The organism is Mesorhizobium sp. M0833, from assembly GCF_040319905.1.
In the GTDB taxonomy this organism is placed as follows: Bacteria; Pseudomonadota; Alphaproteobacteria; order Rhizobiales; family Rhizobiaceae; genus Mesorhizobium.
The window spans coordinates 1-54,419 of the sequence record NZ_JAMYOQ010000020.1 but is presented as its reverse complement, the minus strand read 5'-3'; the positions used below and the strand labels follow the sequence as shown (position 1 = coordinate 54,419).

General features: G+C 63.0%; 61 protein-coding genes (1 of these 61 running past the window's edge). 32 read left to right on the top strand and 29 right to left on the bottom strand.

Annotated features, from left to right (window positions below):
• The 7 genes from NKH98_RS21890 to NKH98_RS21860 all read right to left on the bottom strand — a co-directional run.
• A protein-coding gene (locus NKH98_RS21890; RefSeq protein WP_352901591.1) for a small ribosomal subunit Rsm22 family protein crosses the window boundary here: on the bottom strand, positions 1–128 show its start. It extends 841 nt beyond the left edge of the window; only the first 128 of its 969 coding nucleotides appear in the window; its start codon is at positions 126–128; its stop codon lies beyond the left edge, outside the window.
• A gap of 3 nt (positions 129–131) precedes the next feature.
• Positions 132–455, bottom strand: a complete 324-nt coding sequence (locus NKH98_RS21885) for a YnfA family protein (RefSeq protein ID WP_352901588.1) — start codon at positions 453–455, stop codon at positions 132–134.
• A gap of 82 nt (positions 456–537) precedes the next feature.
• Positions 538–1,827, bottom strand: coding sequence for a cyclopropane fatty acid synthase (locus NKH98_RS21880; protein WP_352647378.1), 1,290 nt, complete (start codon positions 1,825–1,827; stop codon positions 538–540).
• Positions 1,828–1,980: 153 nt separating this feature from the next.
• Positions 1,981–2,565, bottom strand: coding sequence for a 50S ribosomal protein L9 (gene rplI, locus NKH98_RS21875; RefSeq protein ID WP_254820243.1), 585 nt, complete (start codon positions 2,563–2,565; stop codon positions 1,981–1,983).
• Positions 2,566–2,778: 213 nt separating this feature from the next.
• Positions 2,779–3,027 (bottom strand): 30S ribosomal protein S18, encoded by a 249-nt coding sequence (rpsR, locus tag NKH98_RS21870; protein ID WP_006203718.1) that lies wholly within the window; start codon positions 3,025–3,027, stop codon positions 2,779–2,781.
• The gene (rpsF, locus tag NKH98_RS21865; protein ID WP_254820244.1) at positions 3,027–3,518 is read right to left on the bottom strand and encodes a 30S ribosomal protein S6; all 492 of its coding nucleotides are present in this window, start codon (positions 3,516–3,518) and stop codon (positions 3,027–3,029) included. Before rpsF ends, rpsR begins: the two co-directional genes overlap by 1 nt.
• Positions 3,519–4,356: 838 nt before the next feature.
• On the bottom strand, positions 4,357–6,282 hold the full coding sequence (locus NKH98_RS21860) for an LTA synthase family protein (protein ID WP_352901585.1): 1,926 nt from the start codon (positions 6,280–6,282) through the stop codon (positions 4,357–4,359).
• Between the two features lie 247 nt (positions 6,283–6,529).
• On the opposite strand from NKH98_RS21860, the gene fabD reads away from it, so the two are divergent.
• From fabD to gmk, 7 genes are all read left to right on the top strand, one after another.
• Positions 6,530–7,495 (top strand): ACP S-malonyltransferase, encoded by a 966-nt coding sequence (fabD, locus tag NKH98_RS21855; protein WP_352901582.1) that lies wholly within the window; start codon positions 6,530–6,532, stop codon positions 7,493–7,495.
• A 60-nt stretch (positions 7,496–7,555) separates the two neighbouring features.
• On the top strand, positions 7,556–8,293 hold the full coding sequence (fabG, locus tag NKH98_RS21850; protein WP_352805994.1) for a 3-oxoacyl-[acyl-carrier-protein] reductase: 738 nt from the start codon (positions 7,556–7,558) through the stop codon (positions 8,291–8,293).
• Positions 8,294–8,480: 187 nt separating this feature from the next.
• The gene (locus NKH98_RS21845; protein WP_006203723.1) at positions 8,481–8,717 is read left to right on the top strand and encodes an acyl carrier protein; all 237 of its coding nucleotides are present in this window, start codon (positions 8,481–8,483) and stop codon (positions 8,715–8,717) included.
• A 34-nt stretch (positions 8,718–8,751) separates the two neighbouring features.
• Positions 8,752–10,014 carry a beta-ketoacyl-ACP synthase II gene (fabF, locus tag NKH98_RS21840; protein WP_352805992.1) on the top strand — a complete coding sequence of 421 codons (1,263 nt, stop codon included), beginning with the start codon at positions 8,752–8,754 and terminating at the stop codon, positions 10,012–10,014.
• 93 nt (positions 10,015–10,107) lie between these two features.
• On the top strand, positions 10,108–11,328 hold the full coding sequence (gene mltG, locus NKH98_RS21835) for an endolytic transglycosylase MltG (RefSeq protein WP_352901578.1): 1,221 nt from the start codon (positions 10,108–10,110) through the stop codon (positions 11,326–11,328).
• 137 nt (positions 11,329–11,465) lie between these two features.
• Complete coding sequence (locus tag NKH98_RS21830) at positions 11,466–12,356, top strand: YicC/YloC family endoribonuclease (protein ID WP_352901676.1); 891 nt, start codon at positions 11,466–11,468, stop codon at positions 12,354–12,356.
• A gap of 33 nt (positions 12,357–12,389) precedes the next feature.
• Entirely contained in the window at positions 12,390–13,046 is a 657-nt protein-coding gene (gmk, locus tag NKH98_RS21825; protein WP_352901575.1) for a guanylate kinase, read from the top strand.
• Here the strand turns inward: gmk and NKH98_RS21820 are convergent, their stop codons facing one another.
• The 7 genes from NKH98_RS21820 to lptF all read right to left on the bottom strand — a co-directional run bounded on the left by NKH98_RS21820 (position 13,047) and on the right by lptF (position 21,111).
• The gene (locus NKH98_RS21820; RefSeq protein WP_352901572.1) at positions 13,047–13,340 is read right to left on the bottom strand and encodes a DUF1330 domain-containing protein; all 294 of its coding nucleotides are present in this window, start codon (positions 13,338–13,340) and stop codon (positions 13,047–13,049) included.
• Between the two features lie 75 nt (positions 13,341–13,415).
• Positions 13,416–14,255: a 16S rRNA (adenine(1518)-N(6)/adenine(1519)-N(6))-dimethyltransferase RsmA gene (gene rsmA, locus NKH98_RS21815; protein ID WP_352901569.1), complete on the bottom strand. Its 840-nt coding sequence runs from the start codon at positions 14,253–14,255 to the stop codon at positions 13,416–13,418.
• An 81-nt stretch (positions 14,256–14,336) separates the two neighbouring features.
• Positions 14,337–15,356, bottom strand: a complete 1,020-nt coding sequence (gene pdxA, locus NKH98_RS21810) for a 4-hydroxythreonine-4-phosphate dehydrogenase PdxA (protein WP_352689588.1) — start codon at positions 15,354–15,356, stop codon at positions 14,337–14,339.
• A gap of 13 nt (positions 15,357–15,369) precedes the next feature.
• Entirely contained in the window at positions 15,370–16,296 is a 927-nt protein-coding gene (locus NKH98_RS21805) for a peptidylprolyl isomerase (RefSeq protein ID WP_352705349.1), read from the bottom strand.
• Positions 16,297–16,409: 113 nt separating this feature from the next.
• Positions 16,410–18,827 (bottom strand): LPS-assembly protein LptD, encoded by a 2,418-nt coding sequence (locus NKH98_RS21800; protein ID WP_352901565.1) that lies wholly within the window; start codon positions 18,825–18,827, stop codon positions 16,410–16,412.
• Positions 18,827–19,912, bottom strand: a complete 1,086-nt coding sequence (lptG, locus tag NKH98_RS21795; protein WP_352901673.1) for an LPS export ABC transporter permease LptG — start codon at positions 19,910–19,912, stop codon at positions 18,827–18,829. The genes NKH98_RS21800 and lptG overlap by 1 nt, the downstream gene beginning before the upstream one ends.
• Positions 19,909–21,111, bottom strand: coding sequence for an LPS export ABC transporter permease LptF (gene lptF / locus NKH98_RS21790; protein ID WP_254820306.1), 1,203 nt, complete (start codon positions 21,109–21,111; stop codon positions 19,909–19,911). The genes lptG and lptF overlap by 4 nt, the downstream gene beginning before the upstream one ends.
• Before the next feature lie 354 nt (positions 21,112–21,465).
• On the opposite strand from lptF, the gene NKH98_RS21785 reads away from it, so the two are divergent.
• The 5 genes from NKH98_RS21785 (at position 21,466) to NKH98_RS21765 (ending at position 26,173) form a co-directional block, all read left to right on the top strand.
• Positions 21,466–22,632, top strand: coding sequence for a flavin-containing monooxygenase (locus NKH98_RS21785; protein WP_352901562.1), 1,167 nt, complete (start codon positions 21,466–21,468; stop codon positions 22,630–22,632).
• Positions 22,633–22,705: 73 nt separating this feature from the next.
• Positions 22,706–23,089, top strand: coding sequence for a VOC family protein (locus tag NKH98_RS21780; protein ID WP_352901559.1), 384 nt, complete (start codon positions 22,706–22,708; stop codon positions 23,087–23,089).
• 81 nt (positions 23,090–23,170) lie between these two features.
• The gene (locus NKH98_RS21775) at positions 23,171–24,667 is read left to right on the top strand and encodes a leucyl aminopeptidase (RefSeq protein ID WP_352901555.1); all 1,497 of its coding nucleotides are present in this window, start codon (positions 23,171–23,173) and stop codon (positions 24,665–24,667) included.
• 37 nt (positions 24,668–24,704) lie between these two features.
• Positions 24,705–25,154, top strand: coding sequence for a DNA polymerase III subunit chi (locus tag NKH98_RS21770; RefSeq protein WP_352647401.1), 450 nt, complete (start codon positions 24,705–24,707; stop codon positions 25,152–25,154).
• A 119-nt stretch (positions 25,155–25,273) separates the two neighbouring features.
• Positions 25,274–26,173, top strand: coding sequence for an aminoglycoside phosphotransferase family protein (locus NKH98_RS21765; protein ID WP_352901553.1), 900 nt, complete (start codon positions 25,274–25,276; stop codon positions 26,171–26,173).
• 28 nt (positions 26,174–26,201) lie between these two features.
• Here the strand turns inward: NKH98_RS21765 and NKH98_RS21760 are convergent, their stop codons facing one another.
• The gene (locus NKH98_RS21760; RefSeq protein ID WP_352901550.1) at positions 26,202–26,669 is read right to left on the bottom strand and encodes a carboxymuconolactone decarboxylase family protein; all 468 of its coding nucleotides are present in this window, start codon (positions 26,667–26,669) and stop codon (positions 26,202–26,204) included.
• Between the two features lie 85 nt (positions 26,670–26,754).
• Between NKH98_RS21760 and NKH98_RS21755 the strand changes: the two genes are divergently transcribed.
• From NKH98_RS21755 to NKH98_RS21735, 5 genes are all read left to right on the top strand, one after another.
• A complete protein-coding gene (locus tag NKH98_RS21755; protein ID WP_352901547.1) occupies positions 26,755–27,426 on the top strand; it encodes a TetR/AcrR family transcriptional regulator in 672 nt (223 codons plus the stop codon).
• Positions 27,427–27,430: 4 nt separating this feature from the next.
• Positions 27,431–28,042 carry a hypothetical protein gene (locus NKH98_RS21750; protein ID WP_352901544.1) on the top strand — a complete coding sequence of 204 codons (612 nt, stop codon included), beginning with the start codon at positions 27,431–27,433 and terminating at the stop codon, positions 28,040–28,042.
• Entirely contained in the window at positions 28,039–28,887 is an 849-nt protein-coding gene (locus NKH98_RS21745; RefSeq protein ID WP_352901541.1) for a 23S rRNA (adenine(2030)-N(6))-methyltransferase RlmJ, read from the top strand. Before NKH98_RS21750 ends, NKH98_RS21745 begins: the two co-directional genes overlap by 4 nt.
• Before the next feature lie 124 nt (positions 28,888–29,011).
• Positions 29,012–29,464, top strand: a complete 453-nt coding sequence (locus NKH98_RS21740) for a hypothetical protein (RefSeq protein ID WP_352901538.1) — start codon at positions 29,012–29,014, stop codon at positions 29,462–29,464.
• A 125-nt stretch (positions 29,465–29,589) separates the two neighbouring features.
• Complete coding sequence (locus tag NKH98_RS21735) at positions 29,590–30,342, top strand: sulfite exporter TauE/SafE family protein (protein ID WP_352901536.1); 753 nt, start codon at positions 29,590–29,592, stop codon at positions 30,340–30,342.
• Positions 30,343–30,380: 38 nt separating this feature from the next.
• On the opposite strand, the gene NKH98_RS21730 is transcribed toward NKH98_RS21735, so the two are convergent.
• Positions 30,381–30,983, bottom strand: a complete 603-nt coding sequence (locus tag NKH98_RS21730) for a TetR/AcrR family transcriptional regulator (protein ID WP_352901534.1) — start codon at positions 30,981–30,983, stop codon at positions 30,381–30,383.
• A 95-nt stretch (positions 30,984–31,078) separates the two neighbouring features.
• Here NKH98_RS21730 and NKH98_RS21725 point away from each other — a divergent pair, with 95 nt between their 5' ends.
• From NKH98_RS21725 to NKH98_RS21715, 3 genes are all read left to right on the top strand, one after another.
• Complete coding sequence (locus tag NKH98_RS21725) at positions 31,079–31,609, top strand: DinB family protein (protein ID WP_352901531.1); 531 nt, start codon at positions 31,079–31,081, stop codon at positions 31,607–31,609.
• A 494-nt stretch (positions 31,610–32,103) separates the two neighbouring features.
• Positions 32,104–32,520, top strand: coding sequence for a hypothetical protein (locus tag NKH98_RS21720; RefSeq protein WP_352901529.1), 417 nt, complete (start codon positions 32,104–32,106; stop codon positions 32,518–32,520).
• 491 nt (positions 32,521–33,011) lie between these two features.
• Positions 33,012–33,608, top strand: a complete 597-nt coding sequence (locus tag NKH98_RS21715; protein WP_352901526.1) for a glutathione S-transferase family protein — start codon at positions 33,012–33,014, stop codon at positions 33,606–33,608.
• A gap of 77 nt (positions 33,609–33,685) precedes the next feature.
• Here the strand turns inward: NKH98_RS21715 and NKH98_RS21710 are convergent, their stop codons facing one another.
• Positions 33,686–34,336: an outer membrane protein gene (locus tag NKH98_RS21710; RefSeq protein WP_254820293.1), complete on the bottom strand. Its 651-nt coding sequence runs from the start codon at positions 34,334–34,336 to the stop codon at positions 33,686–33,688.
• A gap of 419 nt (positions 34,337–34,755) precedes the next feature.
• Between NKH98_RS21710 and NKH98_RS21705 the strand changes: the two genes are divergently transcribed.
• The 5 genes from NKH98_RS21705 (at position 34,756) to NKH98_RS21685 (ending at position 39,037) form a co-directional block, all read left to right on the top strand.
• Positions 34,756–35,532, top strand: coding sequence for an SDR family oxidoreductase (locus NKH98_RS21705; protein ID WP_352507912.1), 777 nt, complete (start codon positions 34,756–34,758; stop codon positions 35,530–35,532).
• Positions 35,529–37,607, top strand: coding sequence for an excinuclease ABC subunit UvrC (gene uvrC, locus NKH98_RS21700; RefSeq protein ID WP_352901522.1), 2,079 nt, complete (start codon positions 35,529–35,531; stop codon positions 37,605–37,607). The genes NKH98_RS21705 and uvrC overlap by 4 nt, the downstream gene beginning before the upstream one ends.
• Before the next feature lie 100 nt (positions 37,608–37,707).
• Entirely contained in the window at positions 37,708–38,304 is a 597-nt protein-coding gene (gene pgsA, locus NKH98_RS21695) for a CDP-diacylglycerol--glycerol-3-phosphate 3-phosphatidyltransferase (protein WP_254820290.1), read from the top strand.
• A gap of 1 nt (position 38,305) precedes the next feature.
• Positions 38,306–38,563: a molybdopterin converting factor subunit 1 gene (gene moaD / locus NKH98_RS21690; protein WP_352507910.1), complete on the top strand. Its 258-nt coding sequence runs from the start codon at positions 38,306–38,308 to the stop codon at positions 38,561–38,563.
• Between the two features lie 3 nt (positions 38,564–38,566).
• Positions 38,567–39,037 (top strand): molybdenum cofactor biosynthesis protein MoaE, encoded by a 471-nt coding sequence (locus NKH98_RS21685; protein ID WP_352901519.1) that lies wholly within the window; start codon positions 38,567–38,569, stop codon positions 39,035–39,037.
• An 18-nt stretch (positions 39,038–39,055) separates the two neighbouring features.
• On the opposite strand, the gene NKH98_RS21680 is transcribed toward NKH98_RS21685, so the two are convergent.
• From NKH98_RS21680 to NKH98_RS21665, 4 genes are read right to left on the bottom strand one after another with little or no spacing between them, the layout of a single operon-like run.
• On the bottom strand, positions 39,056–39,550 hold the full coding sequence (locus tag NKH98_RS21680; protein ID WP_352901516.1) for a DoxX family protein: 495 nt from the start codon (positions 39,548–39,550) through the stop codon (positions 39,056–39,058).
• Positions 39,551–39,555: 5 nt separating this feature from the next.
• A complete protein-coding gene (locus NKH98_RS21675; RefSeq protein ID WP_352507907.1) occupies positions 39,556–40,356 on the bottom strand; it encodes an HvfC/BufC family peptide modification chaperone in 801 nt (266 codons plus the stop codon).
• Entirely contained in the window at positions 40,343–41,269 is a 927-nt protein-coding gene (gene bufB / locus NKH98_RS21670) for an MNIO family bufferin maturase (protein ID WP_352901513.1), read from the bottom strand. The genes NKH98_RS21675 and bufB overlap by 14 nt, the downstream gene beginning before the upstream one ends.
• Positions 41,270–41,295: 26 nt before the next feature.
• Positions 41,296–41,619: a BufA1 family periplasmic bufferin-type metallophore gene (locus tag NKH98_RS21665; protein ID WP_352479258.1), complete on the bottom strand. Its 324-nt coding sequence runs from the start codon at positions 41,617–41,619 to the stop codon at positions 41,296–41,298.
• 296 nt (positions 41,620–41,915) lie between these two features.
• Between NKH98_RS21665 and NKH98_RS21660 the strand changes: the two genes are divergently transcribed.
• Together NKH98_RS21660 and NKH98_RS21655 are read left to right on the top strand one after the other, a co-directional pair.
• On the top strand, positions 41,916–42,683 hold the full coding sequence (locus NKH98_RS21660) for a YbaY family lipoprotein (RefSeq protein WP_352901510.1): 768 nt from the start codon (positions 41,916–41,918) through the stop codon (positions 42,681–42,683).
• Positions 42,684–42,877: 194 nt separating this feature from the next.
• Complete coding sequence (locus tag NKH98_RS21655) at positions 42,878–43,147, top strand: hypothetical protein (protein ID WP_352901507.1); 270 nt, start codon at positions 42,878–42,880, stop codon at positions 43,145–43,147.
• A gap of 43 nt (positions 43,148–43,190) precedes the next feature.
• Here NKH98_RS21655 and NKH98_RS21650 read toward each other — a convergent pair whose 3' ends face one another.
• The 5 genes from NKH98_RS21650 to NKH98_RS21630 form a co-directional block, all read right to left on the bottom strand.
• Positions 43,191–43,829: a class I SAM-dependent methyltransferase gene (locus NKH98_RS21650; RefSeq protein WP_352901504.1), complete on the bottom strand. Its 639-nt coding sequence runs from the start codon at positions 43,827–43,829 to the stop codon at positions 43,191–43,193.
• A 266-nt stretch (positions 43,830–44,095) separates the two neighbouring features.
• Positions 44,096–44,518, bottom strand: coding sequence for a nucleoside-diphosphate kinase (gene ndk, locus NKH98_RS21645; RefSeq protein WP_023677669.1), 423 nt, complete (start codon positions 44,516–44,518; stop codon positions 44,096–44,098).
• Positions 44,519–44,762: 244 nt separating this feature from the next.
• Positions 44,763–45,059: a DUF1905 domain-containing protein gene (locus NKH98_RS21640; protein WP_352901501.1), complete on the bottom strand. Its 297-nt coding sequence runs from the start codon at positions 45,057–45,059 to the stop codon at positions 44,763–44,765.
• A 155-nt stretch (positions 45,060–45,214) separates the two neighbouring features.
• A complete protein-coding gene (gene bluB, locus NKH98_RS21635) occupies positions 45,215–45,850 on the bottom strand; it encodes a 5,6-dimethylbenzimidazole synthase (protein ID WP_352507903.1) in 636 nt (211 codons plus the stop codon).
• A gap of 441 nt (positions 45,851–46,291) precedes the next feature.
• Positions 46,292–47,002: a glutathione S-transferase family protein gene (locus NKH98_RS21630; RefSeq protein ID WP_352901498.1), complete on the bottom strand. Its 711-nt coding sequence runs from the start codon at positions 47,000–47,002 to the stop codon at positions 46,292–46,294.
• 77 nt (positions 47,003–47,079) lie between these two features.
• Between NKH98_RS21630 and NKH98_RS21625 the strand changes: the two genes are divergently transcribed.
• From NKH98_RS21625 to NKH98_RS21615, 3 genes are all read left to right on the top strand, one after another.
• Positions 47,080–47,589, top strand: a complete 510-nt coding sequence (locus NKH98_RS21625) for a DinB family protein (RefSeq protein WP_352649749.1) — start codon at positions 47,080–47,082, stop codon at positions 47,587–47,589.
• 14 nt (positions 47,590–47,603) lie between these two features.
• A complete protein-coding gene (locus NKH98_RS21620; RefSeq protein ID WP_352452962.1) occupies positions 47,604–47,903 on the top strand; it encodes a hypothetical protein in 300 nt (99 codons plus the stop codon).
• Positions 47,904–48,033: 130 nt separating this feature from the next.
• Entirely contained in the window at positions 48,034–48,876 is an 843-nt protein-coding gene (locus tag NKH98_RS21615; protein WP_352901494.1) for a GGDEF domain-containing protein, read from the top strand.
• Here the strand turns inward: NKH98_RS21615 and NKH98_RS21610 are convergent.
• From NKH98_RS21610 to NKH98_RS21600, 3 genes are all read right to left on the bottom strand, one after another.
• On the bottom strand, positions 48,836–49,138 hold the full coding sequence (locus NKH98_RS21610; RefSeq protein ID WP_023677662.1) for a DUF982 domain-containing protein: 303 nt from the start codon (positions 49,136–49,138) through the stop codon (positions 48,836–48,838). The two genes, NKH98_RS21615 and NKH98_RS21610, sit on opposite strands and share 41 nt — an antisense overlap.
• 164 nt (positions 49,139–49,302) lie before the next feature.
• Entirely contained in the window at positions 49,303–51,384 is a 2,082-nt protein-coding gene (locus NKH98_RS21605; RefSeq protein WP_352901491.1) for an ATP-dependent helicase, read from the bottom strand.
• 95 nt (positions 51,385–51,479) lie between these two features.
• Positions 51,480–51,653 carry a hypothetical protein gene (locus NKH98_RS21600; RefSeq protein ID WP_023719776.1) on the bottom strand — a complete coding sequence of 58 codons (174 nt, stop codon included), beginning with the start codon at positions 51,651–51,653 and terminating at the stop codon, positions 51,480–51,482.
• Between the two features lie 132 nt (positions 51,654–51,785).
• Between NKH98_RS21600 and NKH98_RS21595 the strand changes: the two genes are divergently transcribed.
• Entirely contained in the window at positions 51,786–51,965 is a 180-nt protein-coding gene (locus NKH98_RS21595; protein ID WP_352901488.1) for a hypothetical protein, read from the top strand.
• A gap of 455 nt (positions 51,966–52,420) precedes the next feature.
• Positions 52,421–54,298: an ABC-F family ATP-binding cassette domain-containing protein gene (locus NKH98_RS21590; protein WP_352901486.1), complete on the top strand. Its 1,878-nt coding sequence runs from the start codon at positions 52,421–52,423 to the stop codon at positions 54,296–54,298.
• Positions 54,299–54,419 lie beyond the last annotated feature (121 nt).

The window sequence follows — 54,419 nt, the reverse complement described above, 5'->3', positions numbered from 1 at the left end:
AGGCGACCGTCGCGCAACTCTGCGCGGTAGCGGTCCGACAGCGTCTTTGCCGCTTGCTTAAGCATCGGCAACGGCACCTGTTCGAGAAGGCGATCGACGCCTTGTCTAAGCGGGACGGGCAGTTCCATCGCTTAGACAGTCCGAGGTGAGAGCAGAATCACCGAGGCGCCAACGATGCAGATCGCGGCACCGGCAAGATCCCAGCGGTCGGGGTGCACGCCTTCCGCCAGCCACAGCCAGGCCAGCGAGGCGGCAATGTAGATGCCGCCATAGGCGGCGTAGGCCCGGCCCGCCGCGCTGGTGTCGACCAGCGCCAGCAGCCACGCGAATAGCACCAGCGAGACGAGACCGGGCGCCAACCACAGCGGCGATTTTTCCAGCCGCCACCATGCCCAGAACGAAAAGCAGCCGGCGATCTCGGCAAGTGCGGCAGCGATGTAGAGGAGGTAGGTCATAAAAAAGGTCCCGCGTTGACGGGAGCCTTTTCAGCGTGCCAGTCGGCAAATGGCAAGCGGCAATGGCGCGATCGCCGGCCGTCTACTCCGGATCCACCATTTTGCGGCGGCGAGCGGGCTTGGCCGCCGGAGCCTTTTCACGACGTCCAAGATCGCGCATCTCCAGCGCCTTCTCACAATTGGCCATGTAGTCGCGCGTCATCGGCAGCGTGTCGTTCTTCTTGGCAATCTGGATCTGGAAGATCACCAGATCCTGCCAGCGGAACGCAGCTTCCGAGGCGGCAAGATAGAACTCCCACATACGGCAGAAGCGCTCGTCATAAATCGCCTTGGCCTTGTCGCGGTTGGCCGCGAAGCGTTCGCCCCAATGCTTCAGCGTCTCGGCATAATGCAGCCGCAGAACCTCGATGTCGGTGACGACGAGCCCCGATTTTTCGATGGCCGGCATCACTTCGGAGAGCGACGGAATATAGCCGCCCGGGAAGATGTATTTGCGGATGAAGGCGCTGGTCGCCCACGGCACGCCGGAGCGGCCGATCGTATGCAGCAGCATGACGCCGTCCGGCTTCAGCAGCGTCGCCGACTTGTCGAAGAAGGTGCGGAAATGATTGACGCCGACATGCTCGAACATGCCGACCGAGACGATGCGATCGAAACGTTCATTGAGTTCGCGATAGTCCTTGATGTCGAAATGAACCCGGTTTTGCAGGCCTTGCGCATGGGCGCGGTCGGTGGCGACGCCGTGCTGCTCGGTCGACAGCGTCACGCCCTGTACGTCGACGTCGAACGCCTTGGCGAGATAAAGCCCAAGCCCACCCCAGCCGGAGCCGATATCGAGCACCGTCTGGCCGGCCCTCAGCCTGAGCTTGGCGGCAATATGGCGCTTCTTGGCCGCTTGTGCCTCGTCGAGGGTCATATCCGGCTGCTCGAAATAAGCGCAGGAATATTGCATGTCCTCATCGAGGAAGAGGCGGTAGAGGTCGCCCGACAGATCGTAATGGCGCTGCACGTTGCGGCGCGCCCGCGACGCCGTGTTGATCTGCTGCAGGCGCCGGAAGGCGTGGCGCAGACCTTCGATCGCTTTCGACCAGGTGGCATCGATACCGCCGCTGCCCATGTTCTGGAACGCAATGCGCATCACCCCCAGCACGCCGCCCTCGAGAATGTCGAGTTCACCGTCCATGTAGGCTTCCGGCACCGCCAGCATCGGATCGAAAGTGATGGCGCGCTCGGCATGCCTTGTCTTGATATGCATGTGCACCGGCTCGCCGCTGCCGTCACCGAAAGTCACCATCGAGCCTTGCGGCCCTGTCACCTTGAGATTGCCTGTGCGGACCAGGCGGTCGAGAATGCGTTTCAGCAGAATATTCATGACCAAATGTCCCCTCTCGGTCAGACAGGCTGTCTTATTCTGCATCAAGATATAGGGGTTCGAAAAGTTCCATTTGGCATAAAAATGCCCGGGTACGAGGCCCGGGCATTGGTCCAGAATAGCGATTAGCCGGCGAATGCCGACGAATGACGATCAGCCGTTGTCTTCGCCGCCCTCGAACTCCGCATTCGGATCGAAGAAGTTTTCCGGCCGCGCATTATCGTTGATGTCCTCGCCGTAGATGGCTTCGGCGGTTGTCAGCGTTTCGCCCTTGGCCTGGCGCTCGGCTTCGTCGGCCGTGCGGGCAATGTTGAGCGTGATGGTAACCTCGACCTCCGGATGCAGCGCGATCGCCACATTGGTGACGCCAATGGTCTTGATCGGCTGGTTGAGCAGGATCTGGTTGCGGTTGACCGAAAAACCTTCCGCCGTCACCAGCTCGGCGATGTCGCGTGTCGAGACCGAACCATAAAGCTGACCGGTCTCGCCGGCCGAGCGCACGGCGATGAAGCTCTTGCCGTCGAGCTTTTCTGCAATCTGCGCGGCCTCGGACTTGCGCTCCAGGTTGCGGGCTTCCAGTTGCGCCCGCTGTCCCTCGAACTTCTTCTTGTTAGCTTCGTTGGCGCGCAGCGCCTTGCCCTGCGGCAACAGGAAATTGCGGGCGAATCCGTCCTTGACCTTGACGGTGTCGCCCATCTGGCCGAGGCGGGAAACGCGTTCGAGAAGAATGACTTCCATGGTTTTGTTCCTTCGCTTGGGCGCTATCCTCAGGATCGGCGCCGAGTTGTCTGGAACAGGTCAGGAAGCTGGGCGTCGCCGCCTGTGTCGCTGTCCTGCCTGTCGCGGCAGTTAGGATCTCTTGTCGAAATCCAACCCGGGATTTGGTGTTCGATCCGGCTACGCCCGTCGTGGCCGGTGACAAAAAGCGGGCGGCGAACCGCCCGCGTAGATTTAGCGGACCACGTAAGGCAGCAGGCCGAGGAAGCGGGCACGCTTGATCGCCTTGGCGAGTTCGCGCTGCTTCTTCTGGCTGACGGCGGTGATGCGCGATGGCACGATCTTGCCGCGCTCCGAAATGTAGCGCTGCAGAAGCCGCACGTCCTTGTAGTCGATCTTCGGCGCGTTGGCGCCAGAGAACGGGCAAGTCTTGCGGCGGCGGTGGAAGGGGCGCCGGGTTGGGATCTGATTGATGTCGACCATTATTCTGCCGCTCCTTCAAAGCCTTCGCGCGGACGGCGCGGGCCACGATCGGCACCGCCATCGCCGAAGCTGCGCGGCGGACGATCACCGCGGTCACCGCGATCGCGGTCGCCGAATGAGCGCGGGCCACGGTCGCGGTCGCCGAAGCCGCCGCGTTCCGACCGCTCTTCGCGCTTCTGCATCATTGCCGACGGACCTTCCTCATGCGCATCGACCTTGATGGTCAGGAAACGCAGTACGTCCTCGGACAGACCCATCTGGCGCTCCATTTCGTTGAGCGCGGCCGGCGGGCAGGTGATGTCCATGAGTGTATAATATGCCTTCCGGTTCTTGTTGACCCGGTAGGTGAGGGACTTCAGTCCCCAGTTCTCGACCCGGCCGACGGACCCGCCATTCGCGGTGATGACGCCCTTGTACTGTTCGACAAGCGCATCGACCTGCTGCTGCGAGAGGTCCTGCCGAGCAAGAAACACATGTTCGTATAGAGCCATAGTGTTCGTGCCTTTCTTCGTTTCTCTCCCGGTTCCCGGCGGCAAAAGCCTCTGCAACTTCTCTGACCCGCAATCCTTGCGAAGGCGGGGAAGAAAGGAGCATGACGAGACGGTCGAGAGCGGAGACACGGGAGGCGGAAGCACTTCCGGCTTCACACGAAGGTTTCGAAAAACCTCCGGCCCTCCGTTCAGCCCCCAGCAAGGACCGGCAGATTGCGGGCGTCTATACAGGAATTTGGCCGCAAGGCAAGGGCAAACGGCCGACGTGTCGTAAGCAGATGAGTTGTCCGGATTAGGTAGCACATGAGTTGTCCGGTTTTATCGCCAGCCAAAGGGAGGCTGGGGCCGCGGTCAAGGTCAGGCAATACCCTGATGGGACGCTCGCGGTCTTCCACGGGCCCGCCGCATCGCCCGATACACGCCCGACGGCGCCACAATCCAAGAAACCTGCCGCACCGGGCAAGCCGCGTGAACCGCTTCGACGCAAAACTGAAGCGGACAAATGATGTGCTACCAAACCGGGCAACTTGATTTGCTACCGACAGGGCAAACGGCCGACGTGTCGTAAGCAGATGAGTTGCACGCGAGTTGTCCGGTCTTATTGGGCTGCTGGCCTCATTCGCAAGGTCTTACAGATTCCCTGCCCGGACCCAAGGATGTTTTCCCGCATTTCGCCTGACAAAACAAACCGGATGCCCTGTTCGTATAGTCGCGGGAGACGATCGAGGTAACGCCAACAAATCGAACAGCTCTACGCAGTCGGCAATCAGCTGCAACAATTCCCGTCTCTCGACGGCACGATCGGAGTTCGCGCATCACGCTGCAAACTTCAGCTGCCTCAGCTCGTGTGTGCAGCCACTTTGCCTGTGGTTTCGGGGAAGAAGTCGGGCGCCGCATGGCGCTTGCCGAACATCATGTCGTATTGCAGCAGACGGAAGTCGCGGATTGCCGGGTCGATCTCTTTCTGACGCGACCAATCGGGGGTGGCGTCGCCTTCCGGTGCCAACAGCAAATTACGGTCGATGACGCGGTAGCGCTCTCGCAACTGGCCGAGGAAGCCGGTGTAATACGGATGGCTGATGCCGGCCGTTTTCAGGATATGGTAGGGCAGGAAGGCCGGGCTGACGGCGCCCAGATCCTCGGCCGGGCCGCTGCGGTTCGACCAGACGATCAATGGTGTCTGGTGGTGCTGCAGCATCTGGTCGGCCGCCTCCTTGCGCGGCGCGACATTGTCCTTCAGGAAACCGGTCTCGACGTAGACCGGCCCAAGCGGCGGCAGGTGATCGCCGAAGAATGCGATGACGGTCGGCCGCTCGCGTTTCTTCGCCCATTCGATCAGCCGTTCGAGGCCGCGGTCCGCATCGGAAGAGCCTTCGGCGTAGCTCAACAGCGATTCACGTGCCCATTGGCTGATCGGCGCCTGCACCTTGTGGGTCGGATTGTTATAGCGATACGGCTCATACGGCCCGTGGTTCTGCAGGCTGACGGCGAAAAAGAAGACCGGCCCGGCGCTGGTATCGGCTTCGCGGATGATCTCGTCGGTCATCGCTGCGTCCGACGCGAGCGGTCCGCGTTTCTGCATGGGCGGCAACGTCTCCTCGGACTTGAAGTCGTTGAAGCCGAAATCGGCATAGACGGCCCCCCGATTCCAGAACCAGTTGGTGCCGGGATGGATGGCGCGTGCCCGGTAGCCCTGACTTTTCAGGAAGGTCGCCAGCGAGGGGGTCGGTGTCCGCACATATTGCTGGTAGGGAATGCTGCCCGCCGGCAGGAAGGCGTTGGAAAAGCCGGTCAGGGCCTCGAACTCGATGTTGGCCGTCATGCCGCCGAACTCGGGCGAGAACATGTAGCCCGTGCGCAGTGCCCGCACATTGGGGATAGGGTCGGGTGTGATGGTGACGCCGGGCAGCTTGGTCGGATCCCAGAAGGATTCGCTCATCACGACGATGATGTCGGGCTTCTCGGCAGGTACCGAGGCGGTCACCTGCGGTTTGCCGATCGCTTCGATCGCCTTGTCGGAATAGCCGGGCGGCGCCGAGACATGCGCCATCGGGACGTTCAGCGCGAAGGCGAGCGCAAAACCGTTCGAGGCATAGTTTTCCTTCTGGTCCCACATAATCGGGATGATCTGCAGCCGGTCGCGCGTCCACGAGAAAGTGGCATAGTCCATGATGGAGACGAAGAAAGCGATCAGCGGCACCGTCAGCGTCAGCCGGGCAAGGCGGCCCTTGTGGCTGAGCGCCGGAACGCGGCGGCGCCATAACCGCCAGCCATAGACGAGCAGCGACAGCCCGCCGACGATGCCGATCGCCAGGGCAATGGCGGTTCCCGGGCGATCGCGGACCAGGAGTGGCATCAGTGCCACGATCTGCCGGGAATAGAGGAAATCGGTCGGATAGAGCGGATCGCCGAGATAGAGCGACTTCTGGTGGCCGACGAACGCCAGCGACAATGTCAGCGGCGCGACGATCATCAGGCTCTGATGGCTGCGGCCGAGCACGGCGTCGAGGCCGATGAGGATCAGCGCAAAAATGATGATCGTGGTCCAGCCGGGTTTGAAAGGCTGCAGAAAGAAATCAATGGTGCCGGCAAAGTTGCCGCGCACGATCAGTTCGATGGCAAACACCAGGATAGCCGCAGCCAGCAAGCTGATAAGGCCATAGCGGATGACAGGCCATCTGCGCGCCGGCAGATAGCCAGTCGACGGATCGCCTTCAAGAAACTGTGGCGCCGCCTCGGCTGCGCTCTGCTTGGTCTTTGCCACTTCAATAGTTCCCCGGCCCGCAACAAAGGCGTCACTCGATTGTCATCGAACTGTCACGCAAAGCCTAGCGCCTGCGGCGGAAATAAGAAGAGCCAGCAAACAAATCGTGAGCGGTTTTCATCATGAGTGATCGCCAAAAAGCCTGCCGAAACAGGCACTCGGCCGACGCTGAGCGGTCAAGGTTGGACTTGACTTGGGCGCACGCCTTGCGTCACAGGCAGCGAGAACCAGCAGCTGGGAGCCGACCATGGCCATCGCATTCACCTTTCCGGGGCAGGGCAGCCAGGCCGTCGGCATGGGCAAGGACCTCGCCGATACTTTTGTGGAATCGCGGCGGATCTTCGAGGAAGTCGACGACGCGCTCGGTGAAAAACTATCGCAGCTGATCTGGGAAGGCCCGGAAGAGACGCTGACGCTGACCGCCAATGCTCAGCCGGCGCTGATGGCGGTGTCACTTGCCGCAGTCCGGGCGCTGGAGGCGCGCGGCTTCTCCCTGAACGGCAAGGTCACCTATGTCGCCGGCCATTCGCTCGGTGAATATTCGGCACTTGCGGCCGCTGGTTTCGTTTCGGTCGCCGACGCCGCCCGGCTGTTGCGTATCCGCGGCAATGCCATGCAGGCGGCTGTACCGGCCGGCGAGGGCGCGATGGCGGCGATCATCGGGCTGGAACAGGCCGACGTCGAGGCCGCTTGCTCAGAGGCCGCCCAAGGCACCGCCAGAGATCCCGCGCAAGCCTTGGTGTGCCAGATCGCCAACGACAATGGCGGCGGCCAGCTGGTGATCTCCGGCGCCAGGCCGGCGGTCGAACTGGCGGCGAAGCTATGCACGGAGAAGGGCGCCAAGCGGGCGCTGATGCTGCAGGTTTCGGCGCCCTTCCATTCGGCATTGATGAAGCCTGCGGCCGAGATCATGCGGGAGGCGCTGGCCGCCGTGACTAAGAGTGCGCCCGCCGTGCCGCTGGTCTCCAACGTTACGGTGACCCCGACGAGCGATCCCGACGAGATTGCCCGCCGCCTCGTCGAACAGGTGGTCGGGCGCGTGCGCTGGCGCGAAACGGTGGAGTGGTTCGGCAGCAACGGCGTTGCGACGCTTTACGAAGTGGGCGCCGGCAAGGTGCTGTCGGGGCTGGCCCGCCGCATCAACCGCGATATTGCCACCACTGCCATCGGATCCGCGGCGGATGTCGAGGCGGCGCTGGGGGCGCTTGCATAATCAACTGGCGATTTGACCCCGCTCCATGCAAAGGGTGTTCGCTCAGATCAGGAGGCAAGAATGTTCGAATTGACCGGCCGCAAGGCGCTCGTCACCGGCGCATCTGGAGGTATCGGCGAGGCGATCGCCCGCGTGCTGCACGGCCAGGGCGCCATCGTCGGCCTGCATGGCACACGTATCGAGAAATTGGAGGCGCTGGCCGCCGAACTGGGCGACCGGGTCAAGCTTTTCCCGGCCAATCTTTCCAACCGCGACGACGTCAAGGCGCTCGGCCAGAAGGCGGAGGCCGACCTCGAAGGCGTCGACATCCTCGTCAACAATGCCGGCATCACCAAGGACGGGTTGTTCGTGCGCATGGCTGACGCCGACTGGGATAGCGTGCTCGAGGTCAACCTGACCGCCGTGTTCCGGCTGACCCGCGAGCTTACCCATCCGATGATGCGCCGCCGCCATGGCCGCATCATCAACATCACTTCAGTGGTTGGCGTCACTGGCAATCCCGGCCAGACCAATTACTGCGCCTCCAAAGCCGGTATGATCGGCTTTACCAAATCGCTGGCGCAGGAGATCGCCACCCGCAATATCACCGTCAACTGCGTCGCCCCGGGCTTCATCGAATCGGCGATGACCGCCAAGCTCAACGACAAGCAGAAAGAGGCGATCATGGCGGCGATCCCGACCCGGCGCATGGGCACGGGCGCCGAAGTCGCCTCTGCCGTCGCCTACCTCGCTTCCAACGAGGCAGCCTACGTCACCGGCCAGACCATTCATGTGAATGGCGGCATGGCAATGATCTAACACTTGGGAAAACGCTTCATTCCGTCTTGGATGCATGGGATTTTTCGTGTAATGCCGCCCGCAACCCGGCGGTTCGGGCAAAAACCGGTCCTGTTCCGCTGCGTTTCCGGCAGGACCATCTTTCAGCTTGATTAGCGGCATTCTGCCCGCTAACGAAGACAGACAACCAAAAGACGAGGATGCCCAAATGAGTGACACCGCAGAGCGCGTCAAGAAGATCGTCATCGAGCACCTTGGCGTCGATGCCGACAAGGTGACGGAGCAGGCGAGCTTCATCGATGATCTGGGCGCGGACAGCCTCGACACGGTCGAACTTGTCATGGCGTTCGAAGAAGAGTTCGGTGTCGAGATCCCGGACGACGCCGCCGAGACCATCCTGACTGTTGGCGATGCGGTGAAATACATCGACAAGGCCTCGGCCTGACGCTATTTGCAGTCATCACCGAGGAGGACCTGCGATGAGGCGTGTCGTCGTCACGGGCCTTGGGCTGCTTTCGCCGTTCGGCATGGGCTTCGAGCACAGCTGGAAGGAGCTTCTGACAGGCCGCAGCGCAGCCAAGCGCATCACCGAATTCGAGGTGGAAGACCTTGCCTGCAAGGTCGCCCACGTCATTCCGCGCGGTGACGGCTCCAACGCCACTTTCAATCCTGAAGCCGTTCTCGAGCCGAAGGAACTGCGTAAGATCGGCGATTTTATCCTGTACGGAATCGCGGCCGCCGACGAGGCACTCAAGGATTCCGGCTGGCAGCCGAAGACGCACGAGGATCAGTGCGCCACCGGCGTGCTGATCGGTTCTGGCATCGGCGGCATCGAAGGCATCGCCGAGAATGCGATGATCCTCAAGGAACGCGGCCCGCGCCGCATCAGCCCGTTCTTCATCCCCGGCCAGATCATCAACCTCGTCTCCGGCCAGGTCTCGATCCGGCATGGGCTGAAAGGCCCAAACCACGCCGTTGTCACCGCTTGCTCGACCGGTGCCCACGCCATCGGCGACGCCGCCCGCCTGATCATCTGGGGCGATGCAGACGTTATGGTCGCAGGCGGCGCCGAAGCGCCGGTGACGAGACTCTCGGTCGCCGGGTTCGCCGCTTGCCGCGCGCTCTCCACCGAGCGCAACGACGCGCCGCAAACGGCCTCGCGCCCCTATGATCGCGATCGCGACGGCTTCGTCATGGGCGAGGGCGCCGGTGTTGTCGTGCTCGAGGAACTCGAACACGCCAAGGCCCGCGGCGCCAAGATCTATGCCGAGGTCACCGGCTACGGTCTGACCGGCGACGCCTATCACATCACCGCGCCTGCCGAGGATGGCGACGGCGCTTTCCGTTGCATGACAGCGGCGCTAAACCGGGCGAAGCTGACGCCCGCAGATGTCGACTACATCAACGCGCACGGCACATCGACCATGGCCGACACGATCGAACTCGGCGCCGTCGAACGGCTGGTCGGCAACGCCGCCTCTAAGATATCGATGTCGTCGACCAAATCGTCGATTGGCCACCTGCTGGGCGCGGCTGGTGCTGCCGAGGCGATCTTTTCGATCCTCGCCATTCGCGACAACATCGCGCCGCCGACCATCAATCTCGACAATCCGGAGCGCGAAACGGCGATCGACCTGGTGCCGCACAAGCCGCGAGCCCGGCAGATCGACGTGGCGCTGTCCAACTCCTTCGGCTTCGGTGGCACCAACGCCTCGCTCGTCTTCCAGCGCTACAATGGCTGACCGCTCTGCCGGTTTCCGTCTGCCGTCAATTTTGCCATATTCGCCCCTACTCTGCCCGAGGGGATTCGTCGCAAGATCAGATGGTAGGGCGCTATGAACACAAATCCGGCCGATAACGGGGAATTCGGGCAACGGCCAGCAACGTCCGGCCCGATCGTGCCGAAGACGGCCAGCGAGGCCTTGCGGCCCGAGGCCGGCACGCCGCCGCCGAAGCGCTCGCGTGCCTCGCGCAGCCAGTTCGTCGTGTTCATGAACTTCGTCATCTCTTCGGTGATGCTGATGGTTCTGGCGGCAGGCGTTGCGCTGTATTTCGGCAAGCAGGAGTTCAACGAGCCCGGCCCGTCGGCCAATGGGGACACTTTCCTGGTCAAGCCGAATAGCGGCGTCCAGGAGATCGCCGACCAGCTTGAGCGGCGAGGACTGATCAGCGACGCCCGCATTTTCCGCCTTGGCGTGCGCGCCTTCGGCAATGATTCCGCCCTGAAGGCCGGCGAATACGAGATCAAGCCGCAGGCGTCGATGCACGACATCATGGAACTCCTGAAGAGCGGCAAGTCGGTGATGTATTCGCTGACTATCCCCGAGGGGCTGACGGTCGAGCAGGCGCTGCAACGGATCGCCGAGCAGGACGCGCTGACCGGCGATATGCCGTCGACCACTCCACCTGAGGGTAGCCTCGCCACCGACACGCTGCGCTTCACCCGCGGCGCAACACGCCAGCAGATGGTCGACAAGCTTCTGGCCGACCAGAAGAAGCTGGTCGACGAGGTCTGGCAGCGCCGAGCGCCGGATCTGCCGATCGCCAATGTTGAGGATTTTGTCACCCTGGCCTCGATCGTCGAGAAGGAGACCGGCAAGGGCGATGAACGCTCGCGCGTAGCCGCCGTCTTCCTCAATCGGCTGGCCAAGGGTATGCGGCTGCAGTCGGACCCGACCATCATCTACGGCCTCTTCGGCGGCAAGGGCAAACCCATCGATCGCCCGATCTATCAGTCGGACATCCAGAAGCCGACGCCCTACAACACCTATCTGATCAACGGTTTGCCGCCGACGCCGATCGCCAATCCCGGCCGTGCGGCGCTGGAGGCCGTCGCCAATCCGTCGAAGACCAGCGATCTCTACTTCGTCGCCGACGGCAGCGGCGGCCACGTCTTTGCCTCGACGCTCGATGAGCATAACGAGAATGTCGCTCGCTACCGGGCGCTGCTGAAAAAGCAGGCGCTGGACGCCGCCAAGGCCGGGGCAACCAATACCGGAGCCGACACGCCGGCGGGAGCCATCGTTGACGATGCGGGCGCCACCGCCGCCCAGTAGGGCCGGACGCCATCAGGTTGGCCCTGTGCATGTCCGGGTGGATGTGCAAGGGCTGCTATGGCATTGAAATTCACATGATCCTGCCCGGAGAAAATCGCTCCGGCTTGAGGGCATTCGGCAAAGGGACGCACGGCTACATGAACTTGCAGAGCATGACCGGTTTTGCGCGCAGTGTCGCCGAACACGACGGCACTTCGATTGCCTGGGAAGCCAAGTCCGTCAACGGCAAAAGCGTCGAGGTCAGGCTGCGGCTGCCGCAAGGTTTCGACCGGCTGGAGCCGGCCGTCCGGCAGACGGTGCAAAAGCGTTTTGCGCGCGGCAATTTCCAGATGACGCTGACCATTGGCCGCGCCGCCGGCGCGCAAGCGCAACCCGTGGTCAACGAGGCTTTCCTGAAGGATCTGGCGGGCTTGGCCAAGCGGCTGCAGGAGCAGTTCGGAGTAGCCCCTGCGGCGGCCGACGGCCTGCTTGCGCTGCGCGGCGTCCTCGACGTTCCCGAAACCATCGAAACCGAAGAGGCGCGCAGTGCGCTCGATACCGCAATACTGTCGGCGCTGGAAGCAGCACTGAACGGGCTGCAGCAGGCGCGCCAGGGCGAAGGTGCCGCACTTCGTTCCCTGCTGTCCGGCCATATCGATGCCATCGAGGCGCTGACGCTGCGGGCCGAGGCCGATCCATCACGCGAGCCGGCCACGATCCGCGAAAGGCTCGCCGAGCAGATCCGCCTGTTGATGGACGCGTCCGCCAACCTGGACGCCAGCCGGCTGCATATGGAAGCGGCGTTTCTGGCCACCAAGGCCGACATACGCGAGGAAATCGACCGGCTGAAGACGCACGTGGCGTCGGGCCGGGCGCTGCTCGCCGGCGGTGGCGCCATCGGCCGCAAGCTCGATTTTCTGGCACAGGAATTCAACCGCGAATCGAATACGCTGTGTTCCAAGTCGAATGCTGCCGCGGTCACCGCCATCGGGCTGGAGCTGAAGGCGGTCGTCGACCAATTTCGCGAACAGGTCCAGAATCTGGAATGATCCCGATGCCAAGCCACATGACTGCCAAGCCCCATGACCGCTAGGGATTTGGGTTCCCGCATTCGGCGCCGCGGGCTGATGCTGGTCTTGTCGTCGCCGTCAGGCGCCGGCAAGTCGACGATTGCGCGCAATCTGCTGGAGAGCGATTCCAGCCTCGAATTGTCGGTCTCGGTCACCACGCGGGCACGCCGCGGCAGCGAGATCGAGGGCGTCCATTACCACTTCCGCACCATGCGCGAGTTCGAGCGGCTACGCGATTCCGATGCGCTGCTCGAATGGGCGGAGGTGCACGGCAATTGCTACGCGACCCCGCGCGAGCCGGCCGAACAGGCGCTGGCCGAAGGCCGCGACATGCTGTTCGACATCGACTGGCAAGGCGCTCAGCAGCTCAAGGAGAAGATGCGCGCCGACATCGTCTCGATCTTCATCCTGCCGCCATCGATGAAGGAATTGAAGGCGCGGCTGAAGCGTCGCGCCGAGGACCAGGAAGCGGTGATCGAGACGCGGCTCAAGAACGCCCGCAACGAGATCGAGCACTGGAAGGAGTATGATTTCGTCATCGTCAACGACGATCTCGACCGCGCTTTCGCCGAGGTGCGCGGCATCGTCACGGCCGAACGGCTCAGACGCGATCGCCGGCCGGGCCTGTTCGATTTCGTCTCGGGGCTGCTCGATGAGAAGACGGATTGATCAAGGCGCTGTCCCCGCGACCAGGATCAGATTGCGGCTGAGCGCGGCGTCGCGCAGTTCCAATGCCGCGGCATATTCGGCGGAGCGGTACCAACGCCGCGCCGTGTCCATGTCGGGGAATTCCACGATGATCAGCGGCCCGGGAGACCAGTCGCCTTCCAACCTTTCCACCTCGCCGCCGCGTACCAGATAGCGCCCGCCATGCTGGGCGATGGAGGCAGCCGCGCGGGCGCGATAGGCTTCGATAGTCTCTGTGTCACGGATCGTGACGTCGGAAATGATATAGGCGGCCACTGTTTGTCTCCGGGCAGGGTTTGTCCGGCTATCTATGCCATGAGAGCGGAAATTCAACGCGGAGGCTTCCCGGCATCACACCGCGTTGGTCAGGCGAACGAATTCCTCGACGCTGAGCGTCTCCGCACGCCTGGTCGGATCGATGCCGGCGCGGGTGAGCAGTGCCTCGCCGCCGAGGCTTTTCACGCTCTGCCGCAGCATTTTCCGGCGCTGGCCGAACGCCGCTTCGGTGACGCGGCTAAGCCGTTTGACCTCTGCCGGCAAGGGGCTGGCGCGCGGCACCAGATGCACCACCGAGGACGTCACCTTGGGTGGCGGTGTGAACGCCTGGGGCGGCACGTCGAAGACAATCCTCGCCTCCGTCCGCCAGCCTGCAAGCACGCCGAGCCGGCCATAGGCCTCGCTGCCGGGGCTGGCTGCAATGCGTTCGGCGACCTCGCGCTGGAACATCAGCGTCATCGACGCGTAGAAAGGCGGCCACTCGGTCACGGTCAGCCAGCGGATCAGCAATTCGGTGCCGATATTGTAAGGCAGGTTGGCAACGATTTTCACCGACCCCCCGCTTCCCGGCGCTCCTTTGGCAAGCGCTGCAAAATCAGTTTTCAGCGCATCGCCGGCTACGACCTCGAGCCGACCCGGGTAGTGGTTCGCGATCTCGGCCAAGGCCGCCAGGCAGCGCTCGTCGCGCTCGATCGCGACGACCCGGCGGGCGCCGTTGAGGAGCAGGGCCCGAGTCAGCCCGCCCGGACCGGGACCGACCTCGATAACCGTAACGTCGCTCAGGTCGCCGGCGGTCCGCGCAATCTTGCTTGTCAGGTTAAGGTCGAGCAGAAAATTCTGGCCGAGTGCCTTTTTTGCCTGCAGCCCATAGCGCTCGATCACCTCGCGCAGTGCCGGCAGGCCGTCTATGCTCATCGGGTTGGGCTCATCGGGCTGGGCTCATCGGGCTGGGCTCGTCGGGTTAAGGTCGTCGAATTGGCTATTGGGCTCAGTGGCCTACGGCCTTTTCCCGGTATCGGCAAGCAGGCGAGCGAGTTTCAGCGCCGCAATCAGGCTGTCGGCACGGGCAATGCCCTTGCCAGCGATGTCGAAGGCGGTGCCGTGGTCGGGCGAGGTGCGGATGAAGGGCAGGCCGAGCGTGACGTTGACTGCCTCGTCAAACGCCAGCGCCTTGGCGGGGATCAGCGCCTGGTCATGATACATGCAGAGCACCACGTCATAGCCGGCGCGGGCGCGAGCGTGAAACAGGGTGTCGGCCGGCAATGGCCCGAAGGCTTCTATTCCTTCCTGCCTCAGCCTGTCGATCGCCGGGCGCACGATCCGCTCGTCTTCGGTGCCTATCGCGCCGCCTTCGCCGGCATGAGGGTTGAGGCCGGCGATGGCGAGCCGCGGCTTGGCAATTCCGAAGCGGTTTGCAAGGTCGGCGGCGGTAATGCGGCCGGTGGCGACGATCAGGTCGGTCGTCAGCGCCTTCGGCACCTCGGCCAGTGCGATGTGAATGGTGACCGGCACGGTGCGCAGGTCCGGACCGGCAAGCAGCATCACCGGCGTCACTTCGGTGCCGGTGTGAAGTGATGCCAGATGCGCCAGATATTCGGTGTGGCCGGGAAAGCGAAAGCCGGCATCGTAGAGCGGCTTCTTGGCAATCGGGCAGGTGACGACCGCGGCAGCGCGGCCGGCCAGGCAGTCGGCAACGGCGCGGTCGATCGCCTCGATGATCCCGGCGGCGTTGGCTGGATCCGGGCGGCCGGGACTGTCGACGAAACGGGCGGAAAGCGCCACCACCGGCAGCGCGCGCGAAAACACACTAGGCGCTAGCGCCGGCGTCGTCTCGGCAATCGCGATATCGGTGCCGAGCCCGTGCGCCCGCGCGGCAATCAGCGCCGGATCGGCAAGGAGATAAAAAAACGGAACGCCGGCGCTGTCGCGGGCCTGCCAAGCGGCGATGGCGATGTCCGGCCCCACACCGGACGGATCGCCGACGCTCAACGCCAGCGGAAGCTCTGTGTCAGGCACGGCGATGCCGACTTCAGCGCTCGATGATGCGGGCTTTCTTCCGCAACTCCTCGACGTATTTCTTTGAGAGCTCGTCGGCGTTCTTGTCGCTCGAGCCCTCGCTCTGGAACACCATCTGCGCGACTTTGTCGTCCGACACTTCGCGCGACGAGCAGATGCCGACGAATTCGACGCCGCGGTCGGTCTCGCGCGTCGCGGTGGCGCCGCCGACCTTGGTGGCCTTGATCTGCTCGGCCCAGTCCGGCGGCAGTTGCGGCGCCAGCACCCGGCCGAGGTCGCGAACGGTGACGTCGATCAGGCCCTTGGCAAATTCGCGCGTGGTGTTGCAGCCGTTGAAGCGGGCGCGCATGGCGTCGGCTTCGCGCTTGCGCTTGGCCAGCGTCGCGCTGCGCTCGGCTGCCGGCACGACGAAGATGACCTGCTGCAGCATGTATTCGGTGGCGCTCGGCTTGCTGCCGCCTTTTTCGAGCATGCGCTTGACGACGTCCTGCTCGCTTATGGCGCCGCCCCCGTCGGCGGAGCGGTAGCGCGCGGACAGCGCCTGGTTCCAGGCCATCTGCGCTCGGATGAATTCCTTGAAGTGCTCCTTGGTGACGCCTGATTGCGCCATCACACCGTCAAGCTGCTTGAGCTGCATCTTGTTGTTCGTGGCGAAACGCTGATAGGCGGCATCGACCTGCGCATCGCTGATGCGGATGCCTAGGCGCCGGGCCTCGGCCGAGCGCAGCGTCTGATCTATCATTTCCTGGCCGGCATCGCCCTTTCTGCGCTGCAGGCGCAGGAAAGCGGCCCGATGCTGGATGTCGCCTGTGGTGATCGGTACGTTGTTGACGACGTATTTGATCTCGGTGGCGAAAGCCGGCGGCGTCACTGCGGCGGTCGAGAACGCCACCAGCAGCGCGAACCCTGCCGAAAAGAGGTATTTCCTCATCGAAAGCATCCCAATTCCATCCCGATTCGACCCAACCCATCCCAGTTCAGGTCGCCGAAATCCGTGCCTGCTCTATGCGGCGAAACAATGTCGTCCGCCAGCCACCCCGTTGCCGACTGCCGTTATTGGATGGTGTCGATGGAGCGTTGCGACGAGCCGAAATCGCCGAGCGTGCGGAACGACAGGTTGAAGCCGACGTTCTGCGACACTTCCCTGGTGTTAAGGTCACGTCTTTCCGAAAACGTCATCAAATAGGTAAAGCACGAATCACTATAGGCAAAGCCGACGCCGTCCTTGACCAGAACGCTCTGCTCCAGATCATACGTGCCGGTGCCAAAGACGCGCCAGTTCTCGGCAAGATGCGTCGAGGCGCCGAGCGTGACCTCATGGCGATCCGTGGAGAAGCCATAGAGCGGCTGCGCCTGGATGAAGGCGTATTTGGCGCTCAACGAGACCGGCAGGCCTGAAAAGGCGGCCTTTACCTCAGCGCGGCGGATCTCGAAGCTTTGCTCGTCGAAACGGCCGCTGACCGAGCCGGAAAATCCGCTGGGGCTGTTGAAGCCGACAAGGCCGACATAGTCGGAGGTTGCAGTTTCAAGACCCGAATAGGCACCGACGTTGACCAGATCCGGCGTGCCGAACGAGTTCTGGCCGCCGAGCTGGTAGGATTGGCCGAACACCGCATTGGTGCCCCAGCCATTGTCGTATGCGCCGGTATAGCGGAGCCCGACATTGGCGCGTGTGCCACCTTCCATGCGGTCATAGCCCGAGAATTTGTCGCGCTCAAACAGCGTCGTGGCGTCGAAGACGAAGCTCTGGGCGTCCTCGTTGGGAACCGCCAGCCCGCCGACATATTGCTCGTTCGGACGCATGAATACTTGCGCCATCGGTTCGAAGACATGGCTGGAACTGGTCATCGAGAACAGCACCGGCCAGCGCATCTCAAGCCCGGCGGTCGCCATATAGCGGGCAAGCGATGAACGCATATCGTCCTCAACGCCGAGATTGGTCGCCATCTGGTTGATGGCATCGAGCGAGGCGGAGGAGGCGTTGACATAGCCGGCGTCGCCGCGCAGCGCCAGGAGCGGCGTCAGCAGCAGCCCGCCATCGGTGGTGATGGTGCGCTTCCATTCGGCCTCGACAGTGAGGCGGCCTGATTGGCCGTCGATGCCGCGGACATTGTTGACGGACGAAGGGACGCCCGAATCTGCAAGAGCCGTATCGAGCCTGTCGCGGTCTATGACCCGCGCGTTGACGTCGAACGACAGCTGCCCGCCGGCCACCGGCATGTCGGGGATATAGGCGTAGTCGAGCGAGGGCAGCACCCAGGGCTGCTTGGCGGCGCGTGCGGTCGGATCGCTGGCGAGCGTGTCTTCCTGAACGTCGAAGTGCATGGCGCGCACATCGAAGTAATTGCGATCGTTGAGTCCCGTCAGATACACCTCGGAGCGGTGCACGCTGTCGTTGAAGCCATCGATGTCGTAAGTGCGCGCGAAATTCTTGTCGCTCTGCAGCAGGATATCCCAACCGAAGTCCCAGCGCGGGTTGATAGCGAACTGGCCCTGGGTGCCCATCATGCCGCGGAACCTGTTCGGGTCGCCTTCGGTACCCGAATTGACGTTGTGGCCATTGTCGTCGATGAAGGCGTCGGGATTCTCCTGCCGGATGCCTGCAATCTTCAGGCTGTACTGACCATTGTTGAAGCGCTGCCTCCACTCGGCCTCACCGAGGAAACCTTGCTTGGTATAGCCGCTGCCGGTGACAGTGAGATCGTAGGTCGGCGAGAGCGCGAAATAATAGGGGACTTTAATACCCACGCCGAGGTCGCTCTTGTAGGCGACGCCGGGAATCAGGAAGCCGCTCTTGCGCTTGACCGTTGGGTCGGCGATCTCGAAAGCCGGCAGATAGGCCAGCGGAAAGCCGAAGAACTCGAAGTTCGAGTTTTCGAAGCGAACCGTCTTCTTTTCGCCGTTCCAGATGATCTTCCTGGCCTTGATACGCCAGGTCGGCGCTTTGTCGGGCTTGTCCTCGCACGGCTCGCACGCGGTGTAGACGCCATTGTGGAACGTCGTCAGCACGCCGCCCATGCGCTCCGCGCTTTCGGCGGCGAAGTACGCCTTGTCTATGGTCTCGACCCGCAACGCGTTGACGAAGCCGTCGGCGAAATCGTCAGTGATGTCGGCATGCTGCGAATAGATCTTGGTGCCGTCGCTATTGACGAGTTCGACATTGCCGCTGGCGACGAGGCGTTTGGTGTTGCGGTTGTATTCGACCCGCTGGGCGACGAGACGGTTGCCGCCATAGTCGATCTGGACGCCGCCGACGGCCGTCACGGTCTGCTTGTCGTTGTCGTAGACCAGCGTATCGGCTGCCAGCAGCATCTGCGTGCCACTCGGAACCTTCGTCGCCAGGTCACTGACGTCCTGGGCAAAAGCCGGAGCAGCCGGGGCGACGCTGGCAAGCAGGCATGCCAAGGCGCTCGCCGCAGAGAGGCGTGCCAAACCGGCGTGCCTATGGCTGCGCAAAACCGCCTCCCTCACTAGCCGTCTTCCTTGTATAGCAGGAATGTCACCCCGAAGAACATAGCCACGACAACCGGGACCCAAGCCGCTACGGCAGTGGGTACGAATCCCGCTACGCCGAATGCCTTGACCAGCACCGAAACGACATAAAGCAGAAAGCCGGCCACGATGCCACCCAGAATCATCGTTGCCGACTGCCCCATCCTCGCAAATCGCATTGATACCGTTGCCGCAATCAGCGTCATCGCGACAAGCAGGAAAGGCAGCGCAATCAGGGAATTGAACTGCATGGCGAAGGCATTTGCCTTGAGGCCGAAGGAGCGGGCCACTTCGATCTTGCCGGGCAGATCGTAGAAGGGAATGGTCTCGGGGCGCGCCAACCGCTCTTGCACGAATTCCGGCTTGAGATTGGTCGGCAGCCGATCGCTGGGCAACGACTGGATGGTGCCGTCCCGGAACACCTTGACGTCCTGCAATTCCCAGTAGCCGTCCCGCAAAAAGGCGCGCGCCGCATCCTTGCGCTCGATGATGTCGCCTTGCGGGCTGAAACTGAAGAAGACCGCGTCGGCCATCTCCAGGCCTTGATTGAGAATGGCGCGCGCGCCGATGATGGTGTCGCCGGCGTTGGTTTTCTGCCTGATCCAGGGCGCAGCATCGGCCGAGATGCTGTTCGACTTGCCCGAACGGAGCTGGGTCTCGATCTCCTCGGACCAGGAATAGGCGCGCGCGGCTACCGGATTGATGACGCCAACCGACAAGGCACCAAACAGCAGCGCCCCGATGCAGCATGGCAGCAGGAACTGCCATGCCGAAACCCCGGCGGAACGGGCGATGACCAATTCATATTTGCGGTTCAGCGACACCAGGGTTGCCATCGCCGAGAACAGGCCGACGAACGGCACCGTCTGCAGCATGATCATCGGCATCCTGAGTCCGGAAATGGCGAAGGCAGTCCCGTAAGTGAAGCCCGGGACACCGGTCGTGCGGCCGGAAAGCTCGGTGAAATCGATCAGGAACACCAGCGCCAGAAGGCCGATGAAGAACCAGATGGTGATCGTCACATAGCGAAAGAAGAAGTATCGACCCAGAGTCCAGCCCATCAGCCGGCTCCCTGTCCGGATGCGCCGCGCCCGGCAAAACGGAGCTTGATGGCGCTCCAGCCCTCACTGAAGCGGCCGGCAAGATTGGTCACCCAATCGGCCCAGGCAACAGGCAGTTCCATGGTCCGGTTGGAAACAATGAACCAGATGGCGATCGCCGATGCCACGATCGGGACGCCGTAGACCATATAGGCATATTGCGGCACCTTGTCGGCCTTGCCGGCGGCAAAGAACCCGAGCCAGCGCACGAACAGCGCGATCGCGATTGCCGTGATCAGCGGGTGCACACGCGCCTCACGATGCGAGCGTGCATCTCCGGCGACGGCGAGCGCGATCAGCGCGAAGACGAGCGAATAGGACCACTCGGAAAAACGCTGGTCGAGCTCGGCCAGGTACCTGTTCGGCTTTTGCTGGTACATCTTGTCGTTCGGACTGGGATTGAGCAGATACTGGGTCGTCCGGTCCTTCGGCAAAAGCAGGATGTCGGATGATGCCGACATGAAAGCGGACAAATCGAAGGCATAGGAGGTGAACCGGATCACCGAGAGGTCGCCGGTCATGGTTTTGCGATGGATCACCCCGTCATTCATCATCAGCACCTTCTCGTCGCCGCGTTCGATGATGCTGCCGGACTTGGCATAATAGACGAGATTGACGCCTTCTTCGCGCGAATCGGCGACGAAGATGCCGCCGAGGCGATTGTCGGGAAGCCGTTCGCCAACCTGCAGGAACAGGCCGTCATCGATCTTGCGGAAGGTGCCTTCCTGGATGATCAACGACAACAGATCGGCACGCGAAGATGCTATCAACTCGCGGTTCTTCTGGCGCGCGTAGGGGTCGACGCCATTGTCGACCGCGAACGAAAAAACGCTGGCTGCGAGTGCCAGAAGCATGATCGGCCTGACGATTGTCCAGCGTGAAGCGCCGGCGGCATTGATGACGGCGAGCTCCGAATCCGAATTCATCACGCTGAGGATCTGGGCGACCGCGACCACCAGGGCGAACGGCACGACGATCGGAACGATCGTCGGGATGATCAGCGCTGCGACTTCGAAAAAGGTGAGGGCCGATTGACCGCTATCGGTGACGAGGTCGATGCGGGCGAGGACCTGAGTCGTCCAGACGATCGCTAGCGTCCAGACGAGCGCCAGCGCGAATACCGCGAAGGCACGGCGCATGATGTAACGTTCAACGACCTTCATGAAGGCTTTTCTCGGCGATTTCGAACGGCATCATGCCTTGGAACAAGGTAGTCGTCCGGCGCCGGCTGCACAACTGGCTCAGTTTGGCGGTTCGATCCGGGTTCTGTCCCGTATCGTACGTTCCGCTGGGCCGGAGTGTCGGCGGCAATGGATAAGAAAGGGCGAACATTGTTGGTTAACAACAGGTTGCGGCTGGAAGCGGGGCCGTGCCGCGACGAATCGTGGGTGGTTCGATATCGCATATGGGAGCGATTTCGGCCAAAGTCTTGTCAAATGCGGCAAAACGACCAAATGTCGCGCCGGTCGCGACCGCCGCGGCGTGATAAGACGGGTCAGGATCTGTTGAGCCCCAGCATGGAAGCGGAAAAATTGCGCAGTCAAACCGGTCGGGAAACCGTCTTTGACGGCGCGATCGTGGTCGGCGCCGGCGCGGCCGGCCTTGCCGCCGCCCACGCCTTGATGAAGGCCGGCGTACCGACGCTCGTCCTGGAAAAGGAGAGCCGGCTTGCCGAACCCTGGCATCGGCGCCACCAGCGGCTGCACCTCAATACCCATCGCGATCTCTCGACGCTCCCCGGTGTCGGCTATCCCGCAGGCACCCCGGCTTTTCCGCATAAATCGGCCGTCATTCGCCATCTGAACGATTTCAGCCAGACGCATGGTCTGCCGGTCGTATTCGGCGTTGCCGTTGAAGAGGTCACGTTCGACGGCGATCACTGGACCGTGCGGACGAACGCCGGACGTCGTCTGGCGCGCCATGTCGTCGTCGCCACCGGGCGCGACCGGCAGCCGTTTATTCCCGCGTGGAAAGGCATGAAGGATTTTGCAGGCCGGATTATCCATTCGGCCGATTTTGGCGATGCGAAGGACTACGCCGGCAAAAGGGTGCTGGTGGTCGGTGCCGGCAATTCGGGTTTTGACGCACTCAATCATCTTGCGAATGCAGATGCCCAAAGCATCTGGATGTCGGCCCGCAATGGCCCCTCTCTGCTGCCGAAACGCATCGGCAAGGTCGCCGTCCACAGGCTTTCACCGTTAATGGCGAGCTTGCCGGTGCGGCTGGCCGATGCGGTGATGGCGACAACCCAGCGCCTGGTTTTCGGCGACCTGACGAAATTTGGGCTTCCGCCGGCTCCCACAGGCGGTGCGAGCCGTCTGAGCGCCGACTACACCGCGATCGCAGCCGACGACGGCGCGGTTCGCGCCATCAAGGCAGGCACGATCGTGGTGGTGCCACCATTGCGGGAATTTAGCCAAGACAGCGTCGTGTTGAATGACGGCAGGTTGATCACGCCCGACATCGTCATTGCAGCGACCGGCTATCGCACCGGTCTGGAGCAGATGGTTGGCAAGCTCGGCGTTCTCGACGGCAAGGGCGTTCCGCTTTTCAACGGCGGCGATGCCGATCCGAAATTGCCCGGCCTGTGGTTTACCGGCATGCGACCGAGCATTCGCGGTTGTTTCGCCAATGCCCGCATTCAGGCCAGGGCGATAACGGCGCGGATTGTCAAGCAGCGATAGTGAGCAGGGCTATGCCGATTGTACCGCCCGCAATTGACACGCCTTGTTGGAGCGTGCTCGAACCGAAAGGTCAATGATCATGACGCCAGTCAGCATTCGCTACATGGTCGATGATGTCGCCACCTCGATCGATTTCTACTGTGGACAACTGGGCTTTACCGTCGAACAGGACGCGCGACCGGCTTTTGCCTCCGTCACGCGCGGCGCGTTACGGCTCCTTCTAAGCGGACCCGGCAGTTCGGGTGCACGGGCTATGCCGGATGGCAGGCAGCCGGTGCCGGGAGGCTGGAACCGCATCCTGTTGGTGGTGCCGGACCTGAAAGAAGAGGTCGCGCGCCTCAAGAGTGCTGGACTTGTCTTTCGCAACGATATCATAACGGGCGTCGGCGGTTCCCAGACCCTGCTCGAAGACCCATCGGGCAATGTCATCGAGCTGTTTCACCCCGCCGCTCACTGACGCAACAACACGGCACCTTTCGGTCCGACCAATCGAACGCCTCTCGCGATAATCCAACGCACTTCCCGAAAGCAGGACATCATGAATTCGAGACCCTCGATCGCCTTCGCCAAAATCGCCGCGCCCAAAAAGGGCAGCGTTTTCGTTCTGGCGGCCGACGAGGGCGACCTCAGCGATGCCGCCAGGGCTTGTGATCCGGCAAAGACCCTCGAGCGGGCTTTTCCGGTCGCCGACTTCACCGGCAAATTCGCCAGCCTGGTCGAAGTGCTGGCACCGGAAGGGACATCGCTCGATCGGCTGGTAGCGGTCGGTGCCGGCAAGGGCTCCAATCTCGATGATTATGGTTGGCTGAAGCTCGGTGGCACGATTGCCGCGTCCTTTCGCAAGGCAACCGAAGTGGCCGTCGTGCTCGATCTTCCCGGTGCCGCCATCAGCGGCAGGCAAGCCGTTCAGCTCGCAGCAGGCATCCTGCTGCGCAGCTATTCCTTCGACAAGTATAAGACCAAAAAGAACAATGGTGATGACAAGCGCGAGCCAAAAAAGCCGGTCAAGGTAACTATTCACACCGCCGATCCGGCAGCTGCAAAGAAGGCCTTCGCCGATGAAGCGGCGGTGATCGACGGTGTCTTGCTGGCGCGCGATTTGGTCAATGAACCGGCCAATGTTCTGGGGCCGGTGGAATTCGCCACCCGCATCGCCGAACTGGAGGCGCTCGGCGTCACGGTCGAGATCCTGGCCGAGAAGGAGATGAAGAAGCTCGGCATGGGTTCGCTGCTGGGCGTAGCGCAGGGCTCGCCGCGTGGCGCCCGCATCGCGGTCATGCGGTGGGACGGCGGCAAGGCCAAGGAAAGCCCGGTCGCCTTCGTCGGCAAGGGCGTCACCTTCGACACCGGCGGCAATTCGATCAAGCCGGCCTCGGGCATGGAGGACATGAAGGGGGATATGGGCGGCGCTGCTGCCGTCACCGGGCTGATGCACGCGCTAGCCGCGCGCAAGGCGAAGGTCAATGTCGTCGGTATTGTCGGACTGGTCGAAAACGCCGTCGATGGCCACGCTCAGCGACCGGGCGACATCGTCACCTCGATGTCGGGCCAGACCATCGAAGTGCTCAATACCGACGCCGAGGGCCGCTTGGTGCTGGCCGATGCGCTGTGGTACTGCAACGACCGCTTCCAGCCGAAATTCATGATCAATCTGGCGACGCTGACCGGCGCCATTATGGTCGCGCTCGGCCAGCATTATGCCGGCCTGTTTTCCAACAATGACGAGTTGGCGGACCGGCTGACGGCGGCCGGACAGGCGACGCAGGAGCGGGTGTGGCGCATGCCGCTCGGTGCCGAATACGACAAGCTGATCGATTCCAAGAATGCCGACATGAAGAACATCGGCGGCCGCCACGGCGGCGCCATCATCGCCGCACAGTTCCTGCAGCGTTTCGTCAAGGACACGCCTTGGGCGCATCTCGACATTGCCGGCACCGCTATGGGCGCTCCCTCCAACGAGATCAACCAGTCATGGGCTTCCGGCTTCGGCGTCAGGCTGCTCGACCGGCTGCTGCGCGATCATTATGAGCAATGAGCGGCTGGGGAGGGATTCCGAAAATGTAGACTGACGCATGGCCGAGATTCTGTTTTATCACCTGACCGAATCGACGCTGGAGGATGCGCTGCCCGGCCTCCTGGAGCGCAGTATCGATCGCGGCTGGCGCGCCGTGGTGCAGACCGGCACCGAGGAACGGCGCGACGCGCTGGACCAGCATCTGTGGACTTTCCGGGACGATTCATTCCTGGCCCACGCAACGGACCGCGAAGCCCGTCCCGCCGAGCAGCCGGTGCTTCTGACCGTCGGCCCTGACAATCCGAACCAGGCGCAGATACGCTTCCTGGTCGATGGGGCGGTGCCGCCGGAGCTTGGCGGCTACCAGCGCGCCGTGTTCCTGTTCGACGGTCACGATGCAGCCCAGCTAGAGGCGGCACGCACGCACTGGAAGACAATGAAGGAGGCGGGCCACACCGTGACCTACTGGCAGCAAACGCCTGACCGGCGCTGGGAACGCAAGGCTTAGAGAATTTGCGGCCTAGTGGAATCACTGGCGCCGCAAGAATGCGACGCCAAAAAGATGGACTGCCGGCTATTCAAAAGACCTGAGCAAGCCCGATGCCGCCCGATGAACGAACACCAGGCATGCCGATAGATGCCGCACTTGTTCGCCGGCTGATTGCCGCGCAGTTGCCCAAATGGGCGGACCTGCCGGTAGAGCCGGTCGAGCCTGGCGGCTGGGACAACCGCACGTTCCGACTGGGCGATCGCATGTCGGTGCGGCTGCCGAGCGCCGCCGCCTATGTCCCCCAGGTCGAGAAGGAGCATCGCTGGCTGCCCCGTCTGGCGCCTCACCTACCTCTGCCCATACCCGTGCCGCTGGCCAAAGGCGCGCCCGGGGAAGGCTATCCATGGTCTTGGTCCGTCTATCGCTGGCTTGGCGGCAGACCGGCGGCTGGTGGACTGATTGCCGATCTTACTGAGTTCGCCCGTTCGCTGGCCGGCTTTCTGGTTGCGCTCTACCGGATCGACGCTGCCGATGGGCCACCGGCAGGGCGGCATAATTTCCACCGCGGTGGCCGGCTTTCGGTCTACGACGCCGAGACCCGAGCCGCGCTCTCGGCGCTCGGCGGCCGCATCGACAAGGCCGCCGCCGAAGCCGTGTGGGCGACGGCCCTTGCCTCGCGATGGCAAGAGCCGCCGGTCTGGGTCCATGGCGACGTCGCCTCGGGCAATCTGCTCGTCGAAGATGGCAAGCTGTGCGCGGTGGTCGATTTCGGTAGTTCGGCTATCGGCGATCCTGCCTGTGACCTGGTGATCGCGTGGACGGAATTTTACGGCGAGAGCCGTCAGGCGTTCCGCGATGCCATTGCGCTTGACGAGCACAGCTGGGCGCGCGCACGGGGCTGGGCGTTGTGGAAGGCGCTGATCGGCGCTTCGGGACATGACGGCAACCAGCGCGAGGCGGAAAAATCGTGGCGGGTCATCAATGAGGTGCTGGCGGATCACACAAACAGTCAGAGCGGGAGGGCCAATTCAGTTTGAACGGATCCCGCTCTAAATGACGAGCGCATTACTGGCCGCCCATCTCCTTCCTGAAGGTATCGAAATCGACCTGCATGCCGTTGAAGATGGTGCTCCAATGGCGGGTCAGCGCTGAAACGGCGACCGCCTCCTGGATCTCCTCGTCGGTGGCGCCGGCGCGCTTGGCGTCCTGCGTGTCCGACCAGATGCAGTAGTTGCACGGGATTTGCGCCGCCACCGCCAGCGAGATCAGCGATTTGACCTTCGGCGGCAGCGCCGTCTTGTCGCTGAGCTGGATGGCCTTGACCTCGGCCCATGCACCGGGCAGACCGGCTTTCGGGAACTGCTTTACGAAACCGGGCACCCCGCCCATGGTCGACTGGATGTCCTTGACGGTTGCGTCATACTCATCGGCATAAGAAGGGGCTGCAGCCAGGGTCAGCACACAGGCGGCGGCGAGCAGGCAGGCACGGCGGATGGAAGAGTGCTTTGATGAAAGAGTACGACAGACAGACATGACATTCTCCTCTGGCATTTGTTAGCCTTACGATGTAAGGTAATGTCGAAAATGAACCTTACGGCGTAAGTTGTCAAGCGGCACCATGGACACATCGATCAAAAAAAAGCGACCGCGCGGCCGACTGTCTCGCGAGATGATCGAGGATGCCGCTTTGAAGGTGATCGAGAGCGAGGGCCTCGCCGGTTTTTCGATGCGCAAGCTGGCGACTGCACTCGGCTGCGAGGCGATGAGCATCTATCACCACTTTCCTTCGGTGGCGCATCTCTTCGAAGCCTTGGTGGACCGGCTGATCGGCTCCCTCGAAATGCCCGACACGGACCTACCTTGGCGACAAAGGTTGCGCATCGCCGTGCAGGATTTCCGCCGCGTCGCGCGTGAGCACCCGGCTTTCGCCAGCTTCTTCGTCACCTACCGGATGAACTCGCCGACCTGCCTTGCGTGGCTGAACGGCGTCCTCGGCCTGTTCGAGGCCGGCGGCTTCGGACCGGAACTTGGTGCGCGGCTGTTCCGTACCACCGGCTATTATCTGATGGGTGCCATCCTCGACGAGACTGCCGGCTATGCGAAGGGGCCTTCGGCCGTGACCACCGTCAGCGATGAGCAACTGGCGCAGGATTTTCCAAAAGTAGCTGCGGCCGGGCGTTATTTCGGTACCGCCGAATTCGACCGGACGTTTGATCTCGGCCTTGACATGCTCCTGGACGAAATGGAGCGCGCCCGCGACGGCACCAGCGCGCCGAATACCGGGTCTTGACCTCATGCGTTCTCTGTTCGCCCTGATACTGCTCATCGGCACCGGCATCGGCGTCGTCTATCCCTGGGCGATGACCAATTTCTCCGGCCGTGAGATCGGCACCTGGAGGGTTTACGACCAAGGCCGGTTCAAGCCAGTGACGGTGGCCCTGAGCGCACGCGACGGGCCGCTACGCGTGCTGGTCGACCTAACGGCAAGAGCCGAGCGTATCGTCTCGCAGCAGCGCACCGTGTTGACCCTCACTGCCGCCACCGGCGGCAGGACGGTGCTTGCCTCGACGCTGCAGTTCAACCATTCCGACAATCCTCGGCAGGTCAGTCCGCAACTGCCGGACAGGATCTTTCGCGACGAGGCCGGCCTGATCCCGACGGTTACCGCCGGCCCCTACATTTTCACCGTTGGTCCAGGCGACGCCGAGGGCATTCCGATGCGGGCCGTCGATCTCGTCCTGCGCTCGGCTGCCGGCGAGGTCGACCGCCGGGCGCGACCGGTCGGTTTTTCCCTGATGGCGGCCGGCCTGGCCGGGCTGGTGCTGGCATTCCGTTTCGGCGGCCGCCGGCCGGAAAATCCGAATTCGCAGCCGCCACCGCCTCGCTGGGGCAGGGGCTCCAATTGAACTATCGCCACGCCTACCATGCCGGAAACTTCGCCGACGTCGTCAAGCATGTCGTGCTCAGCCGGCTGATCGAATATCTGAAGCAGAAGGACAAGGCGTTTCGGGTCATCGACACCCATGCCGGGATCGGCCGTTACGATCTGTCCTCGACCGAAGCGCAAAAGACCAACGAATGGCAAGGCGGCATCGGCCGGCTGGTCGATGCGGCCCTCGATGCGCCGGCGGCAGCACTGCTGGCGCCGTATCTTGAAGCCGTCCGCTCGCTCAATCCGGACGGCGGCGTGAAAAAATACCCGGGTTCGCCGCTGATCGCTCGGCACCTGATGCGCAAGCAGGACCGGCTGTCGGCGGTCGAGCTGCATCCCAAGGATGCCGCCAGGCTGAAGTCGCTGTTCGACGGCGACTTCCAGACCCGGGTGATCGAGCTCGACGGCTGGCTGGCGCTCGGCGCGCATCTGCCGCCAAAGGAGAAGCGCGGCCTCGTCCTCATCGATCCGCCTTTCGAAGAAGAGGGCGAGTTCGGTCGCTTGGTCGACGGGCTGCAAAGAGCCCATCGGCGCTGGCCAGGAGGGATTTACGGGCTCTGGTATCCGCTCAAGGACCGCAAGGCGGTCGCCGCCTTCCGCAAGGCGCTGAAGCAGACGGGCGTTCCCAAGCTGCTCGACATGGGTTTTGAGATCAGGCCGGCCTCCGTCGAGCCGAGCCTCGATGGCTGCGGCATGGTGGTGGTCAATCCGCCCTTCACCCTGGAGGGCGAGTTGCGGACGCTGCTGCCGGCGCTGCACCGGCTGCTTGCTGTCGAGCAGCCATCGCATTGGACGCTGGACTGGCTGGCGGGAGAGTAGTTTGAGATGCGGTCGTTGCCGTTCCCTCAGTGCAACCGCGTCACCACAACCATCGTCGCTACAACCGCTTGACCGCGCGCCAGCGAATCCGCACAGTGCGCGCAGTCGACCTTGAGAGGCTGCCATGACTCGCTTCGCCCAATCCGCCCTTGCCGCACTGCTCGCCGTTTGCACGCCGCTGGCTGCGCCTCTTGGCGTTACTCAGGCGGTGCAGGCCGCCGACCTTGCAATCTATACTGACGAGGACAGCGGCGTGTGCGGCGAGGCCTGGGTGCTGAACAAAATCACCGACCGCTTCTCCTATCAGGTGCATCACGTGCCGCATCTGCCGGATGTGCAGATCGTCGACTTCCAGCGCATCCACCAGCATCGCTATCTGCCGGCCGACGACGTCTGGCCGATCGGTCGCCGTTATTGCGGCGCGACCGTCAGCCTCTCCGACGGTCGCGCCCGCACCATCTGGTACTTGATCGAGGAAGGCCAGGGCTTTGCCTCGATCGGCGACAATGTCGAATTCTGCGTGTCGGGCTTCGACCGCTGGATGGTCTACAACGGCCGCTGCCGCGTCCTGCGCTGATCGCGCACTCGCTGATTCCGACTTTTTAGCACCGGCCACCTGAGCGACCGTCACCGTTTCCATGCGGCGCAGCATTCGCGGGAAGCGCGATCTGGTGTCACGAGTTTGCGGGGAAACAGCACCACATGGATTTGCTTGTTTATACTGTTGCTCTCGGCGCGGTCGTTGCTGGCTTCGTCCAGGGGCTTTCCGGGTTCGCTTTCAGCCTGGTTGCCATGTCGATTTGGGTTTGGACCGTGGAACCCCAACTGGCTGCTGCCATGGCGATCTTTGGGGCGCTCACCGGTCAGATCATCGCTGCCGTCACCGTCCGCCGGGGTTTCGACCTCAGGCTTCTGCTGCCCTTCCTGATCGGCGGGACCATAGGGATTCCGGTCGGTGTCGCCATCCTGCCCTTGCTGGATGTGCAGTTGTTCAAGCTGGTCTTCGGCGCGCTGCTGGTCGTTTGGTGTCCCTTGATGCTCTTTGCGCGTCGCCTCCCTCCCATCACGGTCGGGGGTCCTGTTGCAGACGGCGCAATAGGTCTGGTCGGCGGCATCATGGGTGGACTTGGCGGCTTCACCGGCCCGGTTCCAACGCTGTGGTGCGTGCTGCGCCAATGGGAAAAGGACGGGCAGCGTATTGTTATCCAGAATTTCAACCTTGTGACCCTCTCCATGACGATGGCCGCCTATCTTGCGGCCGGAAAGATCAAGCTCGAAATGCTGCCGATGTTTGCCGTCGTCGCGCCGGCGATGTTGATACCGACACTCCTTGGCGCGAGACTCTACATCGGCGTTAGCGAGGCGACTTTTCGAAAGATCGTCCTCACACTCTTGGCCGCATCAGGTGCGGCATTGTTGGCATCGTCCTTGCCGCACCTCACAAGCCGGGTTTGAACGACACACAGAAATCCCGACTTCCGCCGTGCCATGCGCTATCGACCGATACGGCCCACTCCCGATAGGTAGGCGCAGATCAGTTCGACGAGTTGCTTTTGCAGCTCCGGCGCGGCGAGCATGTTCCGGCGTGCCGCGTTGTGGATCACACCTTCGATCGCTGACGACAGCACGCGCGCAACGGCCTTCGTGTCGGCGCCTTTCCGTGGCTTGCGATAACTGGCGACAGCAGTCGCATAGTGATTAAGGTATTGTGCCTGGAACGAAGCATGGGCGGCCCTGGAGCCACGATCGCCCGGCGCCTCGTCGAGCAGCACCTGGTGTAGTGTCGGGTGAATGCTGTGTGCCGCGATCATGCCGTGCACCAGCTTCTGCGCGAATGTCTTGAGGGGCTTTTGGCCTTCCGCCGAATCGCGAATGACCGACAGCACATGATCGAAGTGACGACGCCGGACGGCTGCGAGCAGGGAGAGCTTGTCGGGAAAATACTGGTAGAGCGTGCCGATGCTCACACCAGCTGTCTCGGCCACCTTGTTGGTGGTGAAGCCGGCCCAGCCCAGCCCGCTCAGAACATGAGCCGCTGCCTCGATGATCGCCTCGACGGTTGCCCTGGAACGCGCCTGGCGCGGCTGCTTGCGCATGCGCGGATGCGGTTTTGCAATGCGAGTAGACACGCCCGCTCATTCTCCTGAAAATATAAACAACATACTCGCATTTCCGGAAAAGGACACCGACCATGAGTGCGCTCGCTCTGCTTCGCAGCCTGTTTGCCTATCAGGCCTGGGCCAATGACGAACTGCTGGAAAAGCTCGCGAGTCTCGACCCGCATGTTCACGGCAAGGAACGGCAGGCCGTGATACGGCTCGTCGATCACAGCCATGTGGTGTCGCGGATATTCTCGGCGCACCTGGTTGGCGCATGCCATGGCTACTGCGCCGACACCACTGAGGACATGCCGGCGTTCGACGAACTTCGCGCCGCGGTCGCAGCGACCGATCGCTGGTATCTCGATTATCTCGAAACCGTTTCGTCGCGGCAGCTGTCCGAGCCCGTCGCCTTCGTGTTCACTGACGGGGATAAGGCATTGATGTCGCGACAGGAAATGCTGACCCACGTCGTACTGCACGGCGGCTATCATCTCGGTGAAGCGGGGCGCATCCTGGCACAGATTTCCGTCATGCCGCCATGGGATACCTTCGCCGTCCATCTCCACAGGGCCGAGCCTTCGCGCCGGCTGCAGATGAGCCGTGAGCCGCTCGGCACCTGAACGGCCAAGCGCTTTCGATCACGCGGTCGGCTCGACCGGATCTATCGAACGATATCCTGTCCTTCAGAAATGTGAGCTGTCTGCTTACTTTCATCGCGCCGTGCAAGATAGTGCAGCGGCGTGCTCGTCGCGTTGCTTCCTACTTACCTGTAGTTTATCTTTTCAAACAAGACGAGGCGGGCGACCGCCTTCGTTCTGGACAATGTTCGCGCTGAGCGTCGGACGTTGAAGCGCAAAGCTGGTCGAAAAGGTCCTGAGCTTGACGAGAAGACCGGTCGAGATAGAGCGGCCAGAATTTCTGTCGCAGAACTTCACTGCGGGAGACAAAGATTCGCAGCCGGTTTTTGCGCGGGTAAAATGGTCGTGCGCTCGCCGTAACCGAAACTTAAGCTGCAAAAATCATTCTAATGCTTCGCTGGCTAGCAAGCCGCGAGTCAGATATGCAATGCGCGCCGGGTCAATAACGGCCGTCGGCACAACGGAAGGGGCATGATATGGCTAAGCAGTCATCCAAGGCGCCGGCATCCAAGGCACCGGCAAAGAAAGCACCAGAAAAAGCAGCCGCGGCAAAGGCCGCAACTGCTGTGAAGAAAGCGGCACCCGCTGCCAAAGCGAAGGCCGCGCCTAAGGCAAAAGCAGCGCCGGCCAAAAAGCCGGCCGCCAAGGCCGCGGCAAAACCGGCCGTGAAGAAAGCAGCACCTGCCAAGGCAAAGGCAGCACCGGCCAAGGCTGCACCGGCAAAAAAGGCGGCACCGGCCAAGAAGCCGGCTGCAAAGGCCGCGGCGAAGCCAGCTGCGAAGAAGGCAGCACCGGCAAAGGCCGCCGCTGCGAAATCTTCTGCGGCAGTGAAGAAAGCAGCGCCCGCGGCCAAGCCGAAGGCAGCGCCCGCAAAGGCGAAGGCCAAGAAGTAGTCGCCGCCCTGCTACCGTCGGGGACAATACTCAAGACAGTCAGGGCGGGATGCCGGACAGGCGCCTCGCTTCTTGGTTGACGGTCGGGCAGAACGAGAAAGAGGCGGGAGGAAGACGTCTTTTCGCAGCTCCCAGGGCTTCGCCATGCGGCGAAGTCCGGTGGGATTTTCGTGGCTGCCAAAGGCTAACCTTCGGTGCAAGGCCGAGTTGGTAGCCAATCGGATTTGGATTGTCCGACCCGCTCGCGTCTGCCGCCGCACTGCGGCTTATCGCATCGCGATTGACGTCGAGACAATGGTTGTACGCTGGCGGCGCGGTTTTCCGCCTCTGGCCGTTGATGAACCCTGCATGATCGGTCAACAGTGCCCACGCACGAGCCCCTGTCGGAATCGACTTTCGGTGAGGGTCATGCTCGAAGTCACAATGCTACCGCGTCCTTTTGCGTGTCCAACGGGGCATATGGAGCTGTAGCCGGCAAACAGGAATCGACAATGCCCAGACTGCTCTACGCGTCTACTTCCCCCTACAGTTCCAAAGTGCGCATGGCAGCACTTTATGCTGGCATCGCGGTCGATCTCGTGCCGATAAAGACCGAGGAAAGGCCGGCCGAACTGATCGGCGCCAATCCGCTCGGCAAGATCCCGGTGCTGGTGCTCGATGACGGCCGCTCGGTCCACGACAGCCGCGCCATCACCCAGCATCTCAACCGGATGTCGAAGAACGCATTGTTTCCGCGCAATCCCGACAGGCGCCTTGAGGCGGAGGTGCTGGAGGCATTGGCCGACGGTATCTGCGACTGTGCGCTGTCGATGGTCTATGAGCGGCGCACGCGGCCGGAAGAGATGGTCTACCAGCCTTGGCTCGAGCGCCAGTGGACGAAGATTTCGGCCGCGCTCGATCTGCTCAACGCCAACCCGCCGAAGCTGCCGAAGAGAATCACCTTAGGCCAAATCGCATTGCGCGCCTGCCTTGGCTATCTCTCGCTGCGCTTCGCCGGAAAATGGGAAAAGGGCCGTGGCCGGCTGACGCGCTGGGCGGCACGCTTCGACGAGAAGTTCCCGGAACTGAAGCCCGCCATCCCGGCTTGAAGGCGGGCGGCCTCAACCGGTGCCACAAAAAAAGCCGGGCGCGAGGCCCGGCTTTTTCGTGTCGTGGCTTGGACGACTTAGAACTTCATACCGACGCCGAAAGTGACGCGATTGTCGGTCGACTTGACTTTGCCGATACCGTCGAAGTCCTTCCTGCCGAAGTCCGTGTAACGATACTCGACACGGCCGAACACATTGTCGGTGATCTTGATGTCGGTACCGACGCCGGCTGTCCAGCCGAACTGCGTGTTGGTGTCGCTTACGCCGGCAGCTTCAATCTTCTGGTTCTTCAGCGCGCCACCGGCGGTGCCGTAGAGCAGGATGTCCGGGCTGACGGCATAGCCGAGGCGGGCACGCAGCGAGCCCTCGAAGCCACCCTTGGCCTCGATGCCGGCATCGTCGCCCTTGACGCCGTTGTAGCCGATATCGGCTTCGGCACCGTAGACGAAGTTCTCCTGCTGCCAATTATAGCCGCCGAAGACGCCGCCGACAAAACCCTTGGTGTCGACGTCGACGCCAATGTCTTTGGCTTTGGCATGGCCGGCGAAGCCGTAGCCGACGCTCACACCGGCATAGGGACCGGCCCAGGATGCGACCGGAAGTTCTGCAATCGGGGCAGGTGCCGGCGGCTCTTCCTGAACCACGTCCGCGGCATAGGCAGTTCCGCCGAGGGCGAACAGCCCAAACGCCACCGCCAGCGGTCGCGCAAATTTAAGATTGGCTTGCATTGTTCTTTACTCCTTAAGCCACAGGACACAGGCTTGTTTTTCATGAGCGCCCTCAACCCGTCCGGGGGATGAAACGGATCCGGCGTTCAACGGTTGCAAATGTCGTGTCGAAATGCGGCTGAAGCGAACCTGAACTTGGGTCATTCCCTGGCACGAATGAGGCAGAACCTTGACGTTGCATCTTCGCAACAGCGAATGTCAGCAGGTTCGCCGTGCTGCACTGCACACGGCTTGGTATAAGGGCTCCAGCGCCCTATATTGCGGACGGGCTGGCCCGAATTCCGGTCGAACCAGAACGCCCACCGGCCACTTTGCCACAATCTTGCCCCAGGTGGAAATGGGATTTAACGCTTGGCGGGCCATAATTTGCCGGCGCTATCCCGGCAGGTCGGAATCGGCATCGGATTAAGGATTGACAGATGAGCAAGGTCGCCGCGACGGCACTGGTGACGGGCGGGGCGAGGCGGATCGGCAGGGCGATCGTCGAAGATCTTGCCGGGCATGGTTTTGCCGTCGCCATTCACTGCAATCGCTCGCTGGCCGAGGCGGAGGCGCTCGCGGCCGAAATCAACGGTGGTCATTTTGGTCGACATGGCCGGGCCGCCGTGGTTGCTGCCGACCTGACCGACATGGATGCCGTCGGCAACCTTGTCGGCCGCGCGGCGGCGGCGCTCGGGCCGGTGTCGCTGCTGGTCAACAACGCCTCGCTGTTCGAGCACGACAGTGTTGAGGATTTCGACTGGCCGGCCTGGGATCGCCATTTCGCCGTGCATGTCAAGGCGCCGGCGCTGTTGGCGCAGACTTTCGCCCGGGCCTTGCCGCAGAACAGTGAGGGGCTGATCGTCAACATGATCGACCAGCGCGTCTGGCGCCCGACGCCGCGTTATTTTTCCTATGCGCTGTCGAAGTCGACATTGTGGGCGTCGACCGAGATGATGGCGCAGGCGCTGGGTCCCCGCATCCGCGTCAACGCTATTGGTCCTGGCCCGACCTTGAAGAACACGCGCCAGCACGACAGCGATTTCGATGCCCAGATTGCCGGGCTGATCCTGAAACGCGGCCCGGAATTGCCGGAATTCGGTGCCACCATCCGTTATCTGTGGGCGGCACGCTCGGTCACCGGCCAGATGATTGCGCTCGACGGCGGCCAGCACCTTGCATGGCAGACGCCCGATGTGACAGGCATGGCGGAATGAGCCCCATGGACCAGAAACAAAAAACGCGCGGTGGCGCCGACGACCTGCCGCCCGAAATCGACCTCGAGGACGAGGCGGCCGAAGAGGTCGTCGAGCCTGCGGCCGGCGGTCCGGACGTCACCTTCACCGCCATCGACTGGACCCCGCATGCCGGCGACGCCGACGGCATGGTCGGCGCCGAGGTGATCCAGACGCTGGTCAAGCGGCTGCCCAATGCGCCCGGCGTCTACCGGATGATGAATGCCGCCGGCGACGTGCTCTATGTCGGCAAGGCACGCAGCCTCAAGAAGCGGGTCACCAGCTACGCGCAAGGCCGGTTCCACACCAGCCGCATCGGCCGCATGGTGCGCGAGACGTCGACGATGGAGTTCGTCGTCACCCGCACCGAGATCGAAGCGCTGCTGCTTGAAGCCAACCTCATCAAGCGCTTGCGGCCACGCTTCAACGTGCTGATGCGCGACGACAAGTCGTTCCCCTATATCCTGTTGACCGGCGATCATGTCTCGCCCGGTATCTACAAGCATCGCGGCGCGCGCTCACGCAAGGGAGACTATTTCGGCCCCTTCGCCTCGGCCGGCGCCGTCGGCCGTACCATCAACTCGCTGCAGCGCGCCTTCCTGCTCAGGAGCTGCACCGACTCCTTCTATGAGAACCGCACCCGGCCTTGCCTTTTGTTCCAGATCAAGCGCTGCGCCGGCCCATGCACCGGCGAAATCTCGCATGGCGATTATGCAAGGCTTGTCGCCGAGGCGAAGGATTTCCTTTCCGGCCGCAGCCAGAAGGTGAAGACGGAGATCTCCGCCGCCATGCAGCAGGCTTCGGAGAACCTCGATTTCGAACGCGCCGCCATCTATCGCGACCGGCTGGCGGCGCTGTCGCATGTGCAGAGCCATCAAGGCATCAATCCGCAGACCGTCGACGAGGCCGATGTCTTCGCCATCCATCAGGAGGGCGGCCAGGTCTGCATCCAGGTGTTCTTCTTCCGCACCGGCCAGAACTGGGGCAACCGCGCCTATTTTCCCAAGGCCGATCCGGCGCTCGAAGCCGGCGAGGTGCTGGGATCGTTCCTGGCGCAGTTCTACGACGACAAGCCGACGCCGCGCACCATCCTGTTGTCGCATGGCGTCGAGGACCAGGAATTGCTGGCGGAGGCGCTCTCCACCCGGGCCGGCCGCAAGGTGTCGATCTCGGTGCCGCAGCGCGGCGAGAAAAAGGACCTGACCGACAATGCGCTGCAGAATTCGCGCGAAGCGCTCGGCCGGCGGCTGGCCGAAACCTCAACTCAGGCGCGGCTGCTCACTGGCTTTGCCGAGACCTTCGGCCTGGAAAAGCCGCCGGTGCGCATCGAGGTCTATGACAACTCGCACATCATGGGAACCAACGCCGTCGGCGCCATGGTCGTCGCCGGGCCGGAAGGGTTTGTGAAGAACCAGTATCGAAAGTTCAACATCCGCTCGACCGAGATCACGCCGGGCGACGATTTCGGCATGATGCGCGAGGTGATGCAGCGGCGCTTCTCGCGGCTGTTGAAGGAACATGGCGATGCCCCGCAAACCGAGGGCACGGGCGAGGCGAGCCCTACCGAACCGGGCGACGATATCGAGGACGCGGGCGGCTTCCCCGCCTGGCCCGACGTCATCCTCATCGACGGCGGCCAGGGCCAGATGACGGCGGTGCGCAAGATCCTGGCCGATCTCGGCATCGAGGATCGCGTTGTCGCCATCGGCATCGCCAAGGGTCAGGACCGCGATGCCGGCCGCGAACGCTTCTTCGTCAAGGGCAGGGCCCCATTCTCGCTGCCCGTTCGCGATCCGGTGCTCTATTTCGTCCAGCGGCTGCGCGACGAGGTCCATCGCTTCGCCATCGGTTCGCACCGCGCCCGCCGCAAGAAGGAGATGGTCAAGAGCCCGCTCGACGAGATCAGCGGCATCGGCCCGGCCCGCAAGCGCGCGCTGCTGATGCATTTCGGTACGGCCAAGGCGGTCAGCCGTGCCGCCGTCGAGGACTTGGTCAAGGTCGACGGCATTTCCGAACAGGTGGCGAAATTGGTCTACAATCATTTTCACGAGAGCTAAGACTTATTGCCGATATTTCGGCTGGCTAATCGATTCTGGCCTGTTGACCCCCCACATTCGCTTCTGATTTGACTAAGCAGGCAGAAAGAGTTCCCAAAACATGTCCCAGCGCGCGTTCAACCTGCCCAACATGCTCACTTACGCCCGCATCCTGGCGGTGCCGCTGGTCGTGCTGTGCTTTTTCCTGGAGGGTCATCTGAAATCGAGCGACTTCGCCCGCTGGTCGGCGCTCATCATTTTCCTGCTCGCCTCGATCACCGATTACTTCGACGGCTATCTGGCGCGCGCCTGGCAGCAGACCTCCAACATCGGCAAGATGCTCGACCCGATCGCCGACAAGCTGCTGGTCGCCACTTGCCTGCTGCTGCTTGCCGCCGACACCGACCGCCATGCCGGCATCGCCGGCTGGTCGCTATGGGCGGCGATCATCATCCTGTGCCGCGAGATCCTGGTCTCGGGCCTGCGCGAATATCTGGCGGCTTTGAAGGTCTCGGTGCCGGTGACGCAGCTCGCCAAATGGAAGACCACCATCCAGATGATCGCCATCGCCTTCCTGCTTGCGGGCCCGGCCGGCGACAAGCTCTTTCCGCTGACCACCCAGACCGGGCTGGTGCTGCTGTGGATCGCCGCCCTGGTGACGCTCTACACTGGCTACGACTATTTCCGCGCCGGCCTCAAGCACATCATGGACGAGTAGCATGTCGACGAAGCTTATTTATTTCGCCTGGGTGCGCGAGCGGATCGGCAGACCGGAAGAAGACGTCGAGTTGCCGGCCGGCATCGAAACGGTCGCCGACCTGTTGCGCTGGCTGAAATCGCGCGGCGAGGAATACGAGCACGCGCTGCAATATCCTGACGTGATCCGCGTCGCCATCAACCAGGAACATGTCGAGCACCGCGAAAAGATCGCCGGCGCGCGCGAGATCGCGCTGTTCCCGCCGATGACCGGTGGCTGAACCATGTCCGCGGTGGTGCCTGTCGTGCGTATCCAGGCGGAGGATTTCGACGTCGCCGCCGAGATCGCCAGGCTGACCAGGGGTCGCAACGACATCGGCGCTGTGGTGACCTTCTCCGGCCTCTGCCGCGACGAGCAAGGCAGGCTCTCCGCGCTCGAGCTCGAACATTATCCCGGCATGGCCGAAGCCGAGATATCCCGCATCGCCGGCGAGGCAATCGAGCGCTGGCCGCTGCAGGGGCTCACCGTCATCCATCGCCACGGCAAGATCGCGCCGGGCGAAAACATCGTGCTGGTGGTGGCCGCTTCCGCCCACCGGCAGGCGGCGTTCGACGCCGCGAATTTCCTGATGGATTATTTGAAGTCACGGGCGCCGTTCTGGAAAAAGGAACACCATAGCGACGGTTCCGAAGGCGGCTGGGTCGACGCCAAGGAGGCCGACGACAAGGCGGCGAGCCGCTGGAAGCGAGACTGACCAGGCTTCCGCGAGCCCTCAACCTTTGTCAGTGCCGATCAGATGATCGAGGGAAATCCGGCCGGGTCCCCAGGCCATGATGCCAAGCGCCATCGCCGCCCAGGTAATGTGCAGCGGCCAGCCGTCCGGCACGGTGAACTCGATGACCAGCGTCATCAGCAGCAACCCTAATGCCGCCAGTCGTGTCGCCAGGCCGATAACAAGGAGAACTGGCAACACGATCTCCGCTGACCCTGAAGCGAACGCCACCAGCGCGGGTGCCGGAAAATCATAAGGACCGCCCGGCAGATGCAATTTGAGTTCCGAGCTGAAAAGCAGCACTGCGACATCGTTCAACTGTAGAAAACCGTCCCATTTGTTGACGCCGGACCGCCAGAACGGGACAGCGAGGGCGCAGCGCAGGACAAGCTGCGTCAGCGATGGCGTCGCGATCGTGCGCAGGGCGGCATTCAGCCTTTCGACGAGAGCGGCGACCCCTCGCGGTTCGGTGCTCGCGTTCTGCCTTTCGCTCATCGTGCTCACCTTTCCTGATGTGCCGTCGTGAAGGCTCCCGCTTCCAGCACGCCGGCAATGTTGGCGGAAAGCTCGAATTCGGCACTCTCCGCAAACGCTGCCGCGGCCGCTGCGCCGAGCGACTCGCCCGCGACCAGATGCGAGATAAATACTGCGCCGCCGGGTGGTAGGTGGCGGACGAAGACCTCGAGGCCGGGCCGCGTGACCAGCGCATCTTCAGCGCCCGTTGCCCGGATCGGCCCAACAGGAGCGTCGTTCCGGTTTGCCGCGAAGACCGTGACTGCCGGGAACCGGGAGCGCGCGATCCGCGTCGCCGGATGCGGCCGCAGCACGGTGTCGGCAAGCCTCTCGCGAGGGATCGACGCCAGTGCCTCAGCCGACAGCGCCTCCGCGTCGGCGGCATGATAGGCATCGAGCCAGGCCCGCTCGATGCGCGCCACGTCGGCCAGCCACGGCATCGACTGCGCGTGTTCGTAGCGCTCGATGAAATCGGGAAAGTCGCGGCCATATTCGAATAGAAGCGGCGAGGTGGGTGGCGTTTCGCGGATGTGAAAGCGCGCCATCGCGCGAAAGAAATCCGGGCCGGTGATGCGCAGCGTCGCTGGAAAGCTGGCGGCCAGCGCATCGATCAGGCTGACCGTGACGTTGTTGCGGTAGACAGCATATCGCTTGATCGCAGCCTTCCCGTTCGGCCCCGAAACAGAGTCAGGCGGGGCACGGTCAGGATCGAGCAAACCGGCGGTGAATGCCGCGGCATAGTCAAACCGGCGGCCGAGATCGCCCGACTGGAGCTCATCCTGCGGCATGGGCTTTTCCGAAATAGTCGTCGGCATGACGGTCGAGGATGGCCTGGGCAGCGGCGGCTTCCGCCTTGAGCACCGGCCACTCGGGAATGTTGCTGTCCCATTCGATTAGCGTCGGCAGTGGCCCGCATCGGCCGATGACGATATCGAAGAGCTTCCAGACCGCGTCGGCAACCGGGCCGTCATGGCTGTCGATGAGCAGCAGGTCGCCCTCGTCGTCCTCCTGCCTGGCGTGCCCGGCCAGATGGATTTCGCCGACATGTTCGAGCGGGAAGTCCGCGAGATAAGAACGTGCCGAATAGCCGTGATTGGTGGCCGAGACGAAGACGTTGTTGACGTCGAGCAGCAGGCCGCAGCCGCTACGCCGAACCAGCTCGCGGATGAAATCCGTCTCACTCATCGTCGATTCCGGAAAAAGCACATAGGTCGAAGGATTCTCGAGCAGGATCGGGCGGCCGATCGCGCCCTGGAGCTCATCGATGTGATCCGCCACGCGCGAAACCGTTGCCGGCGTGTAGGGCAGGGGAAGCAGGTCGTTGTAATAGGTGGTGTCGTGGGTCGACCAGGCGAGATGCTCTGAAACGAGCGCCGGCTCGTAGCGGTCGACCAGCGCCTTGAACCGACCGAGATGCATCTTGTCGAGCGGCTGCGGGCCGCCGATCGACGTGCATACGCCATGCAGCGAGACGGGATAATTGCGGCGGATGCGGGCGAGCGCGTCGCGCGGCGCGCCGCCGGCGCCCATGTAGTTTTCCGCATGAACCTCGAAGAAGCCGCTTACGGGGCCGTCGCCGAGGATTGCGGATAGATGCTCATGCTTGAAACTGGTGCCGGCAAGGCCGGCGACCGGGTGCGCCGGAAAGCGCGAGGTCTTCGACGTGCGGGATGCTGGACGAGTCGGTTCGTTCATCGTCATCGCCGCTTTCCGGCATGGTGCATCGCTTACGACGGGACGTCGCGAGTCAGCTCGGTGGGTGAGCCCTTGCGGCCGCCGGGCAGGTCCATCGTCGTGCAGGTGCCGCCGTCGACGAACTTCCAGGCGTTGCCTTGGTAGTCGACGGTCGAGGTGCCTTGGCAGGTGGTCCCCGGGCCTGCCTTGCAGTCATTCTGTCCCTTCAAGGCGACGCCAAAGCACTTCTCCTTGCCGGCATCCATCGCTGCCTTGACCTGTGCCTCGGTCAGCGGCGCGGCCGTCGCAAAAGAAGCAAGAGCCGTGGCAACGGCGCTGGCCAGTAAGGCCGCGCTCACGGTTGATCTCGTTGACATGATTTCACCTCCGGTTGGGTTTCAGGCGCACTCTCCTCAGCGTGCATTGGTCAGTTCGGTCCGGACGCCCGCCGTGTTACCTCTGTTGGGAACACGAATTCGTGATCGTCTGAGGCTTGGCCGAGCGTGGACTGAACAGAGTTTGCGGAGCGGCCAAGAAGGCCGACGACAAGGCGGCGGGCCGCTGGAAGCGCCCCGCCGTCCAAATAAATTCCTGGGACAGCCATGCCCATACGCCGCCGGCCATTCATTGACCGCAATCCTGCGAAACCCTTTGCCGGAAGGGGAGCAGGATCATGCTGGACAGGATCGCCGAGTTCTTCATCTTCGGACTGGTGCCGCTGGCCGTTGGCATACTTGCCGTTCCGGATCGTTCCGTGGCTGCCGAAAAGACCCTCAAGGGCGAGGTGATGTATCGCGAGCGCATCGCGCTGCCGCCCAATGCCGTGCTTTCCGTGCAGCTTGCCGACGTGTCGCTGACCGACGCGCCGGCCGCAATGATCGGCGAGCGCAAGGTGGTGCCGGCCGGCCAGGTGCCGATCAAGTTCGAGATCAGCTTCGACCCGCGGGTGATCCGGCCTGATATGACCTACGCGCTGCAGGCGCGCATCACTGTCCATGACCGGCTGCTATTCGTCACCGATACGCGCCATCAGGTCGACCCGCTCAGCGACGCGCCACAGACCATCATGCTGAAAATGGCGGCGCCAGGCGACGAGCCGGCGGCACCTTCCGTGTTCGGCCAAAGCTGGCTGGTCGAATATATCGACGGCATCGGCGTGATTGCCGAGCCGCGGGCGACATTCCGCATCAGCGAAGCCGGCAAGGCCGGCGGCAGCGGCCCTTGCAACGTCTATTTCGCCACCGCCAGGATAAACGGCTCGACGATCGCTATCAGCGACATCGGCTCGACCTTTAAGGCCTGCGCGCCTCAGGTCATGGCCGAGGAAAAGGCGCTGTTCGAGGCGCTGGCCAAAGCAGCATCCTACCACGTCGACGCCGGCAAGCTTGTCATCGCCGACAGAGACGGCCGCGACATCCTGCGCTTCAATGCCGCGAGCTAGCGCTTAGTCCGCGCCGATTGGCCCGCGCGGCAGCCGCATGTCGATCACGATGTGTTTCAGCGGGAATAGGCCGGGCAGAGGGCGCGTTAGTTCCACATAAAATGGCGGGTAAGGCAAAAGGGACGTTTGTCCCTTCGTTGAAGCCGCCAGAATGGCTGCGGCTCGTTCTGGCCTTAACTCAAAGGAGTCCAGACATGAAAACGCACACGCTTATCCTTGCCGCCACCGGTGCATCGCTCCTTGCCTTTACCGGCCTTGCCAAGGCGGACGACCATCTGTTCGATGCACTTCAGCATGGTCTCAGTCCTGACAGCCAGCCTTTCCAGACCAACAAGGCTGGTCATAGCGGCGATCTCGCGCCCGGGCAGGGCAGCCCGTTCACCGGTCACGATACACAGACGCCGGCCACCGACACGGAAGCGGCGAACGAACATGCGAACGTGAAGGAACGCCAGGCGAAATAGACTGGCAGAACCCGCCGCTAGGGGGCGGCGGGCGACACGCATCCTAGCGACAAAGCCGCATACGCCCGGCATTCTCAAGTTGTCGCGAGTTTGAATACCGCGCCATAGTGATAGGGCGGCACATCAACCAGCTCGGCGAGCTTGAACCCGCTCGCTTCCACGCCGCGGTGGTTTGTTCGGGTGACAGCCTCAGCTCGGTCTTTGGCCCGCGCGGCTCGCCCAAGACCGTGGTTTGCTCGCGCGGATACTGGTGCCAGTTGACGATGGCAAAACGACCGTCAGGGCCAAGCGTCGTCCGCACCGCGCGGGCAAGGCGCGGCCGGTCCGGAACGCCATGGAAAGCGTTAGCCATGAAAACGAAGTCGACGGTTTGAGGAACCAGCCCGGCAAGCTCATAGGCGTCGCCCGCCACAAACTCGCAATTGCTCGCGCCTCCTTCGGTCAGCCGCCGCCTGGCGACTTCGAGCATATCTGCATCGATGTCGATGGCGATTACATGACGGGCGACCCTGGCGATTGGCAGCGTGAACCAGCCGTCGCCGCAGCAGAGATCGACCACGTCCGTGCCGGGCTTCATGCCTACTGCCGCCAGGACGCTGGCAGGCTCGGGCCACAGCGCTTCCCACCAGCCGCTGGTTGGCATTTCGGTGCCCTGGAAGAAGCCGGGAATGGCGCTGGTCATGGCCTTGTCGGCTCCCCAAAATCCTCATTGTCGGGACGGCGTTTGATCCGCCCTCCGAGCTTAACGCACCGGTGACCCGTCGAGGAGCCTGAAGCTGAAAATGTCCGCTACTGCATATCGCGCAGCAGCGTGCAGCGGTTTTGCGATACCGGCATGCATCAAAACAAGAACCTGAAGTGCATCGCATGAGACCGGTCGAACGCGACGGGCTTTAGCGAAAAAGGCCGGCGTTGCGCCGGCCTTTTTGATGGGGTTCGGATGCCGGCTTAGCCGACGATCTCGGTATCCGAGAACCAGTATTTGATCTCTTGCGCGGCGGTTTCCGGCGCATCGGAACCGTGCACGGAGTTCTCGCCGATCGACAGTGCGTGCAGCTTGCGGATAGTGCCTTCGGCGGCGCTTGCCGGATTGGTGGCGCCCATCACTTCGCGGTTCTTGGCAATGGCGTTCTCGCCTTCCAGTACCTGCACGACTGTCGGGCCCGACGACATGGATTCGACCAGCTCGCCGAAGAACGGACGTTCCTTGTGCACGGCATAGAAACCTTCCGCCTCGCGGCGGCTCATCCACACCCGGCGCGAAGCGACGACGCGCAGGCCGGCATCTTCCAGTATCTTGGTGATAGCGCCGGTGAGATTGCGACGGGTCGCGTCCGGCTTGATCATGGAAAAGGTGCGTTCGAGCGCCATGGGGTCGTCCTTGTGATGGAGAGTGGAATTGAGGGTGGCGGGCTCTATACAAGCCGCCTGCCGCCTTGCCAAGGGGAGGCCGGCGCAGCGCGCATTTCTGCGCTGGGGCGGCGGACTTTCAAGTCGAACCATGCCGCCGCTCATCTTTTTGTTGAGCATCGGATTTTCCGACAACCGGTACCCACTTTGGATCCGACAGACTGGCCGCCCTATAGCGCGTCGTCGTCAGCCTGACCCGACGTCGTCATAACTGCATCTCGATCGTCAGGTTGGCCGTGTCGCCAGCCCCTAGGCCTTCGCGGACCCGCACCGCAGTCTTGATCGGCAAGAGCAGGCTGCCGGATTTCTTGTCGGGAAACAGCGATGTTCGCCATCTGGTCTGGCCGATGACGGCCTCCACGCCAAGCGAGCCCCAAGGCCTTGCGATCCCCACCATCGCCGTCTTGATCCGAGCTCCAAGCTCGGGCGGCAGGGTCACGAAATGCCAGCCGCCCTTGCCCGGATAGACCCAGATCTCGGCCTGCATATCGTAGCGAAACATTCTATGCACTTCCTCAGGTCAAGGCCTTCACGACTGGCTTTGCCATGGTGTCTTGCTGGCAATGCTGACGATCGGCGAACCATCCATGATATCCACAGCCCTGCAGGGGAGGAGTCATTCTTCCCCGCAAGGAGGAAGGCAGCGCCGCCATTCCACTACCGCCTTGTCACGATAGACGGCCGCCGCGTTTCCCAGCCTTCCCGTTCCAGTTCCGGCACGCTGTGGTTCTCGCTGGGGTAGCCGATGCAGAAGTAACCGATCAGTGTCCACTCCGGCGGCACGTCCAGGATCGTCGCCATCTCGGCCGGATCGAGGATCGAGACCCAGCCCATGCCTATTCCCTCGGCGCGCGCCGCCAGCCACATCGTGTGGACCGCCATGACAGCGGAATAGTCTATGGTGGCTGGCATGGTCTGGCGGCCAAGCCCATGCCCTTGCTCGGTTGCGCGGTCGGCGAAAACTGCAAGCTGGCAGGGCGCCTCGTTCAGGCCGGCAAGTTTCAGGCGCCCATAGAGCGCGGCGCGTTCACCGCAAAAATTTGCGAGTGCCTCCGCGTTGCAGCGCTCGAAGCATGCCCTGACGGCGGCGCGGCATGTTTCGCTCTCGACGATGACGAAGCGCCAAGGTTGGCTCAGCCCGACGGACGGCGCGGCGCTGGCAAGCTCGAGCAGCCGCTCCAGCGCCCCTTCCGGGAGCGGCGTCGGCTTGAACCGCCTGACGTCGCGCCGCCACAGGAAGAGCTTGGCGAGCCCGGCGCGAAAGTCGGCCGGGAACTCTGGGTTTGCGGTCATGGCGCGCTGCCTTTGTTATGGTTGCCCGGTTCGCCGGATTTTCGTCTTGTTTGCTTCGATCCGGGCAGTGATGCGGCGCCTCCAAGCGACACTTCGTCTACCCGCATTGTCGCATTTCGCCGGGCGGGAATTCCAATGCATGTCGCGCCAAAGCATGCCCTCGGGCTTGACCCGAGGGTGTGCAGCGGTTTTGCGGTAACGACATGCATCAAAACACGAACCTAAAGCGGGTCACATGAGGTCGGTCGAACGCGAGGCGCTTTAGCCGAGGCCGGACGACATTGCCGCGATCTACGCCGTTGGACCTTGATCGGCAAACAAAACCCGCCTCGGCAAGCCGGGCGGGTCGTTGGAGCCAATTAGCACCATACCCAGATTAGTAGCATAGCTGCCGGCACAAAGCAAGAACAAAATGTGGCGTTGCCGATGAAACTGCCGATTTCAACTCTCGAGCGGGGCGATCGCTGCGGCCGCGACCGTGCGGCCGAGGCCGCCATGCAGATCGAGGCATCGTTCGAACCATTGAGCCACGACATCGCTGTCGTCGAGCAGCCGGTAGGGCGTGGCGATACGCGCCCATTGCAGCGCGCCGAAAACGATGTAATCGGCAAATAGCGGCGACGGGCCGCCAATGAAGGGCTGATAGCCGAGCATCGAGCGGAGCGGCTCCAGCGAGGCGCGGAAGCCGGCGAGCCCGGCGTCGCGGGTGGCGTAAACCGCCTCCAGGCACCTGCCGAAGCGCTGCTCGCGGTTCTGCCGGAAATAGGCGGCGTTCGCTTCGTCCTGCATGGCATGCAGGTCCAGTAGCGCCGCGGTGGTGACGTAGGGATGGATGGTCAGCTGCGACCAGCGTTCGATGAAGCGCGCCGTCGCCTTACCGCCGTCGCCGGAAAACAATGTCGGCCGCTCGGGATAGGTCTCCTCGAGATAGAGCGCGATGGCGAAGGAATCGGCGACCACCGTCTCGCCGTCGCGGATCACCGGAACGAGCTTCGAGACGCCGCCTTCCACCTTCGGCACTTCGAGGAAACGGGTCGGCACGCTGGCGATGTCGAGCCCCTTGTGGGCCAGCGCCATCGCCGCCTTCCAGCAATGTGAGCTGAATGGGCGGGCGGCGTCGCGTCCGACAAGGTCGTAGAGCAGAATGGTCATTGGCGGCAGCGTCCTTGCAGTCTAACTATGGCGGAAACAGACCCGCGCGAAACAGGGTCTCGCGGGTCGAGAGAAGAATGAAACAGCATTTCAGGATGTTTGCGGCCTACAATCAATGGGCCAACGGCCGCATCTACGATGCCGCCGCCGATCTCGACGAGGAAGAGTTCGACCGCAATGTCGGCGTCTTCTTCGGTTCGATGATGGGAACGCTCAACCACCTCCTGGCAGCCGACCGTATCTGGATGAAACGCTTCACCGGCGAGGGCGACGCGCCGGCAAGGCTCGACACGATCTTGCACCGCGCCTTGCCAGGCTTGCGGCTGGCGCGCGAGGCCGAGGACAAACGGATCATCGACTGGGTCGACGGCCTGAGCGACAAGGCGCTGTCGGGCCGCTTCTCCTACATGACCGTCTCGGATATGCGCACCGTCTCGCAGCGGCTGGCGCCGGCGCTCGACCACTTCTTCAACCACCAGACCCACCACCGCGGCCAGGCGCATGCGATCCTGACAATTCTGGGCAAGCCAAGCCTCGGACTGGACCTGACGATGTTCCAGCGCAGCGAGGGCAGGGCTTTCGCCTGAACCTGGGGCGGCTGGTGAAGCGGACGGTGGATAGAGGACGATCTGCCGAGATTGCAAAACGCGCCAAAACATTTTATGGAGCGGACGGTCGTGAGGGCGGCCGCTTCAGCAGCATTCAGCAGCAACAGCGAGAATTGGCACGCATGCCCAATGAACCCTTGCGCCTTGTGGCGTTCTTCGCCGTGGTCCTGGCGCTTCTCAACTCCGGCTATTATTTCCACCAGGGCGACATCGTCGCGACCATCTATTTCATGATTGGCGCCATTCTTGTGACCGCGGTGACGCGGATGAGCATCAGAAGGCAGCTGATTTAGGACCGATCTTCTTATCTGGCCGCCATCTCGACGGCTGGTTCGCTTCGACTGCGATCGAATTGAAAGCAAAGTCTTAGGACTTCGTTTGTGCTGTTGCTTCAAGGTAGCCGGCTGAAGCAGGAGCAAAAGCATGCAGATCGATTTGTCCCCGACGAGCTGGGGCAGGGTCGTGGCGGTTACCGTCGCGGGCACGGCGGTCTGCATTGCAGCCGCATTCCTCGTCGATTCTTTCAATTTCCCATATTTGTCGCCGGAAGCGCTGTGGCGGGCGCAGCTGACCGACCTGCTGCTGCCGCTTATTTTGGCCAGCTCGTTCTTCTTTTTCCTGATGTGGAAAATGCGCCAGCTGGCGATCGCGCAGAAGGCACTGGCCGTCGTCGCGGCGACCGACAGCCTGACGGCGGTGTTCAACCGGGGTGCGTTTGCCATGCTCGTCGAGGCCTATCTCGAACAGGCCCGCAGCCATTCTGTCGTTAATGCCGGCGCCTTGCTGATCGTCGATGCCGATCATTTCAAATCCGTCAACGACCGCCTCGGCCACGACTGCGGAGACCAGGCGCTCAAGCTGATCGCCAAGACAATCCAGGGCCAGCTACGCGGCGCCGATATCGTCGGCCGGATCGGCGGCGAGGAATTTGCCGTTTTCCTTCCCGGCGCAGATCCTTCGCAGTCCTGGCTGGTGGCGGAGACAATTCGCCGACGCGTCCGTGAGGCGGAGTTCTCGCCTGACGGCCGGCCCTGTCCTCTCTCGGTCAGCATCGGCGGCGTCGCCTTCAGCGGGCCGACCACCTACGCCGAGATGGTTTGTGATGGCGGACAAGCACCTTTACAAGGCCAAATCGAACGGCCGCGATCAGGTCAGTTTCGAACCCGCGGCAACGGGCGACCCGCCGGGCGGCGGCCCGATGACGGTCCATTGATGGTCGTTTCGGTCAGGCGGCGTAGCCGCCGAGGCCCCGGGCGACCGGCTTGACCGAGACCGCCGGCTGGGCGGCCGGCCAGAGGATGCCTGCCGTCACGGCGAAGGTGATCAGAGCGTCGCGTGCCGCTTCGGCCGAGATATCGCCGGCACGTGCCGCCTCGCAGGCCTTTACCGCGGCGCCATAGCTCAGCCGCCGGCGCGAAGGCGGGAACTCGGTCAGGAATTCGTGCATCTCGGAGAACGAAGCGATCGTACGCTTGTAGCCGGCGCCAACGGTTAGGGCAACCGGAGTGGAAAACGTCCTGTCGTGCATTCTGGCCTCTCGAATGGGCGGAGGTCACGGCGGACGCCGTTCTCCGGTCTGGGGGTCGGGCAGAAACGCGGGTCACGGCGCGAGGTTCCATGTTGCCGGGATTGTTTTTTCGCTGGCTCCGGGAGCGGTCGCCGGGAGAGCGGCGCCAGCGGCGAGGCGGATGCCTATTTCCACATGCCACGCATGCGGGCGCCGAGGTCGACGCGCACCTGCGGCTGGCGGCGCGGATCGTCCGGGGCCTGGACGCCGGCCCAAGCCACCTGTTCGAAGGCGCCTAGGATCGAGCGCGGGATGAAGCGCGTGCGCGAGGCATAGACATGGCGGTCGCCGCGCGCCGCCTGGCCGTGGACGTAAAAGCGATGCGGCATGACCAGGTGCAGGCTGTCCTTGGCCCGCGTCATCGCCACGTAGAGCAGCCGCCGCTCCTCGTCGACGTCCTCCTTGCTGCCGACGCCGAGATCGATCGGGATGCAACCGTCGACGGTGTTGAGCACGAAGACATTTTTCCACTCCTGGCCCTTGGCCGAATGGATCGTCGACAGGATCAGATAATCCTCGTCGCGGTGCGGCGGGCCAGCCTCGTCGCTGGTCGCGTCAGGCGGATCGAGTGTCAGCTCGGTGAGGAAGCGCTCGCGCGAGGCATAGCCGGAAGCGATCTGCTCGAGCTGCAGGAGATCGGCCCGGCGCGTCGTTGCATCCTCGTGGATGCGTTCCAGATGCGGCTCGTACCAGAGCCTGACCTGCTCAAGGTCGGCCGGCCATTTTTGCGCGCCGGCGCGCAGGCCGCAATAGAGCGCGACAAAGCCCGGCCAGTCGTCGGCGGCACGCTGCGGCGGCCGATAGCGGGCAAGCCCCATGGTCTCGTCGAGCGACGTCGCCATGGTCTCGACGATCGCATTGGCGGCCGAAGGGCCGATGCCCGGCAGAAGTTGCAGCACGCGAAAGCCGGCGACGCGGTCGCGCGGGTTTTCGGCAAAGCGCAGCACGGCCAGCAAGTCCTTGACGTGAGCTGCATCGAGAAATTTCAGCCCGCCGAACTTGACGAAGGGGATGTTGCGGCGCGTCAGCTCGATCTCCAGCGGGCCGCTATGGTGCGAGGCTCGAAACAGCACCGCCTGGGCTTTGAGAACGGTGCCGGCCTCGCGCTCGGTGAGTATCGCCTGGCAGACATAGCTCGCCTGCTCGGTCTCGTCGCGCACGCTCACCAGCTTCGGCTTTTCCGCCGATTTGCGCTCGGTCCAGAGATTTTTGGTGAAACGTTCCGACGCTTCGCCGATCACCGCATTGGCGGCCGCCAGGATGGTCTCGGTCGAGCGGTAGTTGCGCTCCAGCATGACGACTTCCGCCGGCTGCGCGAACTGCTTGGGAAAATCCAGGATATTGCGCACTTCCGCGGCGCGGAACGAATAGATCGACTGCGCGTCGTCGCCGACCACCGTCAGCCCCGATCCGTCGGGCTTGAGCGCCGTCAGGATCGATGCCTGCAGCCGGTTGGTGTCCTGGTATTCATCGACCAGCACATGATCGAAACGCGCACCCAGATGCGCGGCAATTTCCGGCTCGCCGGCCATCTGTGCCCAGTAGAGCAGCAGGTCGTCGTAATCGAGCACATTCTGCGCTTGCTTGGCCTCGACATATCTGGCGAATAATTGTTTCAGCTGTTCGGCCCAGCCGGCGCACCACGGGAACACCGAACCCAGCACCTCGCCGAGCGGCGCCTGTGCATTGACGGTACGCGAATAGATCGCAAGGCAGGTGCCCTTGGTCGGGAAGCGGGCTTCGGTCTTCGAAAACCCAAGCTCGTGGCGGGCGAGGTTCATCAGGTCGGCGGAATCCTCGCGGTCGTGGATGGTGAAGGCCGGATCGAGACCGATCTCCAGCGCATAATCACGCAGCAGCCTGGCGCCAATGCCGTGGAACGTGCCGGCCCAGCTCAGCGCATCGGTGATGACAGAAGCATCGCGGCCCAGCACCTCGCCGGCGATGCGCTCGACCCGCTTGGCCATTTCCGCCGCGGCACGGCGGGAAAATGTCATCAAGAGGATGCGGCGCGGATCGGCACCCCTGACGATCAGATGCGCGACCCGGTGCGCCAGCGTGTTGGTCTTGCCGGAGCCGGCGCCGGCAATCACCAGCAATGGTCCCGCGACCTTGCCGTCGCCATGTTCGACGGCAAGCCGCTGCTCGGCGTTGAGCTTTGCCAGATAGGCCGGCTGGAAGGACGAATCACGGGCGGCGAGGTTCATCGCCCATCAAGCATCGTTTCTGCTTTGTTCGCAACGGTTTGCGGAGCCGGAGCAGGGCTCGTGAACGAAGAAGCCTTGCGGGGCAGGCCTGTTGACTAACGCCCGGGCTCGACGCCCATCCTTGCCGATTGCCGCCGCAGCGCCTCGCGATCGTCTTCTGGTGGCGGCAGCAGCAGCGGATCGAAATCGTCGGGCACCTCGTCGATCACTTTCTTGGCGACGCGATAGGCAACATAGACGATTGCCCCGGCGATAAGCAGACGGATCATGGCTTCCTCCATTGATTCTGGAGCAACCGGAGACGCGGCATTTTGTTCCCCGACTGCTCGGCGAATGCGGGAACGACACCGATCGCGCAACCAAATCGCCGACGCCTCGTTGTCGGGCGAGAGGAGACTGCGATGAAAAAGCGCTCAATCCTGCTGCTTGTGGCAGCGCTGACCGTTGCGGGTTGCGACAACAACATCCAGCCGACCAAGGCCCCTAGCGATACCGTCGAGCAGAACCCGCAGGTCGACAAGAATCCGGTGCCGAAATCGACGACCGGCGGCGATCAGCCCGGCACGCCGCCGAAACAATGACCGCCTCAAATGGAGTCGGCTCCGGTCAAGGAAGGTGGCCGGCGCCGCTTGGGAGGAAGCTGATGGCGCCGGCCAGGCGGAGATCAGGCCCGCCGCACATCCAAGGATAGCTGAGTCTTTCCGCAGCGTCATGGTCGACAGCGTACAGACGGCACGACCCTGTGGACAAACCTGCCGGCCACAGCAGCGTTTGTTCATCACATAGTCCGTTCCTCCCATGGAACAAAGCGGGCTGCTGCGTGTTTGGGTGTCGATCGGACGCTCCCAAGGCCGCCGTTCACGAAAGGGCCCGCTCTCCTTGTCAACCCCTCAGGATAGCGGGTTCTTTTTTGCGTTTTGCGGGACGTTGCGGCGCGCGGGGTCGACGTCACCTGCTTGCCGGTTTTCGCGCCTTATGCGGCGAACCGGGGCTCAAGGCCTTGCGAAGCATGGTTGTCCCGTGCAAAAGCCCGGCCATGCTGATCATCAACGACCTTTCGCTCCGCATGGCCGGACGCCTGCTTCTCGACCATGCCTCACTGACTTTGCCGGCCGGCAGCAAGGCTGGCCTTGTCGGCCGCAACGGCACCGGCAAGACGACCCTGTTCAAGGCGATCACCGGCGACCTCGCCTCCGAGACCGGCTCGGTCAGCCTGCCCAAAAACACGCGCATCGGCCAGGTCGCGCAGGAAGCGCCGGGCACCGAGGAGCCGCTGATCGAGATCGTGCTCAAGGCCGACCTCGAACGGAGTGCCCTGCTCGAAGAGGAAAAGACGGCGACCGACCCGCACCGCATCGCCGACATCCACATGCGGCTGGCCGATATCGATGCGCACTCGGCCGAGTCACGCGCGGCCACCATTCTCGCCGGCCTTGGCTTCGACGATGCCGCGCAGCGGCGCCCGGCCTCGTCCTTCTCCGGCGGCTGGCGCATGCGCGTCGCGCTGGCCGCGGTGCTGTTTGCCGAGCCCGATCTGCTGCTGCTCGACGAGCCGACCAATTATCTCGACCTCGAAGGCACGCTCTGGCTGGAAAACTACGTATCGAAATACCCGCATACCGTGCTGCTGATTTCGCACGATCGCGACCTGCTCAACCGCGCCGTCAATTCGATCGTTCATCTCGACCAGAAGAAGCTGACCTTCTGGCGCGGCGGCTACGACCAGTTCGAGCGCCAATACACCGAGCAGCGCGAATTGCAGGAGAAGGGCCGCGTCAAGCAGGAAGCCGCGCGCAAGCACATGGAATCCTTCGTCGAGCGCTTCCGCGCCAAGGCATCGAAGGCGAGGCAGGCGCAGTCGCGCATCAAGGCGCTGGAGAAGATGAAGCCAATCGCCGCGATCGTAAACGACACGGTGCGGCCATTCTCCTTTCCGGAGCCGGTGAAGACGGTGGCCTCGCCGATCATTGCGCTCAACAACGTCAACGTCGGCTACACCGAGGGCGAGCCGATCCTGAAGAAGATGTCGCTGCGCATCGATGCCGACGATCGCATCGCGCTGCTCGGCGCCAACGGCAACGGCAAGTCGACCTTCGCCAAGCTTTTGGCCGGCCGGCTGAAGCCGGAGACCGGCAGCATGACGGTGGCGCCCGGGCTGAAGGTGGCAATCTTCGCCCAGCACCAGCTCGACGACCTCAGGCCCGACGAAAACGCCTATGAGCATGTCCGCCGGCTGATGCCGGATGCGCCGGAATCCAAGGTGCGCGGCCGCGTCGCCCAGTTCGGCCTGACCACCGAAAAGATGAATACCGCCGCCAAGGATCTGTCCGGCGGCGAAAAGGCGCGGCTCCTGATGGGCCTGTCGGCCTTCGAGGGGCCGAACCTTTTCATCCTCGACGAACCGACCAACCATCTCGACATCGACAGCCGTGAATCGCTGATCCATGCGCTGAACGATTTTCCCGGCGCCGTCATACTGATTTCGCATGACCGCCATCTGCTCGAAGCGACCGCCGACCGGCTGTGGCTGGTCAAGGACGGCGCGGTCAATCCGTATGACGGCGATCTCGAGGATTACAAGACGCTGGTCACCGGCGTCTCCGGCGACCGCCGCGGCAAGCGCGAGGCGGACAAAGCGTCGAAGGCCGACCGCCGCCGCGATGCAGCCGCGCGCCGCGCCGCCTTCGAGCCGCTGGCCAAGGAAATCCGCGCCACCGAAGCGCTGATGGACCGCCTCCGCAAGCGCATCGACCTGATCGAGGACGAACTCGCCAACCCGGCCGTCTACGAAAAGGACCCCTCGACCGCGACAAGGCTGGCCAAGGAGCGCTCACAACTCGCGCAACAGCTGGCCGGCCATGAGGAAAAATGGCTGTCGATGTCGGCGGAGTACGAGGAAGGCACGGCGGAGTAGGACGATGTCTTCCCGTCTCCCCTTGTGGGCCTGTTGCGTAATTCGCTGATTGTGATTCTCTGAGACGAAGGTCGGAGGGAATCGCGATGGCAGTGAAGCAGATGGGCCAGTTGAGCTTGGC

Excerpts from the sequence above, each read along its gene's own strand:
- fabG (WP_352805994.1), top strand. The coding sequence starts at position 7,556 with ATGTTCGAATTGACCGGCCGCAAGGCGCTCGTCACCGGCGCATCTGGA.
- NKH98_RS21705 (WP_352507912.1), top strand. The coding sequence starts at position 34,756 with ATGAGCAAGGTCGCCGCGACGGCACTGGTGACGGGCGGGGCGAGGCGG.
- NKH98_RS21685 (WP_352901519.1), top strand. The coding sequence starts at position 38,567 with ATGTCCGCGGTGGTGCCTGTCGTGCGTATCCAGGCGGAGGATTTCGAC.
- NKH98_RS21660 (WP_352901510.1), top strand. The coding sequence starts at position 41,916 with ATGCTGGACAGGATCGCCGAGTTCTTCATCTTCGGACTGGTGCCGCTG.
- gmk (WP_352901575.1), top strand. The coding sequence starts at position 12,390 with ATGACCGCTAGGGATTTGGGTTCCCGCATTCGGCGCCGCGGGCTGATG.
- NKH98_RS21630 (WP_352901498.1), bottom strand. The coding sequence starts at position 47,002 with ATGACCATTCTGCTCTACGACCTTGTCGGACGCGACGCCGCCCGCCCA.
- NKH98_RS21655 (WP_352901507.1), top strand. The coding sequence starts at position 42,878 with ATGAAAACGCACACGCTTATCCTTGCCGCCACCGGTGCATCGCTCCTT.
- fabF (WP_352805992.1), top strand. The coding sequence starts at position 8,752 with ATGAGGCGTGTCGTCGTCACGGGCCTTGGGCTGCTTTCGCCGTTCGGC.
- NKH98_RS21720 (WP_352901529.1), top strand. The coding sequence starts at position 32,104 with ATGGCTAAGCAGTCATCCAAGGCGCCGGCATCCAAGGCACCGGCAAAG.
- NKH98_RS21600 (WP_023719776.1), bottom strand. The coding sequence starts at position 51,653 with ATGATCCGTCTGCTTATCGCCGGGGCAATCGTCTATGTTGCCTATCGC.
- NKH98_RS21755 (WP_352901547.1), top strand. The coding sequence starts at position 26,755 with ATGGACACATCGATCAAAAAAAAGCGACCGCGCGGCCGACTGTCTCGC.
- uvrC (WP_352901522.1), top strand. The coding sequence starts at position 35,529 with ATGAGCCCCATGGACCAGAAACAAAAAACGCGCGGTGGCGCCGACGAC.
- NKH98_RS21785 (WP_352901562.1), top strand. The coding sequence starts at position 21,466 with ATGGAAGCGGAAAAATTGCGCAGTCAAACCGGTCGGGAAACCGTCTTT.
- NKH98_RS21625 (WP_352649749.1), top strand. The coding sequence starts at position 47,080 with ATGAAACAGCATTTCAGGATGTTTGCGGCCTACAATCAATGGGCCAAC.
- NKH98_RS21740 (WP_352901538.1), top strand. The coding sequence starts at position 29,012 with ATGACTCGCTTCGCCCAATCCGCCCTTGCCGCACTGCTCGCCGTTTGC.
- NKH98_RS21750 (WP_352901544.1), top strand. The coding sequence starts at position 27,431 with ATGCGTTCTCTGTTCGCCCTGATACTGCTCATCGGCACCGGCATCGGC.
- NKH98_RS21780 (WP_352901559.1), top strand. The coding sequence starts at position 22,706 with ATGATCATGACGCCAGTCAGCATTCGCTACATGGTCGATGATGTCGCC.
- rsmA (WP_352901569.1), bottom strand. The coding sequence starts at position 14,255 with ATGAGCATAGACGGCCTGCCGGCACTGCGCGAGGTGATCGAGCGCTAT.
- NKH98_RS21845 (WP_006203723.1), top strand. The coding sequence starts at position 8,481 with ATGAGTGACACCGCAGAGCGCGTCAAGAAGATCGTCATCGAGCACCTT.
- ndk (WP_023677669.1), bottom strand. The coding sequence starts at position 44,518 with ATGGCGCTCGAACGCACCTTTTCCATGATCAAGCCGGACGCGACCCGT.
- NKH98_RS21650 (WP_352901504.1), bottom strand. The coding sequence starts at position 43,829 with ATGACCAGCGCCATTCCCGGCTTCTTCCAGGGCACCGAAATGCCAACC.
- NKH98_RS21725 (WP_352901531.1), top strand. The coding sequence starts at position 31,079 with ATGAGTGCGCTCGCTCTGCTTCGCAGCCTGTTTGCCTATCAGGCCTGG.
- lptF (WP_254820306.1), bottom strand. The coding sequence starts at position 21,111 with ATGAAGGTCGTTGAACGTTACATCATGCGCCGTGCCTTCGCGGTATTC.
- NKH98_RS21595 (WP_352901488.1), top strand. The coding sequence starts at position 51,786 with ATGAAAAAGCGCTCAATCCTGCTGCTTGTGGCAGCGCTGACCGTTGCG.
- NKH98_RS21830 (WP_352901676.1), top strand. The coding sequence starts at position 11,466 with ATGAACTTGCAGAGCATGACCGGTTTTGCGCGCAGTGTCGCCGAACAC.
- NKH98_RS21880 (WP_352647378.1), bottom strand. The coding sequence starts at position 1,827 with ATGAATATTCTGCTGAAACGCATTCTCGACCGCCTGGTCCGCACAGGC.
- NKH98_RS21665 (WP_352479258.1), bottom strand. The coding sequence starts at position 41,619 with ATGTCAACGAGATCAACCGTGAGCGCGGCCTTACTGGCCAGCGCCGTT.
- NKH98_RS21680 (WP_352901516.1), bottom strand. The coding sequence starts at position 39,550 with ATGAGCGAAAGGCAGAACGCGAGCACCGAACCGCGAGGGGTCGCCGCT.
- NKH98_RS21885 (WP_352901588.1), bottom strand. The coding sequence starts at position 455 with ATGACCTACCTCCTCTACATCGCTGCCGCACTTGCCGAGATCGCCGGC.
- NKH98_RS21735 (WP_352901536.1), top strand. The coding sequence starts at position 29,590 with ATGGATTTGCTTGTTTATACTGTTGCTCTCGGCGCGGTCGTTGCTGGC.
- NKH98_RS21710 (WP_254820293.1), bottom strand. The coding sequence starts at position 34,336 with ATGCAAGCCAATCTTAAATTTGCGCGACCGCTGGCGGTGGCGTTTGGG.
- bufB (WP_352901513.1), bottom strand. The coding sequence starts at position 41,269 with ATGACGATGAACGAACCGACTCGTCCAGCATCCCGCACGTCGAAGACC.
- NKH98_RS21715 (WP_352901526.1), top strand. The coding sequence starts at position 33,012 with ATGCCCAGACTGCTCTACGCGTCTACTTCCCCCTACAGTTCCAAAGTG.
- NKH98_RS21615 (WP_352901494.1), top strand. The coding sequence starts at position 48,034 with ATGCAGATCGATTTGTCCCCGACGAGCTGGGGCAGGGTCGTGGCGGTT.
- rpsR (WP_006203718.1), bottom strand. The coding sequence starts at position 3,027 with ATGGTCGACATCAATCAGATCCCAACCCGGCGCCCCTTCCACCGCCGC.
- NKH98_RS21610 (WP_023677662.1), bottom strand. The coding sequence starts at position 49,138 with ATGCACGACAGGACGTTTTCCACTCCGGTTGCCCTAACCGTTGGCGCC.
- NKH98_RS21605 (WP_352901491.1), bottom strand. The coding sequence starts at position 51,384 with ATGAACCTCGCCGCCCGTGATTCGTCCTTCCAGCCGGCCTATCTGGCA.
- rpsF (WP_254820244.1), bottom strand. The coding sequence starts at position 3,518 with ATGGCTCTATACGAACATGTGTTTCTTGCTCGGCAGGACCTCTCGCAG.
- NKH98_RS21675 (WP_352507907.1), bottom strand. The coding sequence starts at position 40,356 with ATGCCGCAGGATGAGCTCCAGTCGGGCGATCTCGGCCGCCGGTTTGAC.
- NKH98_RS21775 (WP_352901555.1), top strand. The coding sequence starts at position 23,171 with ATGAATTCGAGACCCTCGATCGCCTTCGCCAAAATCGCCGCGCCCAAA.
- NKH98_RS21805 (WP_352705349.1), bottom strand. The coding sequence starts at position 16,296 with ATGCTTTCGATGAGGAAATACCTCTTTTCGGCAGGGTTCGCGCTGCTG.
- NKH98_RS21730 (WP_352901534.1), bottom strand. The coding sequence starts at position 30,983 with ATGCGCAAGCAGCCGCGCCAGGCGCGTTCCAGGGCAACCGTCGAGGCG.
- NKH98_RS21770 (WP_352647401.1), top strand. The coding sequence starts at position 24,705 with ATGGCCGAGATTCTGTTTTATCACCTGACCGAATCGACGCTGGAGGAT.
- mltG (WP_352901578.1), top strand. The coding sequence starts at position 10,108 with ATGAACACAAATCCGGCCGATAACGGGGAATTCGGGCAACGGCCAGCA.
- fabD (WP_352901582.1), top strand. The coding sequence starts at position 6,530 with ATGGCCATCGCATTCACCTTTCCGGGGCAGGGCAGCCAGGCCGTCGGC.
- rplI (WP_254820243.1), bottom strand. The coding sequence starts at position 2,565 with ATGGAAGTCATTCTTCTCGAACGCGTTTCCCGCCTCGGCCAGATGGGC.
- NKH98_RS21760 (WP_352901550.1), bottom strand. The coding sequence starts at position 26,669 with ATGTCTGTCTGTCGTACTCTTTCATCAAAGCACTCTTCCATCCGCCGT.
- moaD (WP_352507910.1), top strand. The coding sequence starts at position 38,306 with ATGTCGACGAAGCTTATTTATTTCGCCTGGGTGCGCGAGCGGATCGGC.
- NKH98_RS21640 (WP_352901501.1), bottom strand. The coding sequence starts at position 45,059 with ATGTTTCGCTACGATATGCAGGCCGAGATCTGGGTCTATCCGGGCAAG.
- NKH98_RS21590 (WP_352901486.1), top strand. The coding sequence starts at position 52,421 with ATGCTGATCATCAACGACCTTTCGCTCCGCATGGCCGGACGCCTGCTT.
- NKH98_RS21765 (WP_352901553.1), top strand. The coding sequence starts at position 25,274 with ATGCCGATAGATGCCGCACTTGTTCGCCGGCTGATTGCCGCGCAGTTG.
- bluB (WP_352507903.1), bottom strand. The coding sequence starts at position 45,850 with ATGACCGCAAACCCAGAGTTCCCGGCCGACTTTCGCGCCGGGCTCGCC.
- pgsA (WP_254820290.1), top strand. The coding sequence starts at position 37,708 with ATGTCCCAGCGCGCGTTCAACCTGCCCAACATGCTCACTTACGCCCGC.